Here is a 56,614-nt window from a genome sequence, read left to right on the forward strand (position 1 = left end):
CTCCGCCCACGTCCCCGTCGACTTCGAACTGCGCGGCTGCCCCATCGACCGCGGCCAGCTCGTCGAGGTGATCACCGCCTTCCTCGCCGGGCGCAAGCCCGGCATCCCGAACCACAGCGTGTGCTTCGCCTGCAAACGGCGCGGCGCCGTCTGCGTCACCGTCGCCCACGGCACCCCCTGCCTCGGCCCCGCCACCCACGCCGGCTGCGGAGCCCTGTGCCCGGCGTACGGACGGGGCTGCTACGGCTGCTTCGGACCCGCCGACACCACCAACCTCCCGGCACTCGTCCCGCTGCTGCGCCGTGACGGGATGACCGGGGAGGACGTCGGCAGGTTCCTGCACACCTTCAACACCGCCGCGTTCGCGGCGGTCGAGGAGCGGGGACCCGGCACCACGGACCCGGAAGGAGCCGGATGAGCGAGCCGGCCCCCCGCTCCCGGGTCCTGCGCGTCCCCGCCCTCACCCGCGTCGAGGGCGAGACCGCCCTCCACCTGCGGATCCACGGGTCCACCGTCACCGAGACGCGCCTGGCGATCTACGAGCCGCCGCGCTTCTTCGAGGCCTTCCTCCGGGGCCGGACCCACACCGAGCCGCCCGACCTCACCTCGCGCGTCTGCGGGATCTGCCCCGTCGCCTACCAGATGAGCGCCTGCCGGGCGATCGAGGACGCGTGCGGCGTGCACGTCGACGGGCAACTGGCCGCCCTGAGACGCCTGCTGTACTGCGGGGAGTGGATCGAGAGCCAGACCCTGCACGTCCACCTGCTGCACGCCCCGGACTTCCTCGGCCACGACGACGTGATCGGGCTGTCGCGCACCCACCGGGAGCACGTCGAGCGCGGGCTGCGCCTGAAGCAGGCGGGCAACGCGGTCGTCGAACTGCTCGGCGGCCGCGCGATCCACCCCGTCAACGTGCGCCTCGGCGGCTTCCACCGCACCCCCGACCGCTGCGAACTCCGCCCCCTCGCGGAGCGGCTGCGCACCGCCCTCGACGATGCCTGGGACACCGTGCGCTGGGTCGCCGGCTTCGAGTTCCCCGACGCCGAGTGCGACGCCGACCTGTTCGCCCTCGCCGAAGCGGACACCTACGCCATCGAGTCCGGCACCCCCACCGTGCTGAGGTACGACGATCCGCGCACACCGCGCCCCTTCCCCCTGCGGGACTTCTGCGCGCACGTCGCCGAGGAGCAGGTCCCCTGGTCCACGGCCCTCCACTCGCGCCTCGACGGCCGCCGCCACCTCACCGGCCCCCTCGCCCGCTGGGCCGTCAGCGGCCGCCTCCTCTCGCCGACGGCCCTGGAGGCCGCCCGGGAGGCCGGACTGGGCGTGCCCCCGCAGCCGCCGGGGGCGGCGGACGCCGGCGGGGGCTCCGCCTGCCGCAACCCCTACCGCAGCATCCTCGTCCGGGCAGTGGAAGCCTTCTACGCGGTCGAGGAGGCGCTCCGCATCATCGACGCGTACGAGCCCCCGCCGCGCCCGTACGTCGAGGTACCGGCCCGCGCCGGCACCGGGCACGGAGCCACGGAGGCGCCGAGGGGGCTGCTCTACCACCGCTACGTGCTCGACGGCTCCGGCCGCGTCACCGATGCCCGCCTCGTCCCGCCCACCGCCCAGAACCAGGGTGCCATCGAGGAGGACCTGCGCCGGACCGTCCAGGCCGGCCTCGACCGCGGGGAGGACACCGAGGCCGGCCTCACGCACCTGTGCGAGCGGGTGGTCCGCAACCACGACCCTTGCATCTCGTGCGCCGCCCACTTCCTCGACCTGGACATCGAACGGACACCGGGAGCCGGACCGGCCTGACGGCCCGGCCGCGGGACCCGCGACGCCTCCGGGCGTGGGCCGGAAGGGGCAGCGCCCGGGGCCGCTCGGCCCTCCCGGTGCGGCGGACCGTGCAACAGACTGGGCCGTGGACACGACCTGTACGCCCCCGGCGAGGGCAGCCCCCTTGCCCCTTCCGGTGGCCGATCGCCCCAGGAGCCCGTGATGCCCGCCTTCCGGTACACCGTCAGCGACGTCATGTCGCACACCGCGGTCGCCATCGGCCGCAAAGCCTCGTACAAGGAGATCGTCGAGCTGATGCACCAGTGGAAGGTCAGTGCCCTGCCCGTCCTGGAGGGAGAAGGCCGCGTCGTGGGCGTCGTCTCCGAGGCGGACCTCCTTCCCAAGGAGGAGTTCCGCCGCGCCGACCCTCGGCTCCCCGAACAGTTCGACGAAGCGGCGAAGGCGGAGGCGGTGCTGGCCGAGGACCTCATGTCCAGCCCCGCGGTCACCGTCCGGGCGGACGCCGCGCTCGCCGAGGCCGCGCGCATCATGGCGCGCAGGGCCGTCAAGCGACTGCCGGTCGTCGACGACGTCGGCAGGCTCGAAGGCGTCGTCAGCCGCAGCGACCTGCTCAAGGTGTTCCTGCGTCCCGACGAGGAGATCGAGCAGGAGATACGCCAGCTCGTCCTCGGCGAGCTCCCCCTGCCCGCCCACGTCGAGTTCACCGTGCTCGACGGCGTCGTGACGCTGCGGGGGCCGGTCCGGGACCGTGCCCTGGTGCCCCTGCTGGCCCGGGCGATCCGGGCGGTCGAGGGAGTGGTGGAGGTGCGCACCGACGCGGAGCGGGCGGGGGCCGACGCCGCCTGAGGCCCGCGAGCGGGCCCGCGTGTCCGGCACAGCTCCCTCCGAAGGGGTCACCATGGACCACCGCATCACCGTCGGACTGGACGGATCACCCGAAAGCGCCGCTGCCGCCCGCTGGGCCGCCCGGGAGGCCGGGCTGCGCCACGCGCAGCTGCGCCTCGTCCACGCCGGGGAGCGGCCGGCGCCGAGCGTTCCGCAGGCGGCCGGCGCGGTACGGGCCGAGTGGGCCGAAGCCCTCCTGCGGGAGTCCGCCGCCGCCCTGCGCCGCGTCCACCCGGAACTCGACGTCACCACCGGCACGGTCAGCGGCCCGCCGGCGGCCGCACTGGCCGCCGACGCGGCCGGCTCCGACCTGCTGGTCCTGGGATCCCGCGGGCTCGGAACCCTGGCCGGCTTCGCCGTCGGCTCGGTCGCGAACGCCGTGCTCCACTCGACCGAGCGGCCCGTCGTGCTGGTGCGCAGCGCGGAGGACGCGCTCGCGCACCCGAACGGTGGCCACACCGGGCGCGATCTGGTGGTGGGCGTCGACATCAGCCGGCCGTGCGCCCCCGTGCTCGCCTTCGCGTTCGAGGAGGCGTCACGCAGGTCCTGTGGCCTCCACGTCGTCCATGCCTGGACGCCCACACCGCTGTTCGGCGCCGGAACGGCCTACGATCCCCGCATCCGTGCCCAGCTCCACGAGACCATGGCAGGAGACCTGGAGGACGCCCTGGCGCCCTGGCGGAAGGAGTTCCCGGCGGTCACGGTGACCGCCCGGGCCCCGATGGGGCACGCCGCCCAGAAGCTGCTGGACGCGGGTGCGCAGGCCGGTCTGGTCGTCGTCGGCCGCCGGATCCGCCGCCCGCCCCACGGCGCGCGCGTCGGCTCGACCACGCACGCGGTGATCCACCACAGCGTCTCGCCCGTGGCCGTCGTCGCCCATCACTGAGGCCGGTCCGGACGGGCAGGGGTGGGGCACGCGACGACGGCCACCGCCGGGCACCCCGAGACGGCTGCGCCCGGACGGGATCGCTAGCCTGGGGCGATGAAGATCGCCGTCGACGACCTGTCGGGCCCCGAGATCGCCGCGTTCCTGGCCGAGCACGTGCGCGAGATGCGGTCCATCACCCCGCCGGAGAGCAAGCACGCCCTGGACCTGGAGGGCCTGCGCCGGCCCGGCGTCACGTTCTGGACGGTGACGGACGACGGCGGGACCATCGTCGGCTGCGGCGCCCTCAAAGCGCTGGAGGACGACCACGCCGAGGTCAAGTCGATGCGCACCGCGTCCACGCACCAGCGCGCGGGCGTCGCGTCCCTCCTCCTCGACCACCTCATCGGCGAGGCCCGCAGGACGGGGTACGCACGCCTGAGCCTGGAGACCGGCGCCGCCGACTTCTTCGCCCCGGCCCGTGCCCTGTACGCGAAGTTCGGCTTCGAGCCCTGCGCCCCCTTCGCCGACTACGGGCCGGACCCGCTCAGCGTCTTCCTGACCCGCCCCCTCTGACCCCGGGCCCCCGCCGCGGTGCGGGCGGCCGCCTGGCAGGGCCGCCCGGCGCGCGTTTCACTGGAAGGTGGCGTGCGAGCCGCCGACGCAGGACGGCGTACCCCGGGAGGTCCCGTGACCGCGTACGTGCCACCCCGCTTCGACCCCACCCGCGTCCCCCACCTCCTCGGGGCCTTCGCGCCCGTGTCCGAGGAGGTCGACGTCGTGGACCTGGAGGTGACGGGCGAGCTGCCGGACGCCCTGGACGGCGTGTACCTGCGCAACGGCCCCAATCCGCGCTTCACGCCGATCGGCTCGTACCTGTACCCCGTCGACGGCGACGGCATGCTGCACGGCGTGTGGATCTCCGGCGGCCGGGCCCGCTACCGCAACCGCTTCGTCCGCACCCCCGCCCTGGTGGCGGAGGAACGCGCCGGGCGGGCCCTGTGGGGCGGCCTGGAATCGATGATCATGCCGGACGCCGACCAGGTGGGACCGGAGCTCGCCGGGACCTTGCGGGACATGCCCGACATCAACGTGGTCCGGCACGCCGGCCGGCTGCTGGCCCTCGCCGAGTCCGCCTGCCCGTTCCGCGTCGACGGCCGACTGGCGACACTGGGCCGCGAGGACTTCGGCGGGGCGCTGCCCGCGGGCATCACCGCCCACCCGAAGACCGACCCGGTCACGGGCGAGATGGTCGTCTTCTGCTACGGCCTGGAGCCGCCCTACCTGACCTGGTCCGTCATCGACCGCACCGGCACGGTCGGCCGCGGGCCCACCCCCGTCGACGGGGTCGAGCGGCCGATGATGATCCACGACATGGCGCTGACCGCCCGCTACGCCGTCCTCGTCCTGGCCCCGGCCTTCTTCGACCTGGACGCGGCCATGGCGGGTGGTTCCCTCCTGGCCTGGCGTCCCGAGGAGGGCACCCGTGTGGTGCTCATCCCGCGCGACGGCGGGCCGCCGCGCTGGGCGTCCGACGAGGCGTTCTGGGTGTGGCACACGGTGAACGCGTACGACGACGGCCCCGGCGCGGACGCCCCGGTGGTCCTCGACTACGTGCAGTGGAGCCGGCTGACGGTGGGCGGACCGCAGGAGGACGGCGACGCGGTCGGCGGCGGCCTGGTACGGGCCCGGATCGACCCGGTCGCGGGCAGCATGGCCCGCACCCTGCTGGACGACTCCCGGGTGGAGTTCCCGCGCGTCGACGACCGGCGCATCGGCCGGCGCCACCGGTACGCCGCGCTGGCCACCGGGACCGGACGGGTGGACCTGCTGCCGGGCGAATACGACGCCGTGCGCTGGTTCGACGTCGAGCGGGGTGTCGCCCGCGTCTGGCCGGCCGGGAACCTCTCGGTCGGCGAGCCGGTCTTCGCCCCCGGACCGGGCCCGGCGGACGCCCCCGGCTCCGAGGAGCGGGGGTACTGGCTGACCTTCGCCACCGACCGCACCGACGGGTCGAGCTGGTTCCTGGTCGTCCCCGCCGAGGACCCCGCCTCGGGCCCGGTGGCGCGCGTGCGTATCCCCGTCCGCGTGCCGCTCGGACTGCACGGCTGCTGGCTGCCCGCGCAGGAATGAGCCCCCATCAGACCCCGCCGTGCGCCCGCCGTGCCGCTCCGGTTCTTCGGCCTCGACCCCGGCTTCGGTCTGATCCGCGGCAGCGGTTCCCCACCGTCGCCCGTCACCCCGTCGGGTGGGGCGGGTGCAGGCGGTCGCCGAGGAAGGTGAGGATCGCGTCGCGGGCCCGGATCGTGGGGTGGCCCGCCTCGTCGACGAGGTGGGCCGTGACCACGCTGTGCGGCGTGCCGACCAGGTCGGCGAAGAAGGGCGGCGGCGCCGGGTTGGCGGCGGTGTCCGGGAGGACGCGGCCGTCGAAGGCGTCGCCGAGCAGGGCCCGGTAGGCGGCGAAGCGCTGCCCCGTGCACCAGCGGTCGCCCGCGAAGCGGTGGGCGAGGACGGTCAGTCCGTCGCGTTGGAGGCGGTCGCGCACCGCGCGGGCGTCCGCCGGGTCGAGTTCGATACCGCCCGGGTCGTCGAGCGGCAGCGACGGATGGTTGACCACCGGGGCGATCACGGCCGGCTCCAGGGCCATGGCGAGGGCGAAGTTGCCGGTGAAGCACAGGCCGATCGCCCCCACCCCCGGCCCGCCGCACTCCGCGTGGGCCCGGCGCGCCAGGCCGCGCAGCCAGAGCGTCACCGGACTGGTGCCGCCCCCGGCGAAGGCGCGGAACTCCGCGCTGACGCACGCGCGGCGGACGACCTCGCGGCCGCCCTCGACCGTGGGGAAGGCGCCGTCCGTCCCGAAGAGGGAGGGCACGTGGACGGTGAAGCCCGCGTCGCGCACCCACCGCGCGAGCCGCAGCACGTCGGGGCTGATGCCCGGCATCTCGGGCAGCACCACGACCGCGGGCCCGGCCCCGGCCACGTACACCGTCTTCTCCACCCCCTCCACGGCAACGGTCCGGCGGGTGAAGTCGGTGATCGGATCGTCTTCGGTCATGGGGCCAGCCTGACGCGCGACCGGCTGCAGGGTGAGGGGCGGGATCGCCAGGGCCGGGGGTAATCTCGCCACACCCCCGGGAGGGGGCGGGGCGCGGGACGGCAGGGGGTACGGGTGGGGGCGGAAGACGGGCGGCCGGCGGCGGGCGGCGGCGGGCCGGGCGAGCTGCGGGTCGGGGTCCTCGCGTACCCGGGCTGCTTCGCGTCCGAAGTGTTCGGCGTCCCGGACCTGTTGACGATGGCCGGGCACGTCGCCGGGCCGGCCGCGCCCGGCTACCGGGTCACGGTCGTCTCGCCCCGCCGCCGGGTGACGGCCTCGGGCGGCGCGAGCCTGGACGTGCGGCCCCTGCGCGAGGTCGACGTCCTCGTGGTCCCCGGCTTCGAGCTGCCCGCGGGCGCGGACGTCGGCGCCCTGCTCGCCCGGCTCACCCCGGAGACCGGGGCGATCCGGGCCCAGGCCGCCGCCGGCACCGCCGTCGTCTCCCTCTGCGTCGGCGCGTTCCTGCTCGCCGGGGCGGGCCTCCTCGACGGGCGCCGGGCCACCACGTCCTGGCTGCACGCCGGGGAACTGGCCCGGCGCTTCCCCGGAGCCGACGTACGGCCCCAGCACCTGGTCGTCACCGACAGGGGCGTGACGACCACGGCCGCCTTCAGCGCGATGTACGACTTCGCGCTGGACCTGATCCGCCGGCACCACGGCGCCCGGGTGGCCCGGACCACCGCCCGGGTCGCACTCCTCGACGACGCGCGGGCCTCCCAGACCCCGTACGCCGATCCCCGGCTCCTGCCGCAGCCCGGCCGGGAGTTCTCCCAGCGGGTCATGCGGCGGCTCGACCAGAACCTCGCCGAGCGGTACGACCTCGCCGCCCTCGCGGACGCCTTCCAGGTCAGCACCCGCACCCTGCTGCGCCGCTTCGCCGAGGAGACCGGACACAGCCCGCTGGTCCACCTCCAGGCTTCCCGGGTCCGCCGCGCCCGCCATCTGCTGGAGTCCACCGACCGGACCGTCGCCGCGATCGCCGCGGCCGTCGGATACCGGGATCCCGGCACCTTCGCCTCGCTCTTCGCCCGCCACACCGGCCACCGCCCGCACGCCTACCGGACCGCGTTCCGCCGGCGTCGCGTCGACGGGGCGTCCGCCCGGTAGGCGTCGCACTTCCGCTTCGGCGCCGTCCCCGGCGGCGATTGCGTCGGCCGTACGGGGGAGGTCCGGGGAGGGCGTCGGGGGTGCGGGGCCCGTGGGGGCGTCGGAGGGGTCAGGCTGGGCCGGGGGCGGACGGACCTCCCCCAGCGGACGACAAGGGAGCCCCTCGTGGCCCACGCATCCGACCCGCCACCCGGGCAGGCGCACGGTACGCCGCAGGGCGCGGTCGCCGCCGGCACCCGCTCGCGCGTGAGCCTGCGCGTCAACGGGATCCGCCACGAGCTCGACCTGGACCACCGCGTCACGCTCCTCGACGCCCTGCGCGAGCACCTGGACCTGACCGGCGCCAAGAAGGGGTGCGACCACGGGCAGTGCGGGGCCTGCACCGTCCTCGTGGACGGACGGCGGGCCAACAGCTGTCTGCTGCTCGCCGTCACCCTCGACGGCTGCGGGGTCACGACCGTGGAGGGCCTCGCCGGGCCCGACGGCGCCCTCCACCCGCTCCAGCGCGCCTTCATCGAGCACGACGCCTTCCAGTGCGGCTACTGCACCCCCGGCCAGCTCTGCTCCGCCGTCGGCGCCCTGCGCGAAGCCGCCGCCGGCGACCCCTCGCACGTCACCGCCTCCGGTCCCCCCGCAGGACCCGCCGCGCTGACGGCGGAGGAGATCAGGGAACGGCTCAGCGGCAACCTGTGCCGCTGCGGCGCCTATCCGGCGATCGTCCGGGCCGTCGCCGACGCCGCCGCTGACGCCTCGGCCACCATGACCGGCGCGGACGTGATCGCATGAAGCCCTTCGCCTACGTACGCGCCACCAGCCTCCGCGAGGCCGCCGACGCGCACGCCGCGCACCCCGGTGCCCGCTACCTCGGCGGCGGCACCAATCTGGTGGACCTGATGAAACTCGGCGTCGAGACCCCCACTGCCCTCATCGACGTCTCCCGGCTCCCCCTGGACGAGATCACCGCGCTCCCCGGCGGGGGCCTGCGCATCGGTGCCACGGTCCGGGGCAGCGACCTGGCCGCCGACCCCCGGGTGCGCGCCCGCCACCCGCTCCTCGGGCAGGCCCTGCTCGCCGGCGCCTCCGGCCAGCTGCGCAACGTGGCCACCACCGGCGGCAACCTGCTCCAGCGCACCCGCTGCGCCTACTTCCAGGACCCCGCCAAGCCGTGCAACAAGCGCGACCCCGGCAGCGGCTGCGGAGCCCGGGAGGGTGTCCACCGCGACCACGCGGTCCTCGGACACTCCGAGCACTGCATCGCCACCCACCCCTCCGACATGGCCGTCGCCCTCGCCGCGCTGGACGCCGAAGTCGAGCTGTACGGCGGACCGGACACCACGCGTACGGTGGCGGCCGCCGAGTTCCACCGGCTGCCCGGCGACCGTCCCGAGCAGGACACCGTCATCCGCCCCGGAGAGATCGTCACGGCGGTGCTGCTGCCCGCCGCGGCTCCCGGCGCCGTCTCCTCCTACCGCAAGGCCCGCGACCGCGCCTCGTACGCCTTCGCCCTCGCGTCGGTCGCCGTCGTCCTCGACCTCGACCCCGACGACGGCCGCGTACGCCGCATCGCCCTCGCCTTCGGCGGCCTCGCCCACCGGCCCTGGCGGGCCACCACGGCCGAGGCGATGCTGACCGGGGCCGCGCCGCACCCGGACGCCGTGCGCGCGGCGGTCGACGCCGAGCTCGCCCGGGCGCAGCCCCTGCGCGACAACGCGTACAAGGTCCCGCTCGCCCGCGGCCTCGCCTGCGACACCATCGCCACGCTGGCCGGTGCGCATCCCGGTTCCCCCGCCACGCCGTGAGCGGCGCCACCGACCAGGACAGGACCACAGGACCACGATGAGCCCCACCTCCGCCACCCTCGACACCGCCGCCGCGTCCCTGCTCGGCACCCCCGTCCCGCGGCGCGAAGGCCGGGAGAAGGTGACCGGCGCCGCGCTGTACGCCGCCGAACGGCACCTGCCGCGACGGGCCTACGCCTGGCCGGTGCCCGCGACGATCGCCCGCGGCCGGATCACCGCCGTGGACACGGCCGCCGCCCTGGCCCTGCCCGGCGTACTGGGCGTCCTCACCCCGTACGACGCGCCGCGGTTGGGCCCGTCCGACGACCCCACCCTGCAGCTGCTCCAGGACCTGCGGGTACCGCACCGCGGCTGGTACGTGGCGCTGGCCGTCGCCGACACCCTGGAGGGGGCCCGCGCCGCCGCCGACGCGGTGCGCGTCACGTACGCGGAGGAGCCGCACGACGTCGTCCTGCGCGAGGGGCACCCCGGCCTGTACACCCCGGAGGAGGTCAACGGCGGCTACCCCGCGCACCGCGAACAGGGGGACCCGGACGCGGCGTTCGCCTCCGCGCCCGTACGCGTCGACGTCCGCTACGCGGTGCCGCCCCTGCACAACCAGGCGATGGAGCCGCACGCCGCCACCGCGGACTGGGACGCCGGACGCGGCCACCTCACCGTGTACGACTCCTGCCAGGGCACCACGGTGGTGCGCGCCGTCCTGGCCGGACTGTTCCGGCTGCCCGAGGACCGGATCACCGTCCTGGCCGAGCACGTGGGCGGCGGATTCGGCTCCAAGGGCACGCCGCGGCCCCACGTCGTCCTCGCCGTCATGGCCACCCGGCACTGCGGACGCCCCGTCACCGTGGCGCTGCCCCGGCAGCACATGGCCGCCACCGTCGGCCACCGGGCTCCCACCCTGCACCGGGTCCGGCTCGGCGCCCGCGCCGACGGCACGCTCCTGTCCCTCAGCCACGAGGTCACCACGCACACCTCGCGGGTGCGCGAGTTCGTCGAGCAGGCCGCCGTGCCCGCGCGGGTCATGTACGCGGTCCGGGACAGCCGCACCACGCACCGCGTCGCCGCGCTCGACGTACCGACCCCCTCCTGGATGCGGGCGCCCGGCGAGACCCCCGGCATGTACGCCCTGGAGTCGGCCATGGACGAGCTGGCCGACGCCCTCGGCATGGACCCCGTGGAGCTGCGCGTCCGCAACGACCCGGCCACCGAGCCCGACAGCGGCCGCCCCTTCAGCAGCCGGCACCTCGTGGAGTGCCTGCGCGAGGGCGCGAGCCGCTTCGGCTGGTCCGGCCCCCGGCCGCCCCTGCGGGAAGGGCCGTTCCTGGTCGCGAGCGGGGTGGCCGCCGCCACCTACCCGGTGTACATCGCCCCGGCGGGCGCCCGGGCCCACGCCCGCCCCGACGGGAGCTTCCTCGTCGAGGTCAACGCCACCGACATCGGCACCGGAGCCCGTACGGTCCTCTCCCAGATCGCCGCCGACGCGCTCGGGGTCCCGCTGGACGCCGTCTCGCTGTCCCTCGGCAACAGCGCGCTGCCCCCCGGCCCCGTGGCCGGCGGCTCCACGGGGACGGCGTCCTGGGGCTGGGCGGTGCACGACGCCTGCACCGCCCTGACCGACCGGCTGGCCCGGCACCACGGCCCGCTGCCCGCCGCGGGGCTCTGCGCGTCCGCCGACACGACCCAGTCGGCGAAGCAGAAGTCCCCCTACGCGCGCCACGCGTTCGGGGCGCACTTCGCCGAGGTGCAGGCGGACACGGTCACCGGGGAGGTACGGGTCCGCCGGCTGCTGGGGGTCTTCGCCGCGGGACGCGTCCTCAACCCGCGTACGGCCCGGTCCCAGTTCATCGGCGGGATGGTGATGGGGCTGGGCATGGCGCTGACCGAACACGGCGGCCTCGACCCGGTGTTCGGCGACTTCGCGGAGCGCGACCTGGCCTCCTACCACGTGCCGGTGAACGCCGACGTCCCCGCCGTCGAGGCCCATTGGATCGACGAGCACGACAAGCACCTCAACCCGATGGGCAGCAAGGGCATCGGGGAGATCGGCATCGTCGGCGCCGCGGCGGCCATCGGCAACGCCGTGAGCCGGGCGGCCGGCCGCCGCCTGCGCGAGCTGCCCCTGACCCCCGACCGGGTCCTGGCCGCCCTCGCCGGCGGGGGCGACCCCGCCGAGGGGGCATGAGGGAGGGGGCGCGGCTGCCCGGTCCGGCGGCGGAGGGGGGAACGAGGACGGGATCCGACCTACTTCGCCCGTAGTGTCGTCGCGTCACCAGGAACCGGCAGACAGGACGTGGCGATGCAGCACACCGCACCCCAGGGCTACACCAGCGTCGCGCCGTGGGTCGTCACCGACGACACGGGCGCGCTGCTCGACTTCATCACCGCGGCGTTCGGCGGCGAGGAGCTCGCCCGGGTGCCCGTCGCGGACGGCACCATCGGACACGGCGAGATCCGCGTCGGCGACACGGTCGTCCTGGCCTTCGACCGCCGGCCCGACTGGCCCGCGATGCCCGCGCTGCTGCGCCTGTACGTCCCCGACGCGGACGCCGCCATGGCCGCCGCCGTCGCGCACGGGGCGACGGTCGTCACCGAGGTCACCGACAGTGCCTGGGGCGACCGGGGAGGGAGGGTACGGGACCCGTTCGGCACCATCTGGTGGGTGATGAGCCGGACCGAGGACGTCGCGCCGGAGGAGGCCTGGCGGCGGCTGTCCCGGCCGGAGTACGCGCGGGCGATGCGCATCGCCCAGGAAACCCTGGACGCCGAACTCGGCGGACGGGAATCCGGAGCGTCCAGCGCCCCGCAACGCCCGGCCCCCTGACCTCGCGACGCCCCGGACCGGTCCGGCCTCCTCAGTCGGTGTCGCCCAGTTCCGGGTAGTGGCCGCGCTGGTAGGACGACAGGCCGGAGGTGCTCAACTGGCCGGCACTCCGGCAGATGGGGCAGACCCGCCTCGTGGCGCACTCCGCGCATCGGCCCCGGCGGCCGGACGGGCGGACCAGCCACCCGCGGCCGCCGCATCCGGGCACAGGCCGAGGCCGTCGCACTCGTAGCAGAGGACGTAACCGGGGGTGAGGGTCTGCGGCGTTCGCACCGGCTCCGGCTCCGGCTCGGGCTGCCGGACGGGTTGCGGCGGACCCGGTACCAGCGCCGGCGTCCGTCCGCGGAACGACACGGCGGGCGTGTCCTCGCTCGTCAGGATGCGGATGTCGTTGCCGTCCCGGTGCGCGACGACCACGGTCCACAGGATCCCGTCGTCGTGCTCCTGTGACACGGTGACGTCCCAGCCGGCCGCGCGCAGGAGGAGGACCGCGCGGGAGGACGTCTCGGCAGCGGTGGCCTTCCGCGGGCGCTCGCCCTGGTACCACGTCGCGTAGCGGTGGCGCAGCGGCTCGCCCCGTTCGTCGAGCGCCTTCGGCTCGTCGAGGGTCAGCCGGCGCAGGTGCACGCGCACGGTCAACTCGGTGATGAGCGCAACCAGTTGCGCGCGCAGGGACCGGTCCAGCCGGTCCGGTTCGTCGCGCGCCCGCGCACTCTGATCCATGTCGGCCCCCTGGATCCGGAACGTACCACAGGGCGGGACGGGGCCTCTTCCTCGACTCGAGTCGGAAGCGCGGCGGCGTCATCCGCCGTCGGCGACCCGCAAGGCAGCCAGGGGTGCGCGGCGCGGGGCATCCGGAACGTTCCGGGTTCCGCGCCTCCTCCCCCACGGCCGACGCCCCGGAGGGGCCTGCGACCGTGCGCCGCCAGGGTCAGGCGGAGGTGGTCCAGGCGCTCGTCAGACCGTCGAGCCATGCGGGCGGCAGTTCCGCGGCGTCCCACTGCTCCCGCAGCGCCTGCGGGGAGGCCAGGAGGCGTTCCAGGACGGCGACGCTCGTCGCGGAGTGCAGGAGCGAGTAGCGGCCGTGCACCTGGGTGGCGCTGTGCGGTCCGAACTCCGCGAACAGCCGCTCGAGCCGGCCGCGGTGGAGCGTGGCGAACTCCGTCAGCCGTCCGGCGTACCCGGCCCGCTGCCGGGGGCTCATCGTCCCGAGCACGGCGACGAGCACCTCTTCGGTCACCTCCGGGTCCAGCTCCGACACCGCGGTGAACGACAGGTACAGGGGGGTGACCGCGACCTTGGCCCGCTCCACCTCCATCCGCCGGGCCCGAGGATGCGCACCGGCCCCGCCCTGGTCCCCGTCGGGCCCCGCCACCCCCGCCAGGGTCCGCTCGGCCACGGCGCCGAGCTCCTGGACGAGGGCCTCGGCGCCGTCGAGCCAGCCCGCCCGGTACTCCTCGCCCTTGTCCCCCGGGACGCTCGGCCCGGCGCCGTCCAGTTCCTCGTGCGCGAGGGCCAGGACACCCGCCTCGACGAGCCCGATCAGCTGGCGCGCGTCGCCGGAGGGGACCCCCGCCCGCGCGAGGAGCTGGAGCAGCGTCGTCCTCGCGTTGTCGACGCTGACCGCGTCCGGCCACCGGCGTCCCTCGTGGGCCGCACTCATCCGCTCCTCCTCATCGCCCGGTAGTGCAGTGTGCACAAAGAGATCGTTCCCGGCAACGTTCCGGTCCCTGCGAGCAGGGGACGCGGTACCCGTACGGGCCGGGCCGGCGATCGGGGCGTGCGGCGTGCGCCGCTATGCGTGGGCCACGACTTCACCGGACGTGACCTGGGGCGGGTTCGGGAGCAGGGCCGCGAGGTGGTCCCGGACGAAGTCCGCAGCGGTCCCGATCGACGCCTCGGCGCCGGCCCGGTCCTGGAAGACGCTGGTCGAGACCATCACCCCGTCCCCGGCATCGATCCAGTAGTAGGCCACGAAGCCGGGGACCCCGCGCATGAGCGGCACGAACCCCTCGCTCACGATGCGTGCCGCCTCGGCGGGATCCGTCACTCCTTCGTACCGGCGGACTGCTGCGTACACGGCTGGCTCCTCGTCGGCTGGGCGCGGTCGTCGCCAGGAGCACGTACCCGCGCGGCAGGTGCCCCGATTGCACCTGGTGCGGCTTTCACCGCCAGGCACCCGTTCCCTGAGCCGAACGGCGCCTTCGGGCCGGGCGGGTCAAGGGGAGGCGGCCGGTGACGGCTCGGCCGCCGACAGCGGCGCGGCGATGTCCTCCAGCGAGCGGCGCTCCGCCCTGACCGCCAGGAACGCCGCCACGAGGCCGGCGGCGCACATCAGTGCGGCGCCGATCCGGAAGGCGAGTGCGGTGTCACCGACCACGCCCGACCCGGTGAGGTCGGCGAAGATCAGCGGGCCGCTGATGCCTCCGGCGGCCGTGCCGAGGGCGTAGAAGAACGCGATGGCCACGGCGCGGGTCTCCATGGGGAAGACCTCGGAGACGGTCAGGTACGCGCTGGAGGCGCCCGCGGAGGCGAAGAACAGGACCACGCACCAGCAGGCCGTCAGGGTCGCCGCCGTCAGCGAGCCCCGGTCGAACAGCCATGCCGTCCCGAACAGGAGCAGGCCGGAGAGCAGATAGGTGGAGGAGATCATGATGCGGCGTCCGGCCGTGTCGAACAGCTTGCCGAGCAGCAGCGGGCCGAGGAGGTTGCCGACCGCGATGACGGCGAAGTAGTAGCCGGTGCGGCCCGTCGGCACGTCGAAGAACGTGGTGAGGACGGAGCCGAAGCCGAAGGTGACGGCGTTGTACAGGAACGCCTGGCCGATGAAGAGCGACAGGCCGAGGAAGGCGCGGCGCGGGTAGCGCGCGAACACCGTCTTCGCGATCAGGCCGAATCCGATGCTCTCGCGCTGGTGGACGGTGATCTCCCCGGCGGGCGGCGGGAGGCGCTCGCCCTTCTCCCGTTCGATCCCGCGCTCCACGGCGGACACCAGCTCGTCGGCCTCTTCCCCCCTGCCGTGGATGAACTGCCATCGCGGGCTCTCCGGAACGTGCCGGCGGACGAGGAGGACGACCAGGCCGAGGACGACGCCCAGGGCGAAGCTGATCCGCCAGCCGAGGTTCTGCGGGAAGAGGTCGGTGTCGAGCATCACGAGGGACAGCAGGGCGCCGCCGATCGCGCCCAGCCAGTAGGTGCCGTTGATGACGAGGTCGACCCGCCCCCGGTACAGGGACGGGATCAGCTCGTCGACCGCCGAGTTGACGGCCGCGTATTCACCGCCGATGCCGAAGCCGGTGAGGAACCTGAAGAGGAAGAACCACCAGGACTCGAACGACAGGGCCGTCATCGCCGTCGCGCCCAGGTAGACCGCCAGGGTGATCAGGAAGAGCTTCTTGCGGCCGTAGCGGTCGGTCAGCCACCCGAAGAAGAGGGCCCCGGAGCACGCGCCCGCCACGTAGAGGGCGGCGGCGACACCCGTGACCTGGGCGGCGGTGATGTCGAGGCCGCTGCCCTCCTCGGCCAGGCGGCCGGCGACGTTGCCGACGACGGTCACCTCGAGTCCGTCGAGGATCCAGACGGTGCCGAGGCCGATCACGATCATCCAGTGCCACCGGGACCACGGCAGGCGGTCCAGGCGGGCCGGGACGGCCGTGGTGACGGTGCCCGTGGTGGTCGCCGGCGCGGTCGCCGGCGGCACGGCGGTGGACGGCGGATCGGCTGTCATCGTTCCCCGGATCCCTCCTCCTCGGCATTCCCCCTGCCCTGCCGTGTGCCCCGGGTCGGGTCCCGCATGCGGCCCCCGGTGTGGATCGGTTCGTGCAGTTCGGGACGGGGACGTCGCCGCCGGTGCAGTCGGTCGGCCGGTTGTTCCTGACGACGCTGGTCGTCAGCGTGACGGCGTCGCCGCTGTCGCGGATGCCTCCCGGGGCGACGGCGGCGGTGTTGACGATGCCGAAGGTGATCGTCGTCGTGCCGGACTCACGCGGTGCCCCCGGCACCGCGGTCGCGGTCACCGTGGGCCGGGGGCGGCGTCGGCGATGCCTGCCCTCCCCCGGTCCGGCGTCCACCGACCGGACGCGCACTCCCCCCGGACGGGGTAACCGCTTGGGCCCGACAGCCGACAGCCGGGCTCGACGGCCTCCGCGAACGGATCGGACGGCCGTTCGCCTGCCGACGGCTCCGGCGGACGGCCGGGACGGGCGCGTGCCCGACGTCGGCGGCCCTCGCCCGGAACACGCTGACCATGGCGATCGCCGGCCGGCACGCCCGGGGCGGGTAGCGTGCGCAGCGGATCCGGAGGGCCGGCCGGGGCGTCGGCCCCGCCGGGCCGGGCGCCCGCGCCAGGATGGCCGGTAGGAGCAGCCCCCGCTGGGTAGGCCGGAGGGGCGGGAGGATCGCGGCGGCGGCAGGAGGGCGTGGCCGGTCGCGTCCTCCCCTGCGGCACGGACACGGAACAGCGCGGATCCCGTCGGAAGTCCCCAGCGGTACGGAGGAGCGAGCGGATGTCGAATGAGCGAGCGGGTCAGCAGGCGCGAGCGGAGGACCTCGTCGACGTGTCCCGGCTGGTGACCGCGTACTACGCCCTGCACCCCGACCCCGCCGATCCGGCCCAGCGGGTCGCCTTCGGCACCTCGGGGCACCGCGGCTCGTCCCTGGCCACCGCCTTCAACGAGGACCACATCGCCGCGACCAGCCAGGCCATCTGCGAGTACCGGGCCCGGCAGGGCGTGGACGGGCCGCTGTTCCTCGGGGCCGACACGCACGCACTGTCCGAGCCGGCCCGGGTGACGGCGCTCGAGGTGTTCGCCGCCAACGGGGTGCACGTCCTCCTCGACGCGGAGGACGGCTACACCCCGACGCCCGCGGTCTCCCACGCCATCCTCACCCACAACCGCGGGCGCGCCGGCGCCCCGGCCGACGGGGTGGTCGTGACCCCCTCGCACAATCCGCCCGCGGACGGCGGGTTCAAGTACAACCCGCCCCACGGCGGGCCCGCCGGGTCGGACGCCACCGGCTGGATCCAGGACCGGGCCAACGAGATCATCGTCGGCGGCCTGAAAGAGGTCCGGAGGCTGCCGTACGCGCGGGCGCTCGCGGCTCCCACCACCGACCGGTACGACTTCCTGGGGGCGTACGTCCGCGACCTGCCCTCCGTGCTCGATCTGGACGCCGTCCGGGCGGCCGGCGTGCGGATCGGCGCCGATCCGCTCGGCGGGGCGTCGGTCGCCTACTGGGGGCGGATCGCCGAGGAGCACCGGCTCGACCTGACCGTCGTCAACCCGGAGACCGACCCCACCTGGCGGTTCATGACGCTGGACTGGGACGGGAAGATCCGCATGGACTGCTCCTCCCCGCACGCCATGGCCTCGCTGATCGAGGGCCGGGCCCGGTTCGACGTCACGACCGGCAACGACGCCGACGCCGACCGGCACGGCGTCGTGACCCCGGACGGCGGCCTGATGAACCCCAACCACTACCTCGCCACCGCGATCGACCACCTCTACCGCCACCGTGACGGATGGCCGGCGTCCGCGGGCATCGGCAAGACCATGGTGTCCTCCGGGATGATCGACCGGGTGGCCGCCGACCTCGGCCGGGAACTGGTGGAAGTCCCGGTCGGCTTCAAGTGGTTCGTCGACGGGCTGGTCGGCGCCACCCTAGGGTTCGGGGGTGAGGAGTCCGCGGGGGCCTCGTTCCTCCGGCGCGACGGGTCGGTGTGGACCACCGACAAGGACGGCATCCTCCTCGCCCTGCTCGCGTCCGAGATCCTCGCGGTCACGGGTCAGAGCCCCTCCGAGCGGTACGCCGCGCTCACCGCCCGGTTCGGCACGCCGGCGTACGCCCGCGTCGACGCACCGGCCACCCGGGAGGAGAAGGCCGTCCTCGGCCGGCTGTCCCCGCAGCAGGTCGCCGCGGACACCCTGGCCGGGGACCCGGTCACCGGCGTGCTCACCAGCGCCCCGGGCAACGGCGCGGCGTTCGGCGGGATCAAGGTGACCACCGACCACGCCTGGTTCGCGGCCCGCCCCTCGGGCACGGAGGACGTCTACAAGATCTACGCGGAATCGTTCCGGGGCCCCGACCACCTCGCCGACGTCCAGGAGGCGGCGCGCGCGGTGGTCTCCGCGGCCCTGTCCTCCTGAAGCGGGCGGACTCCGCCCGGCGGCGGTTGCGAGCCCGTTCGCGGGGTAAGGGCGGCCGTGGAACACGGAAGAGGGGGCGTCATGTCCGAGGAAACAGAGGCCGTCGTCGAAGCGGCACTCGAGCCGCACGAGCCGTCGGCGGGCGAGGTCGAGGCCCGCAACCGGGTGCGGGCCGAGGCCGCTGGTATGACCCGTCATCAGGCGGTGACCGAGCTGGAGCGCGTCCTGGACGCGGTCGGCGACGCGGCGGCAGCCGACGCGCCCACCCGGGCCGCCGTGGCGGAGTGGCACCGGATCACCGAGCTCCTCGCCGGCCACGGCGGCCCGTACGTCCCCGAAGCCGACCCGTACGCACAAGGCCAGCTGGCCGCGCGCCACCGCTGACCGGCGCCCCCTCCTCGTGCCGCGCCAGGCCGGCCTTCGACACGGCCGGCCCCGGCCCCCTGCGGACCGCACGAAGCGGGCCGCAGGGGGCCGGGTTACGGGACGGCCGTCACGCCGTCCCCCGCCGTGAGGGTCAGACCGCTTCGGTGGGGAGGCCGGACTCGACCCAGTCCTGGATGCCCTCGCGGTACTTGCGGACGTTGGTGTAGCCGAGGGTGGTCAGGCGGTCGGCGACCTGCCCGCTGTTGGGGCAGGCCGGGTTGGAGCAGTAGGTGACGATCGCCGCGTCGAGGTCGGGGAGCACGGCGGACGCCCGGCTGTCGACGTCGGCCGGGACCAGCGCCAGGGCGCCGGGGAGGTGCTGCTGGGCGTAGTACTGGCCGCCGAGCGTGTCGACGACGGTCACGGCGCCGGCCCCGATCGCCGCTGCCAGCTCGTCACGGGTGATGAGTGCGGTCATGCCACTGCCTCCAGAGGAATCGGACTACAGTCCTGTTATGACTTCCGACAATAACGGACTGCGGTCCGGTTCTGCAATGCCGCTGGAACTCCTGCGGACGCCGCCGCCCAAGGAGCGCGCGGACGCGGCCCGGAACCGGGTCGCGGTGCTGGAGGCGGCCGCCCGCCTGTTCGCCGAGCACGGCGTCGAGGCGGTGTCCATGGATCAGATCGCCGCGACCGCCGGCGTGGGCAAGGGGACCCTGTTCCGCCGGTTCGGCGACAAATCGGGCCTGGCCGCCGCGCTGCTGGACGCCCGCGAGCGCGTGCTGCAGGAGGCGGTCGTGTCCGGGCCGCCACCGCTCGGCCCCGGAGCCCCGGCCGGCGAGCGCCTGGCCGCTTTCGTCGACGCCTACTTCGACTACCTGCTGGAGCACCTGGCGCTGGTCCGGATGTCCGAGACCGCCACTCCCGGGGCCCGCTACAGGATCGGGGCCTACCGGTTCTGGCACCGCCACGTGGCGATCCTGCTCGCCACCGCACCCGACCCCGACCATGCGGCCCACGCCCTGCTCGCCGCCCTGGCGGCCGAGCACGTCGCCGCACTCCTGCCGGAACTCGGCGAACAGCGCATGCGCACCGGCCTGCTCCGCCTCGCCCGGGCGGCGATGTGACGCCCTGCCCCCTCGGCCGGCGGCCTCGTTCGTCGGCTCGGCCCGCACGGTCGCCGTCCACCTGGAACGGCTCCGGGAGGCCACGGGGGCGGACGAGTTGCTGATCACCACCCTCACGCACGACCACACGGCCCGGGTCCGCTCCTACCGCCTGCCGGCCGAGGAGTGGGCACGCCGCGGCTGACGGCCGCGGTCCTGCCGGCCGTGGTGCGGCGGGGGTCCGTCCGGCGGATCAGGGACGGACCGGGAGGCGGTCGGGATGAGGAGCGGCGATCGGTGCCAGTCCGAGGTCGGTCAGGGCGGACGTCCCGGTCGGGGTGTGTTCGCCTCCGGCGAGCAGGTGGGTGCGTGCCCACTGGTAGCGGCAGTCGGCCGTGTCGAACGCCGCTGCCGTGGCCAGCAGGCGCGGCCGGTCGCCGTCGAGGAGGGCCTGGGCGCGTTCCACCAGGGCGGTGGCGACCGGGTTCCCGGCGACCACGGCCCGGGCGGAGGCGATCCGGGCGCGGGCGTCCGGGTGGCCGGCGAGGACGGAGGCCTCCGCGCGGAGTGCCTCGTACCAGTGCAGCCAGACCCAGCAGACCCATTTCCACACCTGCCGCGGCTCGGGCGCCACGCGGTCCAGGGCCGCGTGTGCGTCGCCGTGGTGGAGCAGGACCATGGCGTCGAAGACGGCGCCGTGGCCGTTTCGGTGGTCCTCCTCGCTGCCCGTCCGGTCGGTGATGGCGAGCCAGGCCGCCCGGGCCCCGTCGTCCCCGCGCAGGCCGTGGATCATCGCGACGGCCGCGGCGGCCGGGCCGAGCGAGAAGGAGCGCTGCCGGCCGGTGCGCTCCCAGGCGTCGCGGAAGCGCGCGCCGGCGGTGAGCACCTCGTCGGCGCGGCCCGCGAAGGCGTCGGCGACGAGCAGCCAGGAGGTGGCGTGGTCGCCCACGTCGGCCAGCTGGGGCTGCTCAGCGAGGCGGGCGCCCCAGCGGCGGGCCGCCGTGAGCTCGCCCGCGCCGACGGCGGTCGCGGCGGCCATGGCGAGGGCGTCGATGAGCTCGTGCGTCCGGGCGGGGGTGTGCGGGGCCGGGGCCAGGACGTCGATCCGCTCCCGGGCGGCGGCCGCGGCGGCGAAGGCGTCACCGGCCCAGCTCTGGGCGCCGGAGAGCGCGTCGAGGGCGGCCGACCGTGCCACGGGGTCTCCCGCGCGGCGGGCGAGTTCGACGGCCCGTCGGGCGCAGGCGACGGTGTCGGGCGCGGCGTTGTCCGGGGCGCCCTGGACGGCGCCGAACGCGTCGGCGGTCACCGCCGCCTCGGCCAGTGCGACGGCCGGGTCGTCCTGGCCGGCGAGGTCCCGCGCCCGGGAGAGGAGGCCGGTCACCTCGTCCACGGGCGGGACCCGGACGAAGGTGCTGGAGAAGCGGTAGGCGGCCGTGGCGGCGGCCGCCAGGTCGCGAGCGGCCGCCGTGGTGTCGCGGGCCCGGTGGGCGGCTTCGGCGGCGGCCCGGTGCAGGCGGTACATGTCGTCGCCGAGCCTGCGGCACCCGGCCACCCCGGCGGCCTGCCGCAGTGCGGCGGCGGCCTCGGTGTCGGTGGCGGCGAGCAGGGCCGCCTGCTCGTAGCGTTGCTGGGCTTCGCCCAGGAGGTTGCGGGTGAAGGCCAGTCCGGCCGTGGACAGGGCGAGACGGTACGCGTCCGCGTGCTGGTCGGGCCGGTCCGCGGCCCAGGCCAAGGCGGCCCGCAGGTCCTCCGCGACCGCGTCGAACCGGGCCCGCCAGTGCGGGGTGTCCGATTCCTCGAGGCCGGACGCACCGGCCAGGCACCAGGCCAGGTGGCGTGATCGGACGTCGGTGAGCTCGTCGGCGTCGGCGAGCCGCTCCGTGCCGTACTGGCGCAGTGTCTCCAGGGCGTGGTAACGGGTGCCGGTCTCGGACGGGGTCACGGCGAGCAGGCTCTGCTCGGCGAGCCGGCCGAGCCCGTCGGCGACCGCGGCCGCCTCCAGCGGGGCGAAGCCGGTCACCTCGGCGGCGGACTCGGCGGTGAAGGGGGCGACGAAGACCGAGACCCGCCGCAGCAGGGCCCGGTCCTGCGGGTCGAGCAGGTCGTGGCTCCAGTCGAGGACGGCCCGCACCGACCGGTGCCTGCCGTCGGCGCGGGGGCCGCCGGCGAGGATCCGGAGCTGGTCGGAGAGGCCGGCCGTCAGGCCGTCCAGGCCGAGCGTGGACCACCGCGCCGCCGCCAGTTCGATGGCCAGGGCCATACCGTCGAGCCGTTCGCACAGGGCCGCGATCCGGTCGCGTTCGGCCGGATCCGGGGCCCTGCCGACCGCCGCCGCCCGCTCCAGGAACAGGGCGACCGCCTCCGATCCACCGCCGCCGACGCGCGACAGCGGGGGCACGGGGAAGACCCATTCGAACGGCACCATCAGCCGGGCCCGGCTGGTCGCGAGCACCCGTATCCCCGGGCAGGCCACGAGGAGCCGTTCCAGGAAGGGCGCCACGCCGTCGCGCACCTGCTCGCAGTTGTCCAGCACCAGGAGCGCCTGATGGTCCGTCAGCGCCGCGACGAGTGCGTCGTCGACGTCGCGCCCCGGCTGCTCGCCCACGCCCATGGCCGCCGCGACCGCCGCGCCCACCCGTCCGGGGTCGGTGACCGGGACCAGGTCGACGAAGCACACCCCGTCGGCGAACCCGTCGGCCACCTGGGCCGCCACCGCCAGGGCGAGACGCGTCTTGCCCACCCCGCCCAGACCCACCGCCGTCACCAGCCGACGCTCCGTCACCGCCACTGCCAGAGCGGCCCGTTCCCGGGCACGTCCGACGAACGCCGTCAGCGGGGCCGGAAGAGCGGGTGCCGGCCGCGTCCGCTCGGCGCGCGCCGGTCCGGGCGCCCGCCGGGACAGGGCCCGCCGGTCGGGCACCTCCAACTTCCGCAGCAGCGAGGAGACATGTGACTCGACCGTCCGTACGGAGATGACGAGCCGCGCGGCTATCTCCGCGTTGCTCAGGTGCTCCCCGAGCAGAGCGAGCACGTCGGCTTCCCGGGCAGAGATCACTGGAGTGGCCACCGGGTCATTATCCGTAGTGCTTTCCGTGGTCGGCACGGAGGCGCCCCGTACCCCGTGCGGGGGAAGCTGTGGTCACAGGGAACGGCCCGGCGAACCAGCGGGCCGACCGGAACCCGCGATGACAGGAGTGACCGTGACCGGCTCTTCCACCCAGGGCGTCAAGACCGTGCTGCACCCCGTGTCCGACCTCGCCCAGGCCAAGGCGGTGTACGCCGCGCTGCTCGGTGTCGCGCCGCAGACCGACGGACCCCACTACGCCGGCTTCGACGTGGCCGGCCAGCACATCGGCCTCCTCCCGGGCGGCGGACCGCAGGGCCTGACCACGCCGGTGGCCTACTGGCACGTCCCGGACATCGAGGCGAAGGTCGCCGAGGTGACCGCGGCGGGCGCCACCGTCAAGGAGCCCGCGCACGACGTCGGCGGCGGCCGCCTGGTGGCCACCGTCATCGACCCCGACGGCAACCTCCTCGGACTCGTGCAGGACTGACGAGCGCGCCCCGAACGGGGTCCTGACGGCCCCTCCTCACGACCCGCACCGACAGATCCACGCATCCGCACCCTCGAAGGAGATCCACCATGAGCAGCACCGACGGCGCCACGCACCAGGGATTCACGGCCGAGGAGCGGGCCGCGATGAAGGACCACGCGCAGGAACTCAAGAAGACGGCCGCGCGCCGCGGCTCGAAGGCGGACAAGGCGGCGCAGGAGGCACAGGACGTCCTCGCGAAGATCGCCGAGATGCAGGACCCGGACCGGACCATGGCCGGGCGCGTCCACGCCGTCGTCACCGCCGCCGCCCCGGTCCTCGCGCCGAAGCTCTGGTACGGGATGCCCGCCTACGCGCTGGACGGCAAGATCGTCTGCTTCTTCCAGTCCGCGGAGAAGTTCAAGGCGCGCTACGCCACGCTCGGGTTCAGCGACCGGGCCCGGCTGGACGACGGCCCGATGTGGGCGGCCGGCTTCGCCCTGACCGAGGTGACGGCCGAGGTGGAGGAGCGGATCGCCGCGCTGGTGAAGCAGGCGGTGAGCTGAGGCGCGCCCGCAGGCCGATGCCGCCCCGGGGCCGGGGCGGCCCTCACCCGGCCGGCCACAGCCACACCGTGTCGTTGCTCCTGGCGCTCGTGCCGCCGCCGCACCCGGCGGCCAGGGACTTCCCGTCCGGGCTGAACGCCAGCGCCTCGACGGAGGCGCCGGGCTCGTGGGTGGCGGTGGTGGTGCCGGAGGTGGTGGACCAGACGCGTACGGTGCCGTCCCGGTCGCCGGTGGCCAGCGTGGTCCCGTCCGGGTGGAAGGCGACCGCCTGGACCGGGGAGGCGTGGCCTTCGAGGGTGGCGACGTCCTGGCGGGTGGCGGTGTTCCACAGGCGCACCCCGTCGCCCTGGTCGCCGAAGGCCAGGAGCTGGCCGTCGGGGCTGAAGACCGCGCCGGTCGCCATCCTGGCGTCGAGGGTCGCCAGGACGCCGTCGGCCGATCCCTTGCGCAGCTGGAGCGGCGATCCGGCGGCCAGCATCGTGCCGTCCGCGCTGTAGGCGGCCGGGCCGAGTTTCACGTCCTCGTACAGGGCACGCCGGGATCCGGTGCCGGTGTCCCACAGGTACAGGCCCCGGCCGCTGCTCGCGGCCAGCGTCTTCCCGTCGGGGCTGAGCCCCAGGTCCTGCACGAACCCGTCCTGGGCCTGGCCCGTGGTCTCTCCGGTGAACGTCCCGACGGTGCGGCCCGTGGCGACGTCCCACTTGAGGATCCTGTGCTCCTCGGCCCGGTAGAGCGTCTTGAGGTCGCGGCTGAAGGCGTACGGCTGGATGTACGGGGCGATGCCGATCCGGGTGACGACCGCCTTCCTGCCGGGCAGTGACCAGCGCCAGATCTCGCCGTTCCCTCCGGCCGCGGCCAGTGTCGTCCCGTCGGGGCCGAAGGCGAGCCCGTACGTGCTGCTCGGGCCGTCGAGGGCGTCGCCGTTGCGCAGCAGCAGGTAGGCGGGGACGCCGACCGCGGCGACCGCGGCGGCGGAGGCGCCGCTGATGAGCAGCGCGCGCCGTGAGGGCCCGCGGCGGGCCGGGCCGGTCGCGGGGGTGGCCGGCCGCCCGGGCCGAGGGCTGCCGGGGCCGGGTACGGCGGCGGGTTCCGGCGTCGCGGGGGCAGGCGTCGGCGCGTGGGTCCGTGTCGCCGCGGCGGCCAGGGAGCCCGGGTCCGGTCCGGGACCCGGGACCGCGGCCGGTTCGGGGGTCACGGCCTGTCCGGGGCCCGTGGCCCGGGCCCGTTCCGTCGGCGGATGCGGTGTCCGGCCGGGCGGGGCGGCCGCCGCGGTGGGTTCGTGGGCCGGCGCGGGGACCCGCGCCGCACCTGCGGCGGCGGCCGCGAACCGTGCGGGCAGGCCCTCGACGGCGGGCCGGTCGGCCGGGTCCTTGGCGAGGCAGTCGGTGAGGACGGCCCGGAGTTCGCCGTCGGTGCCGTCCAGGGCGGGTGGTTCGTCCAGGATCCGCTGGACGACGGCGGGAAGCGAGGGCGCGTCGAAGGGGCCGCGGCCCGTCGCGGCGAAGGCGAGGACGCAGCCCAGGGCGAAGACGTCGCCGGCGGGGCCGGCCCGGTCGGCGCGGATCTGCTCGGGCGACATGTAGGCGTAGGTCCCGATGACGGATCCGGTCGCGGTCAGGGAACTCGCGTCCACGGCCCTCGCGATGCCGAAGTCGATGATGCGCGGGCCGTCCTCGGCCACGATCACGTTGCCCGGCTTGAGGTCCCGGTGGACCAGCCCGCACCGGTGGATCGCCGCGAGTCCTTCGGCGAGCCCGGCTCCGAGCCGCAGGGCCGCCGCGGGATCGAGCGGTCCGTGCTCGGCCACCGCGCGGTGGAGGGTGGGGCCCGGTATGAACGCGGTGACCAGCCAGGGGGATTCGGCCGTCGGGTCGGCATCCACGACCTGCGCGGTGTGGAACCCGCCCACCTGCCGTGCGGCCTCCACCTCCCGCGCGAACCGCTCCCGGAAATGGGGGGTGCCGGCCAGCTCCGGGTGGATCAGCTTCACCGCGACCCGGCGGCCGCCCGGCGAGGTGCCGAGGAAGACCTGGCCCATGCCGCCCTCGCCCAGCCGTCCCTCCAGCCGGTAGGGGCCGACCCACCGCGGGTCGTGGGGCATCAACGCGTCCATGCGTACCGTCCGTCGGGGTGTGGTGAGGGGCAGCCGGTGCCGGTCAGGCGAGCTGCCAGAGCTGGATGGTGTTGTCGGTGGGGCTGAAGGCCGCCGCGAGCGTCTTGCCGTCCGGGCTGAACGCCAGGGCGGAGAGCAAGGGAGCGGCGGTCGACTGCCGGAGGTCGGCGGTGAGGGTCTGGGTGACCCGCCCGGTCGTCGCGTCCCACAGGCTGATCGTGCCGCCGGTGGCGGCTCGGGCCCCGTCCTTGACGTCGTCGCCCGGGCCGAGGCCGAAGCCGCCGCCCGCGATCACCGTGTGGCCGGGCCGGTAGGCGGCCTCCTCGATGCGCCGGTGCGGTGAGGTGAGGGTGGCCGTGGGCCGCCCGCTCTCCCGGTCCCACAGGTGGACGCCGGGTCCCGCGCCGCCGATGGTCTTCCCGTCCGGGCTGAACAGCACCCGGTTGAAGCGGAACTCGACGGAGTCGTCCGTGAAGGTCCGGGGTTGGTCCCCGCCGGCGACGTCCCAGAGCAGGACGCGCTGGCGGGAGGCAGTGGCCACCGCCTTGCCGTCCGGGCTGAACAGCACGCCGGAGGGTTCGCCCGCGTCGAGCTTCCTCGTGCGGCGTCCGCTCGCCAGGTCGAAGAGCTGGAGCGTGCCCCCGCCGGCGGCGGCGAGGACCGCGCCGTCGGGACCGGCCGCGAGGGAGTACGGGGTCGGAACCGGGTAAGCCTCGAACCCGGAGAGTCCGGGCATCGGTGTCCGGGTCCGGGCGTCCCAGCGCCGCAGCGTTCCGTCCTGGCAGCTGCCCACCAGGGTCCGGCCGTCCGGGGTGAAGGCAAGGCCGTTGACGTGCGGGGGCTCTCCGCCGAACCTGGTGGTCGTGCGGCGGGTGACGGTGTCCCACAGCCACAGCTCACCGGCGGACCCGGCGGCGGCCAGGGTCCGGCCGTCCGGGCTGAAGGCGAGGGACACCAGCGACTGGGGGTGTCCTTCGAGCCGGGCCACGGGCCGGGTCCGGTCCTGCTCCCCCGCCGAACCCTGCCAGGAGTCCCGCAGCAGGTAGGCGGGTACGGCGACGGCGGCCGCCAGGGCGCCCGTCCCGCCGAGGAGCAGCGTACGGCGGGACAAGCCCGTGCCGGGACGGGGTGCGGTGGGCGGGCCGGGCGGGCCCGGTGGTGGCGTGGCCGGCTGCGTCGGCAGGGCGTGGAGCGCGACGGCGGGCGCGGGTCCCGAGGCGCCGGCGGGTGCAGCGGTCGCGGGGCCCGGCCCGGTGACGGAGAGGCGGGCCAGCACCTCGTCGGTGCGGGGGCGCCGGGCGGGGTCCTTGGCGAGGCAGGCTTCGACCAGCTCGCGCAAGGGGGTGGCCAGTCCGTCGAGTCGGGGCGGTTCGCTGACGACCCGGTGCACGATGGCCGGCACGGTGGTGGCGTCGAAGGGGCTGCGGCCGGTCGCCGCGAAGACGAGGACCGACCCGAAGGCGAACACGTCGCCGGCGGGCGAGAGCGCCTCGCCCCGTATCTGTTCCGGTGACATGTAGGCGTAGGTGCCGATGACCGATCCGGTCCGGGTGAGCGCGTCCGCGCCCGGTTCGTGCGCGATGCCGAAGTCGATGATGCGCGGTCCGTCCTCGGCCACGATCACGTTGCCCGGCTTGAGGTCCCGGTGCACGAGCCCGCACCGGTGGATCGCGGCCAGCCCTTCGGCGATGCCCGCGCCGAGCCGGAGCACGGCCGCCGGGTCGCGGGGGCCGTCGGCGTCGACCAGGTGCCGGAGGGTCGGGCCCGGTACGAACGCGGTGGCCAGCCAGGGCGGTTGTGCCGTCGGGTCGGCGTCCACGACCTGCGCGGTGTGGAACCCGCCGACCTTCCGCGCGGCCTCCGCCTCCCGCGCGAACCGCTCGCGGAACCGCGGGGCGCCGGCCAGCTCGGGCCGGATGAGCTTCACCGCGACCCGGCGGCCGCCCGGCGAGGTGCCGAGGAAGACCTGGCCCATGCCGCCCTCGCCCAGCCGTCCCTCCAGCCGGTAGGGGCCGACGGTCCGCAGGTCGCCCGGGCGCAGTGGCCGGACCGGTGAACTCCCTTGTCCGGCGGGGCTTGTGGACTCTGTCACGCCCGGCATTCAACCATGATCCTTCGCACGGGGGTCGAGGGGCCCGGCTCCGGACGGCCGGGGGCGGGCGTACGCGGCCTGCTTTCAGCCGCCGGTGCCCGCGGGTGCCGGACCGTCCTTGCGCGGCGGGTTCCAGCAGTCGAAGAGCACCTGTCCGCTCCGCCTGTCGTAGAAGAAGGACCCGCTGTAGAGGTCTTCGGTGATCCTCTTGTCGGCGGGTCCGCTCGTCATCCAGTCGGCTCCCTCCGGCAGGAGTTCCGCGATCTCCGGGGGGACGTTCTCGGGTACGGCGGGCCGGAACTCCAGCGCGGGGTCCTGCAGGTCCCGGAGCACGGCCTGGTCGTCGACGGCGTTCAGCACGCCCACGAGGCGGATGTCGTTGTGCGAGGGCAGCCGGGACGGTACGTCCGGGTCGATCCCGCACCAGGAGGTGGACTCGAGCTGCTTGAACGACGGGAACCGCGAGGTGATCCGGTCGGTTTCGTGCCGCACCGTGCAGGTGCCGGCGCCTCCTTCGCCCGCGGCCGTCCCGCAGGACGACGCCGTGAGCACGGACAGCAGCACCGCGGCGAGGACGCCCGCGGACGAAGGGCGCGCGGTGCGGGCCGGTGCGCCGGTGGGCGCATCCGGCGGGCAGGGCAGGCCGCTCGCGTCCGCGTGGGGCATCTCTTCCGGTACCTCGTCTCCTCGTGTGCGTGCGTACGAAGGGTAGGCGGTCGCCGCCGCCGCGCCCCTTCCCGGGTTCAGGTGCTCGCGAGGGCGGCCGCGCCGAAGGAGACGTCGAAGCGGTCGCACCAGATGGTCACGCTGCGGTAGTCGGCCAGGTTCACGTCGGCGGGGATCTCGTAGTTCTGGTCGCCCTTGTTGCCCTTGAGCCTGCCCAGGCTGACGTGTTTGCCGTCGTCGAAGACGGACCAGCCGGCCACTCCCTCCTTCACCGGGGCGTCGCTGAGCCAGACGCGCAGGTCCGGGCCGTTGCTCGTGTCGAGGTTCTCCAGGCGCAGGGTGCGGGAGCCGTCGGGGAGACGGATCAGCTTCACCGTGCCGGTCGTGGTGTGCTCGTGGCTAACCAGGGTGCCCCGGGCCAGGGTCTGCGGGCCGGCCGGTGCCCCCGGGGGCACAGCCGGGGCCGTGTGCCCGGGTACGGCGGCCGTCGGTGATGCCGTCGGGAGGGCGTCGTGGACGGTCGCGTCCTGCCAGAGCTTCCAGGGCTGGAACCAGTACACGCCGAGGCCCACGACCAGCGCGGCCGCCACGAGCAGCCCCGCCCACAGCCGACCCCGTCGCTTCGTCTCTGTCACTGCCGTTGCCCTTCCTCACCGTTCCGTCGCCCGTATTGAACGCGAGCGGCGACCGGCGGCACCAGCTCCGGCCTGGTGACGAAAGTCTTACGTGCGCCGCTGCTTCGCGGCCCTGCTCGCCCGTGCCCGAGCGCGTGCGGCCCGCCGGCCCTCCCTCGTGCCCCACCACATGCGGACGAGGAGGACGGCGGCCGAGGCGGCGAAGAGAGCGGCGGTGATCAGCAGCCATCGTGGGAGGAACACGTCCGCGGGAAGGGCGGTGGTGACGGTGAAGTGGTCCACCCGGCGGAGGACCAGCGGCCACCAGACCAGCAGCAGGACGCCGGCGATGAACCCCGGTACGCGGACGTGGTTGACGCTCACCCGCGCCCCGGGCCCGCGCGTGCCCGCGCCGGGTCCGAAGAGCGCCTGCACCGCCCGGTCCGTCACCGAGTACAGGGGCAGCAGCACCAGATCGTGCAGGAGCGCGGCGCCGACGAACCACAGGGCCACGCCGGCGGCGTCCCCGGTGAGGAGCCGGACGCCCGCGTACAGGGCGAGGGCGAAGGAGGCGAGGACGAGGAGCAGATGCAGCGGCGAGGCTCCGTAGCGGTGGCGGAAGGCGCCCGCGTCCGGGTGCGGGAGCCTCATGCAGGCCCCCCGAAGGTGAGGCGGGTGACCCACTTGGTGTTGTGGACACCGGGGGCGCCGGGAACGATCACGCGGGCCGGATATCCGTGATCGGGGGACAGGACGGCCCCGTTGACGCGGACGGCGAGGAGCGAACGGGCGTCGCGGGTCTGGTTGTCGCCGAGGACCACGGAGCCGAACGACCCGCCGCGCTGCACCGACTCCACCAGCACCCGCGGGGTGTCCGTGCCGAGCCCGACGAGGGCGGCCAGCTCGGTGAGCCGGACGCCGCTCCAGTGCTGGTCCGGGGTCGACCAGCCCTCCACGCAGGCGATGGGCAGGGACGACTCGCTCCGGGGCAGGGCCAGGAGCTGGCCGTACGTCAGTTCGACCTGCCGGCCGCCGCCGCGTACGGTCAGCCGCCAGGCGGGGCCGATGTCGCTGGGCCGGATGCCGACCGAGGCGGCGGTCTTGTTGATCTGGAAGCCGTTCGGTCCGGAGCCGGGGTCCTGTCCGTGCGGGGCGAGCAGCGCGGTCTGCCGGAACCAGCCGCCCACGCTCTGCCCGGCGGTCACCGCGAACAGCGCGAGCGAACCCAGCCCGACCATGCCCAGCGCGCCCCGGCGGGAGATCGTCGGCGGAGCCGGGCGCGGGGAGACCAGTCCGGCGGCCTCCTGCGTACCGGCCGGTGGATTCCGCCTCAGCCGGCGCACCGCGTGCAGCGCCCGGGGCAGCCGGAAGACCACGTGGACCACGAAGGCGGAGAGGAACACCCAGGCCCCGTAGAAGTGCAGGGTGTAGAAGGAGCCCGGGAAGACGTAGTGGAGCTGCACGTTGAGGATGCCGGTGACGAACTCGAAGCCCGCTCCTCCCACCAGCAGGAGCAGGGACAGCCGCTCGATGCCGTGGGCGGGCGAGCGCACCGGCGGCCACTCGAACAGTTTCGGGATCACGGACCACAGCTTCGCCAGGAGCACCGGCACCAGCACGACTCCGAGCGTGACGTGCACCCCCTGGGTGATCCGGTAGAGCCAGTACGGGGAGGTGGGCCAGGGGAACAGGTAGAAGCCGAGCAGTCCCTTGTCCGGGGTCTGGTCGTTCACCGCCGCCAGGTCCGGGTCGTACGCGGCGTACGACAGCAGGCCCGTCACGAACAGGACGGTGATGCCGGCCAGCAGGACCAGCCCGAGTACCCCTGTCAGCCACGGCCCCCGCAGGGGGCTGCGCCAGAACCCGGGACGGGACGGGCCCGGCGGCGGCCCGGACCGCCGTACGGATGCCAGGGCCGTGCGGACGCGGGCCGGGGGTGTCGGCCCGGGAGGACCCGTACCGGGTTGCGGGCGCGGGGCGGGTCCGCGTGCGGCCGGTGGACCGGCCTCGGGGCCTGAGGGCTCGCCGCCCGGGTTGCCGCCGTCCGCATCCACACGACACCTCCTGGAATTCCGCATACCAGGATGTACCAGACATCCTCGGCCGAGGAGGACCTGCCGCGTCGACGACACGGCCCCTTCCCCACGCGCCGCGCGGCGGCTCGGCGGGCGCGCGGGCCGCACCGGCCCGCTCCCGGATGACGGAAGTCTTACGGGAGCGCGTGGGAGGCCTCCGGGAGGCCCGGCACTGCGTACCGTCCGGAGCATGCGCGTACTCGTCACCGGAGGGGCCGGGTTCATCGGCTCCCACATCGTCACCGCCCTCTCGGCCCGCGGGCACGACCCCGTCGTCCTCGACGCCCTGCTGCCCTCCGCCCACCCGGGTGCCCCGCCCCTGCCCGGCGCGGGGTTCGTGCGCGCCGACGTACGGGACGCCGACGCGGTCCGGGCGGCGCTGCGCGGAGTGGACGCGGTGTGCCACCAGGCGGCGATGGTCGGGCTGGGCAAGGACTTCGCGGACGCCCCCGGCTACGTGGGCTGCAACGACCTCGGGACGGCGGTGCTGCTGGCGGAGATGGCCGCGGCCGGTGTGGGGCGGCTGGTGCTCGCCGGGTCGATGGTGGTCTACGGAGAGGGCCGGTACACCTGCGGGCGCCACGGAACGGTACGCCCCGGGCCACGGCGGGCCGCGGACCTCGAAGCGGGCCGGTTCGAGCCCCGCTGCCCCGACTGCGGGGCCGAGCTGGCGCCGGGCCTGGTCGGCGAGGACGCGCCGGCGGACCCGCGGAACGTGTACGCGACGACGAAGCTGGCCCAGGAGCACCTGGCGGCGTCCTGGGCGCGGTGCACGGAGGGCCGCGCGGTGTCGCTGCGCTACCACAACGTGTACGGGCCGGGGATGCCGCGCGACACCCCGTACGCCGGGGTGGCCTCGTTCTTCCGCTCCGCGCTGGCCAGGGGCGAGGCCCCCCGGGTCTTCGAGGACGGCGCGCAGCGCCGGGACTTCGTCCACGTCACGGACGTGGCCTCGGCGAACGTGGTGGCGTTGGAGGCGGTCGGCGCGATGCCGGGCGGACGGCTGGAGGCGTACAACACCGGCAGCGGGGATCCGCACACGGTCGGCGAGATGGCGTCGGCGCTCGCCACGGCGCACGGCGGGCCGGCGCCGGTGGTCACGGGCGAGTTCCGGCTGGGCGACGTCCGGCACGTCACCGCCGACTCCACCCGGCTGCGCGAGGAGCTGGGGTGGCGTCCGGAGGTGGGCTTCGCCGACGGGATGGCCGAGTTCGCCCGGGCCGGGCAGCGTCCGTCGGCGGCTGCCGTCCGCTGACGTCGTGTCCGTTCCGCCGGACGTGGCCGGCCCGGCCCGGCCCGCACCGGCCCGGCGGGGCGGGACCGGTGCGGGGGCCGTCCGTTCAGGCGCGGAGGGCCATCAGGACCAGGGGGGCGGTGGTGGGCTGGGGGGATCCTCCGGCGGGTTCGAGGGTGAGGCCGACCCTGGCGGCGTCGGCGGTGTCCCCGTCGAGCAGGACGGTGCCGTCCCCGTTGATGAATCCGGCCGGGCGCATGGTGCCGCCGTGGTCCAGCCACAGCTGGTAGGTCGTGCCCGGGGCCGGGGCGGGCAGGCCGCCGGCGGTGAAGACGGCCCGGTGCTGCCGGTCGGAGGAGACGACGGAGGTCAGGGCCCCGTTGGCGGCCCGGGCGCGGACCGTGCGGGCGTCCGGGGCCGCCAGGACGCGGCCGGTCTGGTCCAGACGCTGTTCGCTCTGCCGGGCCCGCTGCTCCAGCCGCTGCTTCTCCTGGTCCTGCCGGACGGCGAGGCCGGCGAGCGAGGCCGCGGCGGCCAGGCTCGCGGCCAGGGCGAGCGGGAGGGCCCTGCGGCGCAGCGTGCCGCGCCAGGAGACCGCGGCGGCGGGGACCCTGGGCGGGAGCTGGCGCACGTGATCGACGGCGGCCAGGGTCCGCTGCTTCATCGCGGCGGGCGCGGCCCGGGCCGCGGAGGCGGCCAGACGTGCGGCGGTGGCCCGGAAGTCGGCCACGTCCTGCCGGCAGGCGTCACACCCGGGCAGGTGGGCGGCGAACGTCTCGCGCTCGCCGGGGTCGAGGGCGTCCAGCGCGTACGCGGCGGCCAGGACGTGGACGTCGGTTGCGTGGTGGTTGTTCACGTGGTCACCCCCATGCAGTCGCGGAGCCGGATCAACCCGTCGCGCATGCGTGTCTTGATGGTGGGAAGCGGCGTGCGAAGTGCCTGGGCGACTTCACGGTAGGTCAGGCCCCCGTAGTAGGCGAGGGTGACCGCCTGGTGCTGGAGCTCGGTCAGGCCGCGCAGGCAGCGGCGTACCTGCTCGCCCTCCAGCCGGGTCTCGACCTGCTCGGCGACCTCGTCGAACGCCGTCCGGTGCTCGCGGGCGGCCTGGGCGTTGTCGCGGTCGACGGCCGCCTGGGCCGAGCGGACGCGGTCGACGGCCCTGCGGTGGGCGACGGTCGCCGCCCAGGTGGCCACGCTGCCCGCGTCGGGCCGGTAGCGGGCCGCCTGCCGCCACAGGTCGATCATGACCTCCTGGGCGACCTCCTCCGACTGGGCCCGGTCGCGTACGACCTTGGTCACGATCCCGAAGACCATGGGGGCGAGCGCGTCGTACAGGACCGAGAAGGCCTGCTTGTCGCCGCGTGCGACCTGCCCCATCACCTCGGCGAGGTCGGCGGGGGCGGCGTGCGCGGCCTGCGCGGCGCCGGCGGACGGGAGGGGCCGGTTCACCGGGCGGGCTCCGGCCTCGGCGACCGGGCGCAGGGGCGGGCGGGGCCGGCCTCCCGGGGGCGGGGTGTCCATCGCATCGCAGTCCTTCGTCCTCGGGGCGGTACCGGGCCGCCGTCCTCGGGGCGGTCCGGCCGCACCGCCGTGCGGGTGCCTTCGACCGGTACTTCGTAGCGGAGGCGCGTACGGATGGGGCGGGCTTTTGTCACCAGTGGCAGAAGAGTCGGCTCCGCCGCCGGTCGCGTCTTGCGCGCTTCGGCCGCGGGAGGAGCGGAAGGGCGGCGCCCGTCACTCGTATGGGTGACAGGCCAATCCGCCGGACGGCCGGGGCCGAATGCCGGGTGTGAACAGCTTCCGCAGCACCTCCTCCCGCACCGCCCGTGGCGCGGTGGCCGGACTCCTGGCCGCGTTCACCGCGCTCGCCGTGGCCGAGCTCGCGGCGGGCCTGGTGCGTCCGGCCGCGGGACCGGTGACGGTGGTCGGCGGTGCGGTCGTCGACAGGACTCCCGCCGCGGTGAAGGACTTCGCGATCCGTGCCTTCGGCGAGGACGACAAGACCGTGCTCCGGCTCGGCATCCTGCTCGCTCTGGCCGGTTTCGCCGTCGTGCTCGGGATCCTGTCGCTGCGGTACCGGCGTACGGGGGCGGCATCGGTCGTGCTGTTCGGTCTCGTCGGCGCGTCAGCGGCCCTGGGCAGGCCCGACTCCGAGGGCGCCGCTGATGCGCTGCCCTCGCTCGCCGGTGCCCTCGTGGGCGCGGCCGTCCTGTTCGTGCTGGCGGGCAGGGCCGCTCCCGCCGGCTCCCCGCCGGGGGACGGGGGCGCCGGGGGCGGCTGGAGCCGGCGGGGGTTCCTCGCCGCGGCGGCCGTGTCCGCCGCGGCCGCCACCGCCGCCGGGGTGGCCGGCCGCGCCCTGTCCGGGCGGCGCGGCCGGGGCGCCGTGGCCTCCCGCGACGGCCTGGTCCTGCCCGCCCCCGCCTCGCCCGCTCCGGCGCTTGCGGCCGCGGCGCAGCTGGAGGTGCCCGGGATCAGCCCGTTCACGACCCCCGGCCGGGACTTCTACCGGGTCGACACGGCCCTGGTCGTCCCGCTGGTCGACGCCGGCACCTGGCGCCTGAGGATCCGCGGCGAGGGCGTGGCCCGGCCGCGTGACTACACCCTCGCCCAGCTGCTCGCCCGCCCGCTGATCGAACGCGACATCACCCTGACGTGCGTGTCCAACGAGGTGGGCGGCCCCTACGTCGGCACAGCCCGCTGGCTGGGTGTGCCCCTGGCCGGCCTGCTCGCCGCTTGCGGCGTCAGGCCGCCGTCGCAGGGCGGCCCGGCCGACCAGCTGGTGGCCCGCTCCGTGGACGGCATGACGCTCGGCTCCCCGGTGGAGGACGTCATGGACGGCCGCGACGCGATGCTCGCCGTCGGCATGAACGGCGAACCCCTGCCCTTCGACCACGGCTTCCCCGTCCGCATGATCGTCCCCGGCCTGTACGGATACGTGTCCGCCTGCAAGTGGATCACCGACCTCGAAGTGACCACCTTCGACGCCTACGACCCGTACTGGGTCAAGCGGAAGTGGGCCCGCCGCGCGCCCGTCAAGACCCAGGCCCGCATCGACACGCCGAAGCCCTTCGCCCGCCCCGCCGCCGGCACCGTGGTGATCGCCGGGGTGGCCTGGGCCCAGCACCGCGGCATCACCCGGGTCGAGGTGAGCGTCGACGACGGTCCCTGGCAGGACGCCGACCTCGCCGCCGCGGGCCCCGTCGACGCCTGGCGCCAGTGGTCCTACCGCTGGCAGGCCGCCCCCGGCGGGCACACGATCACCGTCCGCGCCACCGACGGCACCGGAGCGGTGCAGACCGAGCGCAGGGCCCGGACCGTCCCCGACGGGGCGAGCGGCCGGCACAGCGTCTTCGTCACCGTCCCCTGAGACCACCGGACCCGCCCCGGCGGGCGGGTCCGGCAGCAGCACCCCGAGCAGTTCGAAACCGCCCTTCCCAGGAGGAACCGATCATGAACAGCCTGCAGATCCGCCGTACCGGTGCCGCCGTGGCCGCAGCCGTCCTACTGCCGTTCTCGCTGACCGCCTGCAGCGACTCCCCGGCCGACCCCCAGGCCGGCGCCACCGCTGCGGCCGGCGACCCGGCCGGGGCCGGCGGGAGCACGCCCGCCGACGCGCTGCCCGTGGACCAGCCCTTCGGCCCGGCCTGCGCCGGCGTCCCCAAGGAGGGGGCGGGCTCCTTCGACGGCATGGCCAAGGACCCCGTCGCCACCGCAGCCTCCAACAATCCGGCGCTGTCCACCCTGGTCGCCGCGGTCAAGAAGGCCGGACTCGTCGACACCCTCAACAACGCCAAGGACCTCACCGTCTTCGCCCCGACGAACGAGGCCTTCGCGAAGATCCCCAAGGCCGACCTCGACAAGGTCCTCGCGGACAAGGCCACCTTGACCAAGATCCTCACCTACCACGTCGTCGGCCGGAAGCTCACCCCCGTGCAGCTGGAGAACGGCAGCTTCGAGACCCTCCAGAAGGGCACGGTCACCACCAGCGGCTCCGGTGAGTCCTACAAGGTGAACGACACCTCGAACGTGGTCTGCGGCAACGTCAGGACCGCCAACGCCAACGTCTACATCGTCGACACCGTCCTGATGCCGAAGTAGCGCCCGGCGGGCGCCCGGCGCGTGCGAGGGCGGCCCGGACCCCGTGGGAAGGCGGCGGGGACCGGGCCGCCCGCCGTCCCCACGGCCACGGAGCGGGCCTTCGGGCCCGGGGCCGTCTACGCGGGGGCCGGCAGGGTCAGTTCGAAGCGGCAGCCGCCGGGCACGTTGTGGACGTCGGCGTGCCCGGAGTGGGCCTCGACGATGCCCCGGACGATGGCCAGCCCCAGCCCCGCACCCGAGGGCGGGGTGCGCGCCGGTGACCCGCGCCAGCCGGTGTCGAAGACACGGGGCAGGTCCTCCTCCGGGATCCCCCCGCAGGCGTCGGTGACGGACAGGACCACCGCGTCCGCGCGGCGCTCGGCGGCGACCGCGACGGTGCCGTCGGCCGGGGTGTGGCGGATGGCGTTGACCAGCAGGTTCGACAGCACCCGCGTCATCTCCTTGCCGTCGACCTCCACCGGGAGCGGTTCCACTCCCCCGCCCACCAGCCGCACCCCCTGCGCGCGGGCCAGGGCGTCGGCGCCCGCGAGCGCGTCGCCCACCAGGTCGTAGAGGGACATCCGGGTCGGGCTCAGGGAGAGCGCGCCGGCGTGGATGCGGGAGAGCTCGAACAGGTCGGTGACCATGGAGTTGAGGCGTTCCACCTCGGCGCGCATCTGCTGGTGGTAGCGGGCCGGATCGGCCGCCATCCCGTCCTCCAGGGCCTCCGACATCGCGCGCAGCCCGGCCAGCGGGGTCCGCAGGTCGTGCGAGATCCAGGCCACGAGCTCGCGGCGCGAGGTCTCCAGCGCGCGCTCGCGTGCGCGCGAGGCGGCGAGGCGTTCGGCGGTGGCGGCCAGTTCGCGGCTGAGCGCCGCGAGTTCGGCGGGGGCCGGTGCGGCGGGCGCGGCGAAGGTGCCCTCCTGCCCGAAGTCACGGGCCGCGCCGACGAGTTCCCGGCAGCTCCGCACGACCTGCCGGCCCAGCAGCAGGGCGGTGCCGAGCGATACGGCGGCGGCCATCGCCACGACCGTGGTCACCACGCCGAGGTCGTGGGAGGACAGGAACATCGCCCACGCCACGGAGAGGGTCCCGGCGAGCATCGCGGACACGGCGACCGCCGCCACGACGGTGAGGGACACGGCGATGCTCCGCCGGCGCAGTGTCCGCAGCGCGACCGCGCCGAGCAGCCCGGTGGCGGCCGCGCCGAGGAAGGCGTACAGGGCGATCAGCAGCAGGTCACGCACGGCTGCCCTCCTCCAGGCTCCCGGCCGCGGCGGGCAGCGGCCCGCCGGACGGGTACGGGCCCGGCTCGAAGCGGTACCCGGCGCCCCAGACCGTCCGGATCAGCTGCGGGTCGGCCGGATCGTCCTCGATCTTGGCCCGCAGCCGGCGGACGTGCACGGTGACCGTGGAGAGGTCGCCGAAGTCCCATCCCCAGACCTCGCGCATCAGACGTTCCCGGTCGCAGACCTGGCCGGGATGGCGCAGGAAGTAGACGAGGAGGTCGAACTCCCTCAGGGTGAGGGGGAGTTCCAGCCCCTGCTTCGTCGCCCGGCGGGCGGCGGGGTCCACGGCCAGGCCGGCGGCCGCGAGCAGGGACGCCCCGGCGGGGGCCGCCGCCGACGCCCTGCGCAGCACCGACCGCACGCGCAGGACCAGTTCGCGCGGGCTGAAGGGCTTCGTCACGTAGTCGTCCGCACCCACCTCCAGCCCCAGGATCCGGTCGTCCTCGTCGCCGCGCGCGGTGAGCATCACCACGGGTACGGAAGGACTCCCGTCCGGCCTCGCCCGCAGCCGGCGGCAGACCTCCAGGCCGTCCATGCCGGGCAGCATGAGGTCCAGGACGACGAGGTCCGGCCGGTGCCGGGCCGCGGCGTCGAGGGCGGCCGGACCGTCCGCGGCGCGGTCCACGGTGAACCCGGCCCGCTCCAGGTAGCCGGTCACGACTTCCGAGACGGTCGGGTCGTCGTCCACCACCAGGACGCGGCCGGTGATGTCTGCGCGGGGACGGCCGGGGTCGGCCTCGGTGCTGGGTGCCATGCCTCCAGGGTGACACCGAACCGTCGGGGAGCGGCCCCGGGGCTGCCGCCGTACGGCGCGGTGTCCGCGTTTCGTAAGGTCTCGGACCGCCCCCGGCGGCCGTCCGGTTCCTACGGTGGGGAGGGTGACTTCTTCTGCCTGCGGTCCGCTCAGCGCGGACCTCGTACTGCCCTGCCTCGACGAGGCGGAGGCCCTGCCCTGGGTGCTGGCACGGGTGCCGGCCGGATGGCGGGCCATCGTCGTCGACAACGGCTCCACCGACGGCTCGGCCGACATCGCCCGCGGCCTCGGCGCCACCGTCGTGCACGAGACCCGGCGCGGCTTCGGGGCCGCCTGCCACGCGGGGCTGCTCGCCGCCCGCGCCGAGCTGGTCTGCTTCTGCGACTGCGACGCCTCCCTGGACCCCGGCCTGCTCGCCCCCATGGCCGCGCGGGTCGCCGCGGGCGAGACGGACCTGCTGCTGGGCCGCCGCCGCCCGCGGGGCCGCGGAGCCTGGCCCGCCCATGCCCGGGCCGGGAACATCGCCCTGTCCCGGATGCTGCGCCGCCGCACCGGCCTGCGGCTGCACGACCTGGGGCCGATGCGGGTCGCGCGCCGCGAGGCGCTGCTCGGCCTGGAGCTGACCGACCGGCGCAGCGGATACCCGCTCCAGATGGTCGTCCGGGCGGCCGACGCGGGATGGCGGGTCGCCGAGACGGACGTGCCGTACCTGCCCAGGTCGGGGAAGTCCAAGGTCACCGGGACCTGGCGGGGCACCTGGCACGCCGTCCGCGACATGCGCCGGGTCCTGGCCGAGCCGCCGGCCGCCCGGCCCGCACCGGCCAGGGGGAGCCGCGCATGAGCACCCTCCTCGTCATCGCCAAGTCCCCGGTCGCCGGGCGGGTGAAGACCCGCCTGACCACCCGGTTCACCCCGCAGCAGGCGGCCGACCTGGCAGCGGCCGCACTCGCGGACACGCTCGACGCGGTCCTCGCCACCACGGCCCACCGCCGGGTCCTGGTCCTGGACGGGCGGCCGGGCCCCTGGGTCCCGGCCGGAATCGAGGTCGCCCCGCAGTGCGCCGGCGGCCTGGACGTCCGGCTGGCCGCGGCGTTCGCCCTGGCCGACGGACCGGCGCTGCTGATCGGTATGGACACCCCGCAGGTCACCCCCGGCCTCCTCGCGGCCGGGCTCGACTTCGAGGAGGCGGACGCCCGGTACGGGCCCGCCGACGACGGCGGGTTCTGGGCCCTCGGCCTCGCCGACCCCGACCCGGCCCTCCTGCTCGGCGTCCCCATGTCCGTGGCGCACACCGGGGAGGTGCAGCGCCGGCGGCTGACCGGTGCGGGGCTGGCCGTACGGGACCTGCCCGGGCTCTGCGACGTGGACACGCCCGCCGATGCGCAGCGGGTCGCCGCGGCCGCACCGTGGACCCGCTTCGCCGCACTGCACTCCGACCTGTGCGCGGTCGCGCGATGACGGCCCAGCTCACCGAGTCGGCCGCGCGGGCCTGGCGGGCCGACCCGTACGCCGATGCGCTGCGCGCCGGCCGGGGACCGCTCTACCTGCGGCGTCACGACGGCTGGCTGCTCCCGCTCGACGTCGAACGCTGGTGCGCCGGACCGGACCCGGCCGACGAGACCGTGCTGGCCCGGTGTACGGGTCCCGTCCTCGACGTCGGCTGCGGACCCGGCCGCCTGGTGGCCGCCCTCGCCGGGCTCGGGCACACCGCACTCGGCGTGGACGTCACCCCCGAGGCGGTGGCCCGTACGGTCCGGGCCGGCGGCAGCGCCCTGTGCCGGTCGGTCTTCGACCCGCTCCCCGGCGAAGGGGGCTGGGGCACGGTCCTGCTCATGGACGGCAACATCGGCATCGGCGGCGATCCGGGCCGCCTGCTGCGCCGGGCGGGCGAGCTGACCGTGCCCGGCGGCTCCCTGCTGGTCGAGGTGGCGACCGCCGATGTCGACGAGCGCGTCGAGGTCCACGTCGAGGACGGCGGCGGCGGCCGCGGAGCTTCCTTCTGGTGGGCCCGGCTCGGCGCCCGGGCCCTGTGCGCCGGGGCGAGGACCGCGGGCTGGACCCCGTACGACACCTGGCAGGTCGCGGGGAGGCGGTTCGTGCACCTCACCCGCTGACCTGTGCGCGACACAGGACCGCCGGGGCCGGAATCCGCACGCGATGCGGATTCCGGCCCCGGCGGTTCCCGTACGGGCCTTGCGTCAGGCCCGGCGGCCGGCCCGGCGCCTCGGGGCGATCCGGGCACTCAGGGCACTCAGGGCCGCGTGGACGGCGGTGAACAGCGCGACGGCCGCGAGGGCGAGCAGCCAGTTGCGCAGGTAATCGAGCGGCAGGACCGTGGGGTTGGCCACGCCGCCGGGGCGCAGGAGCGGGGGGAGGGCGATCGCCGTCAAGGAGCCCGCGACGATCAGGGCCGCACGCGGGACCCCGCGCCGGCGCGGACCCGCGGCGGCCGTGAGGGCGCCGATCGCGATCACGAGCGGCGCGACGAACCCGTCGTGCACCACGACCGCTCCCCCGAGCCAGACGGCGATCCGCCACGGCTCGGGCTGCCGCAGCAGCAGCCACCCGCCCCAGGCGGCGAGCGCCAGCCCGAGTCCGCCCGTCACGGCTCGCCATGCCCCTGCACGACGTCCTGATTCACGACGTCCCACTCCACGACGTCCCACTGCACGGCCTCCCACTGCACGGCCTCCCACTGCGCGGCCTCCCCTCACAGGACCTCCAGCCGGCCGACCCACTTGGTCTGCAGCACACCGGGCCGGTTCGGCGCGATGATCCGCGCCGGATAGCCGTGGTCCAGGGACAGCACCTCGCCGTTCAGCCGCAGCGCCAGCAGGGTGAGCGGGTCCTGCGCGTAGAGCCGGCCCATCTCCATCACCCGGTAGGCGCCCGCCGCCTCCAGGGAGACCACCCGGGCCCGCGAGCCCGGGCCGCCTCCCGCGCGTTCCAGGAGGTCGCGCACCCGCACCCCGGCCCAGTGCGCGGACTTGCTCCAGCCCTCGACGCAGGCGAGGGGCAGGACCGCCTCGTACTGGGGCATCGCGCGCAGCTCCTCCAGCGTCAGCGTGACGGGACGCGGCCCGTCCACGGTCAGCCGCCAGTCGGCCGTCGAGATCCGGGTGACGCCCGCGGCGGCGGCCGTCCGGTTCACCGGCAGCCCCTGGAGCCCGTGGGCGGGGCTGCGCGGGCCGAACAGCTCGAGCGGGCCGAGCGCGGTGACGGACTGGCCGGCCGTGGTCAGCGTCACGGATCCGACCGCGGCCGTGACGCCGAGGAGGAACCGGCGCCGGTCGGGCCCGTCGGCCTCGGGCAGGGACAGGGTGCCGGGAGAACGGCGGGTGAAGTGGTCGCGGATCGCCGGCCATTGGACGGCGAGGTGCAGGAGCAGGGAGCCGAGCAGGAGCCAGGCGACGGCGTAGTGCACGGCGACGAAGTCGAAGGGCCACGGGTACCACTGGAAGGTGTTCAGCAGTCCGGTGGACAGTTCGAACAGGGCGGCCGCCACGAGCCCGGCCACGGAGATCCGCTCCAGGGCGTGGAGCACGGAGCGCACCGGGGGCCAGGCGAACAGCCTCGGGTAGACCGCCCACAACTTCGCCGACAGGAGGGGGATCGCCGCGGTCCCGGACGCCACGTGCAGGCCCTGGGTGAGCCGGTAGCCCCAGTACGGGCGGCTCGGCAACCGGTCGGCCAGCCATCCCGGCGGGTGCTGGAGGAAGTGGCTCAGGACACCGGTCGCGAAGCAGAGGACCATGGCCAGGCCGAGGAAGCGGCCGATCGCGGTCGCCGTACGGGCATCGTGGAGGCGCGCCTTGAAGGTGACGGGCGGCCCCGGAAGCAGGGTGAGACGCATGCCCCCCATCACAACCCGGACGGGGCCCGCTCGGGGTGCCCGAACTCCTTACGGAACACGGACGCCCGCACCGCCGGCGGCCGTGGGAGGGCCGTCGTCTGGAACGCTTTCGCAGGTGAAGCCGCTCACCCCTCGCACCGCTCCGGCCGCCACCGGCCTCGCCGTCGCCGCCCTCGCCGCCCTCACCGCGGTACTCACCCTCACCGTCCGGTACGGCGGCTCCTTGAGCGGCCCCGTCGCCCTGTTCCGGTGGTACGCCGCCTGCTGGGCGCTCTTCGCCGCCGCCCTGTGGGCGCTGCGCCGGGTCCCGGCCCGGCGCCTCGTCCCGCTGATCGCGGCGGGGGCCGTCGCGATCACGGCGACCGGGCTGCTGGGGCCGCCCCGGACCAGCAGCGACTCCTACCGCTACGTCTGGGACGGCCGCGTCCAGTCCGCCGGCGTCTCCCCGTACGACCACGCCCCGCAGGACCCGGCCCTCGCCCGGCTGCGCGACCCCTGGCTCTTCCCCACCGGAACCCCCTGCAAGGGCCGCGACCTCGCCCAGATCCCCCCTGCCGGCGGCACACCCCGGTGCACCCGCATCAACCGGCCCGCCGTCCACACCATCTACCCTCCCGTCGCCGAGGCGTACTTCCTGACCGTCGACCGCCTCTCCCCCGCCGGCGCCCGGCACAAGCCGGTCCAGATCGGCGCGGCCCTGACCTCGCTCGGGGTGACGGGCGTGGTCCTCCTCATCCTCCGGCGGCGCCGGGGGGACCCCCGCCGAGCCGCGTACTGGGCCTGGTGCCCGGCCGTCCCCCTGGAGGCGGTCAACAACGCCCACGTCGACGTGCTGGGCACGCTCCTCGCCGTCGCCGGACTCGGCCTCGTCGCCTCCCGGGCGCTGGGCCGGCGGGCGGCGGGCGGCGTGCTGATCGGCGCCGCCGTCGCCACGAAGCTGATGCCGGCCGTCGTCCTGCCCGGCGCCCTGTCCGGGGTCCGCCGCGTCCGCGACGCGGCCGCGGTCCTGCTGCCGGCAGCGGCCTTCGCGGTCCTCGCCTACCTCCCCTACGTCCTGCTCTCGCACGGCTCGGTCTTCGGCTACCTCGGCGGCTACGTGGCGGAGGAAGGCTACGACGACCCCTCGGCCGGGGCCCGGTACTCGCTCCTGCGCCTGGTCCTGCCCGACAGCTGGGCGCTGCCCGTGCTGGTCGCCGTCATCGTGTCCGTCTCCCTGTACGTGATGCGGCGGGGCGACCCCCGGCGCCCCTGGAGCGGCGCCCTGCTGGTCACCGGCTGGTCCTTCCTCCTCCTGACCCCCGGCTACTCCTGGTACGCCCTGCTCCTGATCGCGCTCGTCGCCCTGGACGGGCGCTGGGAATGGCTGGGCGTCCCCCTCGCGGGCGCCGCCGTCTACGTCCTCGGCCCGACCTTCGGCTACCACACCGCCCTGGCCGACCTCGCCTACGGCTCGGCCGCCGCCCTGGTCCTCACGATGAGCCTCGTCCGCCGACGACCCGCGCGCCGAGCGTCCGCCGCCCCGGCCGGGTCGCCCTGATCGTGCGGAAGACGTCCGGTGCGCGCTTACCCACACCTGCTGCCCGATCCGGCCTGAACCGCGGTGCTGCGCCGCCGTGTTCGTGGCCTCCGTCACCGATCACCGGCGGATGGAACCGCGGTCACCGCCCGCCGGGGAGGGCCGGAGCCGCTCACCGCCGGTCGCGCCCTCGGAGCGGGCCCGCCGGAGGCGTACGCTGACTTCCTGTCAGGCAATGCGGCGCGGGGCGGGCTGGGGGCGGATTGATGCTGACGTGGATCGAGGCCGTGGCGGCCGGGGCGGGTGGTGGACTGATCGCCGAAGCGGTCGTCACCTACGGACGATTACGCGGGTGGCAGGAGGCCCGGCACGCGGCGCGGGCGTCGGAGCAACCGCTCCCCCCGCTCGACAGGTTCGTCGATCCCCTCGCGGACTCGCTCGCCGCACTCGTGCGCGTGGCACTGGGAGGAGCGGCCGGGTGGCTGCTGCACACCGAGGTCACCGGTATCTACGCGGCGGTGACCGTGGGGGCCTCCGCCCCGGCACTGCTGGCCCAGATCGGCCGCGCGAGCACACCGGCCGAGGCGCTGCGCTCCCCTGCGGAGGCTCCACCGCAGCCTCCGCCCCCGGTGGGTCACGCGGGAACGGCTCCCGTCCCCGGGGAGGCGTCGTCATGACCCTCGGGTCGGTCGCCCGCCGCTCCTGGCGTTCGTTCACCGGCGTCCCAGTCGCCCACCGGCCCCCGACGGGGAACCGCACCCGCGCGGGCCGCACCCTGCGGCAGCGGGTCTGGGCCTCGTTCACCGGCGCGGACCTGCCGGCCGCGCCGCTCGCCACCGAGACCTTCCTTCCGACCTCGTCGGCCGGGAACCGCCCTGCCGTTCCCGGGGACGCGCGCGACGGGTCACGCCCCCGGCCGCTCGCTCCGGGCTGGTTCCCCCTCCCACGGCTCCCGCAGGCCGACGGTCTGGCCGCCGCGGGAGGCGACACCGTGCTGCTGGAGGCGTCGTCCCCGGACTCCACCGCCCGGTTCCTCCTGCACGGGCACCGGGACCCCGTACCCGGGTACAGCCTGGAACTCGTCGTACTCGGAGCCGCAGGCGTCGCTCCCCTCATGACGGCGGTCAGGTACGCGGACGAGGACGGTTCCGAGCGGCTGCTGCTCGTGCCCGTGGTACGGGGGCGTTTCGGCCCCGCCGCCTCGTACGTCCGGCTCGCCGGCTACGCCGGCGGGGGATGGGCGGCGTCCCTGTCGGGACCGGTGGCTCCGGACAGTACGTGGGACGTCGCGACGGTCGCCCTTTCGGTCGCTGCCTGCCTCAACGAGGCGACCCGTGACGCCTGGCGCGAGGTGCGGGCCCTCATCGTCGATCCCGGTCTGCGTCGCGTCATCGACCGGGAGCTGCCGTGACCGGGCCGGCGGCACCCCGGAATCGCGCCGGTGCCCGGAAGGCCGCCCCCGCGGCCCGGGCCGCGGTCGAGAAGGTGCTGGATCGGGCATCCGGCCCGCAGGCCGCGGTGCGGGAGCTGCTGGGCGAGTCGGCGCTGTGGTGGGGCTGTTGCAGCGAGGCGGTGCGCGACGATCCGGACTGGCTCGCCGGCCCGGACTGCGAGGAACTGCGCGCCTGGCTCGCGGCGACCGCGTCGGACCAGGAACACGCGGCGGCGGCGCGCGCCGGTCACCCCCTCCTCCTGGCCAGGGCGCTCGTCGCGCCGAGGAGCGGTGCAGGGGAGCACGACGGCGCGCTCGTACGGCTGCTCGACGCATGGGAGGGCAGCGGACTGCTGGCCCCCGAAGCCGCTCCCGGACCCCCGGAGCCCTCCGGGAAGGACCTCGCCGAGCTGTCGCCCCCTCTCGCGGGGGCGGTCGACGCGCTCCTGCGACGGAGCCGGCGGCTGCGCCACGACGCGGTCGCGCCCGGGGCGTCGCCGGCTGCCGAGGGGCTGTTGGTGATCGCCGCGCTCATGATGGCGGGCATCTCACCGCGCCGGCGCCCTGTCGTGCGGGTCCCCGTGGTCTTCGGCCGCTCCCCCGGGCGGGGCGGAGGGACCCCGGCAGCCGAGGGCGCCACCGGCATCCTGGAACTGCGCGAGTTCGCCCCCGGGCCGGCGGGGCTGTACCCCGACCCGCGGACGATGGACGGGGTGCGCAGCCCGAACGGCCGGTTCGCCTCCGCGCTGGGCACGGCCTGGCGCCTGGCCGGTGCACGGGCCGAGGGCCGCTGCGTGGTGTGGCGGATCGTCCTGTCGGACGAGCCCTCCGCCCCGGAACGGATCGAGGGACCTTCCCTCGGCGTCGCCTTCGCCCTCGGGCTGCGCGCCCTGCTGCGCGGCCGGCCCCGTGCGGGCCGGCTGCGGGACGTCTTCTACGGACTGCGCCCGCGCACCGTGGTGACCGGAGCCCTGGACGCCGACGGCCGCCTGCTGCGGGTCGCCGGCCTGGAGGCGAAGCTGCTGGCCGCACGCAGCAAGGGCTTCCGCCTGGTGGCACCCGAGCCGAACCGGCTCGAAGTCTCCGCGACCGCTCCCCTTCCCGGTGACGTACGGTTCGCCGCCACCCTGCGCGAGGCCGACCGGTACGCACGGCAGTTCCGCACCGGCCGCATCGCCGTCACGGCGCTCGTCCTCGCCGCCCTGACGGCGGGGGGACTCGCCCTCCACCAGCGCGACGTCGCCCGGACCGAGCAGCAGACCGCGCTGGTCAGCCAGGTCGCCGCACGAGCGGAGCAGCTGCGCGCCACCGACCCGTCCCTCGCGGCCAGGGCCGACATCGAGGCGTACCGGCTGAGTCCCACCGGGGAACACCGCACGCGCCTGGTCGAGGACGCGAACAAGCCGCTGTCCACCGTCCTGAGCGCTTTCTCCTCCACTACCGGCACGGTGGCGTTCAGCCCGGACGGCCGCACCCTGGCCGCGGCCGGCCACGACGACGCCAAGGACACGGGCGTGGTGCGGTTCTGGGACATGACGGATCCGCCGCGTCCGGTCCCGCTCGGCGAGCCCCTCCGGGTTCCGGGCGCGGCCTGGATGGTGTTCAGCCCCGACGGACGCACCCTCGCCACCGCCTCCGGTCCGGTCCCGGGCCAAGAGGGCGTACGCCTGTGGGACGTCACGGACCCGTCCCACCCCCGCGCGCTCGGCAGCGCCCTGGCCCACACCGCCGGCGGCAGCCCCCTGGCGTTCAGCGCCGACGGGCACACGCTCGCCACCGGCACCGACAGCTACACGGAGGAACGGCTGTGGGACGTGCGGGACCCCGCCCACCCGGTCCCCCTGGGCGAGCCCCTCACGCACCGGTCCGCGGTCAACGTCGTCACGTTCAGCCCTGACGGCCGGTCCCTCGTCACCTCCTCCGTGGACGACGGCGCACGGATGTGGAACACCACGGATCCCGCCCGTCCCGTCCTGCGGGGCACGTTCTGGACCGCTCTCGGCGCCGCGCTGTTCACCCCGGACGGCCGCACCCTCGCCATCGGCCACGACGGCGCCGTACAGCTTCTGAACGTGACCGACCCGGGGCACGTGGTCGCACTGGGCGGTCCCGTGACCAGCTTCCTCGGCGACATCAGGGCGATGACGCTGAGCGCGGACGGCCGCACCCTCGCCACCCCCGGCGGTGAGCGGACGTTCCGGCTGTGGAACATCGCCGACCCCGCCCATCCGACATCCCTCGCTCCGCCCATGGCCGGCCAGAGCATGGCCGCCATGTCGTTCGCCCGCGACGGCCGCACCGTCGCCACCACCAGCGGTGACCGCACGGTACGGCTCTGGCACCTGCCGACCGCCCTGCTCACCGGCCACACCGCGGTCGTCACCTCGACCGTGCCCGCTCCCGACGGCCGCATCCTCGCCTCGGCCTCCAACGACCGCTCCGTCTGGCTGTGGAACACCGCGGACCCGGCCCGCGCCGCTCCCCTCAGCCTGATCAAGGACTTCAGCAACACCGTCATATCGCTGGCGTTCAGCCCCGACAGCCGCACCCTCGCCACCCTCGCCAACGGCGAGAGGCACGTGATCCTCTGGAACCTCCAGGAACCGGCCAAACCCGTCCTCCTCGCGCAGATCGACGTCGCGCTGGGCGCCGGAACCGCCGTCTCCTCGGTGGGGTTCAGCCCCGACGGACGGACCCTCGCCGCTGCCATCGGCACCCTCGCCGGCGGCGAGCACGGCGTGAGGTTCTGGGACGTGTCGGAGCCCGCGCGTCCCCGGCCACGCGGCATGCCCCTCACCACGGACGGCGACAGCACCGCCCTCGGGATGGCGACCGGCTTCGCCTTCAGCTCCGACGGGCGCACCCTCGTCGTCGCGGACCGCTACACCGCCCACACGGTGCAGTTGTGGGACGTGACCGATCCGGACCATCCGATCCGCTCCGGGCCGCCCATCGCCGGCGGCGCACGGCTGATGGCCCTCAGCCCGGACGGGCGCACCCTGGCCAGGATCGGTTCGGCCTGGATCAGCGGCGGCCCGGGCGACGGCGACCTCACGTTGTGGGACATCTCCGACCACGACCACCCCCGGCTCCTCGGGCCGCCGCTGGGCGGCTACGCCGGCGACGTCACCGCCCTGGCCTTCGGCCCCGACGGACGCACCCTGGCCACCGGCACAGACGGCGTACGCCTGTGGAACGTCGCGGACCCGGCCCACCCTGCGCCGATCGGCCACCCCCTCGCCATCGGCACGGCCCGACTGACCTCGCTGGCGTACGTCCCGCACCACGGCGAGACCCTGGCCACCGGCGGATGGGACAACACGGTCCGGCTGTGGCCGCTGGCCGTGGAGGACGGCGTCCGGCACATCTGCGCGCACACCGACACCCCGACCCGGCCGCAGTGGCAGCAGTACCTGCCCATGCTCCCGTACCACTCCACGTGCGGCTGACGGGGCAGCCCACCGGTGGGACGACGGCGTCGGCCGGCGGGTGTCGCGACGCGCGCGGGCCCGGGGCGGCGTACGCTCGCCGGCGGGGGCTCGTGGCGGGCCGGGACCGCCCCGGACGGACGACACCGCGGGAGGGTCCATGACCGCGCTCGGTGACCTGATCGGCCTCGACGACCGCACCGTGCTGGTCGTGGGGCAGGAACTGGACGTGGAACACGGTCGGCCGGACGTCGGCAACGCCCTCGTGCACCGGGCGGGAGACACCCTCGTACTCGTCGACACCGGGGTCACGGAACCCTTCCGCACGGCCCTGCGGGACGCGGCCCGCCGGGTCGGCCCCTGGTCCCGGGCGTTGCTCCTGACCACGCACGGCCACCCCGACCACATCGGCAACAACGACCTCGTGGACGAGCTGGGCGTGCCGGCCGAGCACTACGTCCCGGCCCGCGAACTGGACCAGATGCGCGACCCCGTCGCCTACTGGGCGCGGGCCTTCGAGCGGATCGCCGCGTTCACGGAGCCGGGCGCGCCGCCCGAGCAGGCGGCGCGGAGACTGCTGTCCCTGTTCGAGCCGATGCGGCCCTTCGGCGCGTCGACCCGCACGTACGAGGAGCTGCCGCCGGAGCACATCCGCATCGGCTCGCTCCGCTTCTCCGGCTGGACCTTCGCCAACGGCGCGGTGCGGGTGGTGCGCAGCCAGGGCCACTGCGCCGGCCACGTGATCGTGCACCTGCGCGACTGCGGCGTGCTCCACCTGTCCGACGAGGGCAACGGCGCGTGCGGGGCGATGGCCGACGCCGACCAGGTGAAGATCCAGACCGTCCTGGGTGCGGTCGCGCGGCTGTTCGAGGAGGGCGGGGCCGCGCTGCTGACCGACGGGCACACCTTCGCGGTGCGGCGCGGCCCGGAGGCCGTGTCGTACCTCGACGGGCTGTTGGCGCAGGCGGTCGCCCTCCAGCGGGCGGCCCTGGACGCGACCCGCGGAACCCGCCGGGTCGAGCCGGGCGCCTTCGCCGCGGCGTACGCGAGGAGCGTCGTCGGCCTCGGCATCGGGGGCGCCAACCCGAACGCGATGTTCACGGCCATGATGGCGGTCAACCAGCTCCACGGCCTGGGCTTCCACCCGGACCCCGCCGACGCGTCCGCGCCCTGGTCGCGCCGCGGGGCGACCGAGCGGGGCTGAACGGTCGCGCAGGGGCCGCCGGCCGGGGAACAGGGGACGGGGGGCGGACGGAGCCGGCCGAACTGCCCGGCCGATTGCGGGAGATCGGGGTCCGCACGGGGAACCGCAGCGGACGCCGGGTGCGTCCCGACCGGATGTGACAAGAAATGATCTTCCTCCTGGCGCTCCGGCCGGGCCACCGCCGCACGCCGCACCCCCGCGGAGCGCGCCACCGCTCGGATTCGGACCGCCGGTTCCCCCTCCCCCCTTGCAACCGCCCACGGCGGCGGCCCGGAAGCGGGTGCGCCCGTTGACCGTGGCGGTGGCGACCCTGGGCGGTGCCATCGGCGGGTACCTCACGCACCTGATGGCCGCCAACGCCCGGGCCTACTGCGACGCGGGCTGGGAGGCGGGCGGCAAGTTCGAGATGTTCTTCCAGATGGTCCTGATGCTCGTCCCGGGCTGCGCGCTGCTCGCCGCGCTGGTCTGGTGGTTCGCCGGGCGCGTGAACCCGGCGGCGGGCGTGGCGGCGGTGGTGCTGGTCCTGGCGGTGGTGGCGGTCTGGTACTTCGCCACCCAGGGCACACCGGTCGGTACCCGCGGGGAATCCGGGCTGTGCGGTCCGGACAACGTGCCGCCGTGGTGGCCGGGCTGGCTGCCCTCCTGACCCTCCCGCGGCGGTCCGCCCGGGATCAATCGTCAACGCACGAGGGCCCCTCCCTCTCACGGAGGGGCCCTCGTGCCGCTCCTACCGGCCGTGCCGGCCCGTCGATCGCCGCTGCCGGTGCCCTACAGGGCGGGGTAGTCGGTGTAGCCGCGGGCGTCGCCGCCGTAGAACGTGGCCGTGTCCGGGGTGTTGTACGGGCCCTCGGCGCGCAGCCGGGCCGGGAGGTCGGGGTTGGCGATGAAGAGGCTGCCGAAGGCGACGACGTCGGCGACGCCCTCGTCGATCAGGCCGAGGGCGCGGTGGTCGGTGGGGCCCTCGGTGGCCGGGTTGAGGACCAGCCGGCCGGAGAACTGCTCGCGCAGTGCCAGGGTGATCTCGCGGGTGCCGGCGGGCTCCATGATGTGCAGGTACGCCAGGCCCAGCTGGTCGAGCTCCTTGACCAGGGCCTCGTACGCGGGCCGCGGGTCGGGCTCTTCGATGTCGTTGAAGCGGTTGCCGGGCGAGACGCGCAGTGCGGTGCGGTCGGCGCCGATCTCGGCGGCGACGGCCCTGACGACCTCGACGGCGAAGCGGATGCGGTTCTCGACGGTGCCGCCCCACTCGTCCGTGCGCCGGTTGCTGCCGGGGGCCAGGAACTGGTGGATCAGGTAGCCGTTGGCGCCGTGCAGCTCGACGCCGTCGAAGCCGGCCTCGATGGCGTTGCGGGCGGCGGTCGCGTAGTCGGCGACGGTCTCGCGCACCTCGGCGGCGGTCAGCTCGCGCGGGGTGACGAAGTCCTGGGGGCCGTCGGCGGTGAAGACCTGGCCCGTGGCGGCGACGGGAGAGGCGCCGACCGGTACGAGGCCTTCCGGCAGCAGGGACGGGTGGCCGATCCGGCCGGTGTGCATGAGCTGCGCGAAGATCCGGCCGCCGGCGGCGTGCACGGCGCCGGTGACCCGGCGCCAGCCCGCGACCTGCTCGGCACTGTGCAGACCGGGGGTGAACGGGTATCCCTGACCGACGACCGAGGGCTGGATCCCCTCGGAGATGACGAGCCCGGCCGAGGCGCGCTGGGCGTAGTACTCGGCCATGAGCTCCGTCGGGACCCCGCCCGCGGCCGCGCGGCTGCGGGTCATCGGAGCCATGGCGATGCGGTTGGCGAGCTCGGTGCCGCCGAGGCCGATCGACTCGAATGCGCTGGTCATGTCTGCCCTCACAAGATTATTTGGTCGGCCAATGATTGACCTCGACGCTCACCATACACCCATTCATTGGCCGACCAAGGTAAAATCTGACCAGGGTGCGTGGGAGATGCTGGAGCCCGGAACGCGAGCGGCCGACGACGGGACGAGGAGCGAACGATGACGACGCACGCCACGCAGGAGCGGGGCGGCACGGCGCCTCAGGCCTGTCCGGGGCCGCCGAGCGCGGTACTGGACGGGCCGGTCAGCCACGCCGTCAGCCGGGTGGCCCGGCTGCACCGCATCGCCGCGGGGCGGCTGCTGCGGGACCTTGGACTGCATCCGGGGCAGGAGTTCGTGATGATGCACCTGTGGGACAACGGGCCCGTGCGCCAGTCGGAGCTGATCAAGAGCGTGGGCCTGGATCCGTCCACCGTGACGAAGATGCTCCAGCGCCTGGAACAGGCGGGGCACGTCCGCCGCGGCCCCGACCCGGCCGACCGCCGCGCTTCCCTGGTGGAGGCCACGGAGAGCAGCTGCGGACTGCTCCAGCAGGTCCGGGAGGCCTGGGCCGAGCTGGAACGCCAGACCCTGGCAGCCCTCGACGACGCCGAGGGCGCCGAGCTGCTGCGGCTGCTGCAGAAGGTCGAGGGATCCCTGTGCACCCAGGCGGCGGGCGACCCGCAGTGCCGGGCGGAGGCCGCCGACGGCTGAGGCGCCGGGCCGGCGGGGTGGCGGCGGCTGAGGCGCCGGGCCGGCGGGGTGGCGGCGGCACGGCCCGTACGCGCGAGGGCGCCGCACGCGCGGGTCCCGTACGGGTTCCCGCGTGCGGCGCCCTCGGCGCACCCGCACCGGCCCCCGCCGGATGCAGGGGCCGGATGTCAGGGGTGACAGGGAGACAGGGAGACTGCCAGGGACGTCAGGAGAGCTTCACGGCGTCCGGGTTCTCCTTCAGCCAGGCGCGGACCGCCTCCTGCTCCTTGCCCTTGCCGGTCTGCTGGATCTTCGCCTCCAGCCCCGTGAGCTGCTCCTCGGTGAGCTTGAAGTCGCGCAGCCAGCGCGCCACCTCGGGCTCGTCCTCGGCGAAGCCCTTGCGGGCGAGCGTGTGGATGCCGTCGCCCTTGCCCCAGGCGCCCTTGGGGTCCTCCAGCTTGGTCAGCTCGTAGGAGGAGTACGCCCAGTGCGGGGACCACAGCACGACGGCGACGGGCTCCTTCTTCTCGTAGGCCCGCTTCAGCTCGGCGAGCATGCCGGGGGTCGAACCGTCGACGACCTGGTACTCGCCCTCCAGGCCGTACTGCTTGAGGACCTCGTCCTTGAGGATCGACATCTCGCCGGCGCTCGGCTCTATGCCGATGATCCTGCCCTTGAACCGGTCGGACTTGCCCTTGAGGTCGGCCAGGGAGCGCACGTCCTTCACGTACGAGGGGACGGACAGCTCCAGGGAGGTCGGGCCGTACCAGGAGCCGAGGTCCTCCAGCTTGTTCCCGTACTTCTGCCAGTACTGGGCGTGGGTGACGGGCAGCCAGGAGTCGGTCTGGAAGTCGATGCCGCCGCCGGCGAGGCCGGTGTAGAGCGCTCCGGCCTCCAGCTGGCGGGCGTCGACCTTGAAGCCGCGCTGTTCCAGGAGTTCCTTCCAGAGGAAGGTGGAGGCGATGCCCTCGTCCCAGGGGATGTAGCCGAGGGAGACGGTGCGGCCCTTGCCGGTGTTCGCGGCGCCGGCCGGGCCGGCGTGGGCCTCGCCGGATCCGGCGAAGGTGTTGAGGGCGCCCGCGGCCAGGGCCAGGACGACGACTCCGGTCACGGCGTGGGCGGGCTGGGGGCGGTGGCTCCACAGCCGGGCCACGCCGCCCGCGGCGGACCGGGCCTTGGCCAGGGCGCGGCGGCCGAGCGGGGAGACCTGGCGGCCCAGGGCGCCGGTCATCCGGTCGAGGTACATGGCCAGGATCACGATCGACAGGCCCGCTTCGAAACCGAGGCCGATGTCGACGTTGCCGATGGCCCGGTAGACGGCGCCGCCGAGCCCGCCGCCGCCCACCATGCCGGCGATGACGACCATGGAAAGGCCCAGCATGATGACCTGGTTGACGCCGGCCATGATCGTGGGCAGGGCCAGCGGCAGCTGGAGGCGGAGCAGGATGTCGCGCGGCGTGGTGCCGAAGGCCTCGGCGGCCTCGACGAGTTCGCCGTCGACCTGGCGGATGCCGAGCTCGGTCATCCGGACGCCGGGCGGCAGCGAGAAGACGATCGTGGCGATGATGCCGGGGACGACGCCCACGCCGAAGAAGATGACGCCGGGGATCAGGTAGACCATGGCCGGCATGGTCTGCATGAAGTCCAGCGCGGGGCGCAGGAGCGCGCTGACCCGGTCGGAGCGTGCGGCGAGGACGCCGAGCGGGACGGCGACCACCAGGGTGATGAGGGTCGCGACGAGGACCAGGGACAGCGTGGACATGGCCTCGGACCACAGTCCGAGGGAGTCGACGAGTGCCAGGCCCGCGAAGGCGAGCAGGCCGGCGAGCAGGCCGCGCAGCCACCAGGCGACGACGGCCAGGATCCCCGCGAAGAGGAGCGGGGTGGGCGCGGACAGCACCGCTTCGATGCCGTCGTCGAGGCCGGTGACGAGGGAGCCGATGGCGTCGAAGAGCCAGGAGAGGTGGCGCTGGAGGAAGTCGACGCCGTGGTCGGCCCAGACTCCGAGGTGCAGGCGGGGCATCAGGCGGCCACCTCCGTGCAGCGCACCGGGGGACGCCGCTCGTCGCCGATGAACCCGACGAGGCGGCCCTGCGGGACGGAGCCGACGACGGCGCCGTCCGCTCCGGTGACGGCGACCGGGTGGGGGACGCGGACGCTGACGGCGCACACGTCGGCGAGCGGGGTGTCGGCGCTCACGGTGGGACAGCCGCACGACAGGTCGGCGCCGGCGGGGGCCGGTGCCATCACGGCGTCGGCGGTGAGGACGCGCGAGCGGTCGACGTCCTGGATGAAGGAGGCGACGTAGTCGTCGGCGGGGCGGGTGAGGATGTCCTCGGCGGTGCCCTGCTGGACGACGCGGCCGTCGCGCATGACGGCGATGCCGTCGCCCAGGCGCATGGCCTCGTTGAGGTCGTGGGTGATGAAGACGATCGTCTTCTTCAGGGTGCGCTGGAGTTCGAGGAGCTGGTCCTGCATGTCACGGCGGATCAGCGGGTCGAGGGCGCTGAAGGACTCGTCCATGAGGAGGAGGTCGGCGTCGGTGGCCAGCGCGCGGGCCAGCCCCACGCGCTGCTGCATCCCGCCGGACAGCTCGTCGGGCCAGGAATTCTCCCAGCCGCCGAGCCCGCACAGCTCCAGGGCCTCCGCGGCCCTGCGCTCGCGCTCGGCCCGGGGGACGCCCTGGACCTCCAGTCCGTAGCCGGCGTTCTCCAGGACGTTGCGGTGCGGGAACAGCGCGAAGTGCTGGAAGACCATGCTGATCCTGGTGGAGCGGACGCGGCGCAGCTCGCGCGGGTCGAGGGCGGTGAGGTCCTCGCCGTCGAAGAGGACGCGCCCGGAGGTGGGCTCGAGGAGCCCGTTGAGCATGCGCAGCAGGGTGGACTTGCCGGATCCCGACAGGCCCATGACGACGAAGATCTGACCCGGTTCCACTCGGAACGAGACGTCGATCACGGCGGCCGTCGTACCGTCGGCGCGCAGCGCCTCGCGGTCGGCGCCTTCTTCGAGCGCGCGGACCGCGGACGCCGAGTCGTCGGGGTTCCTGCCGAACACCTTGTACACGTGCTCGGTCTGGAGCGTGGACACATACACCTCACGGGTCGTACCTGAGACGACTCGCCGCCTTCCGGAGGACCGGGGGGCGGCGAGCCGCGGAGCGGGACGGGATCGGCCCGTGTGCGCCCCGCGCCGGCCCAAAGAGCCGGAGCGCGGAGTTCCGCTCCAGCGCCCGCCTTCCCGGCATTAACCGCAGCAAACGCAAAGGTGAGCCAGCTCACGGTCCCGGCCCGTTTCGGCGGAGCACCGCCCCCGGGTGGCGGCGCCGACCCCCGACCGGAGGGGCCGACCCCCGACCGGAGGGGCCGACCCCCGACCGGAGGGGCCGGGCCGTGGACCGGAGGGGCCGGGCCGTGGACCGGAGGGGCCGGGCCGTGGACCGGTCGTGGCCGGGCGGCGGTCGTACCGCGGGTCCGGCCGTGGCGGGACCCCCTCTTGCCCATCCGGAAGGGCGATGCCGCGCAGGCGCCCCGAGCCCGTCCGCGCAGAGCGGCGGCCACGACGGCAGCACCCGGCCCACCGGGTGCGCAGCGTCTCGGCGCCGGCGCGTGCGGCGATCCGCAGGGTCGAGGAACAGGAGAGGTGGCCCGACGCGGTCGCGCGTGCGCCCGCTCACATCGACTCGACCCTCAGGC

Annotated in this window: 51 protein-coding genes and 1 pseudogene (1 of these 52 cut by a window edge); 30 read left to right on the plus strand and 22 right to left on the minus strand. The window is 75.2% G+C overall.

Going from position 1 to position 56,614, the window contains the following annotated elements; translation table 11 throughout:
• The 6 genes from AB0469_RS22845 to AB0469_RS22870 form a co-directional block, all read left to right on the plus strand.
• Positions 1-418 carry the 3' portion of an oxidoreductase gene (locus tag AB0469_RS22845; RefSeq protein ID WP_366453259.1) on the plus strand. Its footprint begins 401 nt before the window's first position, so only the last 418 of its 819 coding nucleotides appear in the window; the start codon falls outside the window, past its left edge; the stop codon is at positions 416-418.
• Complete coding sequence (locus AB0469_RS22850; RefSeq protein ID WP_366453260.1) at positions 415-1,803, plus strand: nickel-dependent hydrogenase large subunit; 1,389 nt, start codon at positions 415-417, stop codon at positions 1,801-1,803. Before AB0469_RS22845 ends, AB0469_RS22850 begins: the two co-directional genes overlap by 4 nt.
• A 183-nt stretch (positions 1,804-1,986) precedes the next feature.
• Entirely contained in the window at positions 1,987-2,631 is a 645-nt protein-coding gene (locus AB0469_RS22855) for a CBS domain-containing protein (protein WP_366453261.1), read from the plus strand.
• A gap of 52 nt (positions 2,632-2,683) precedes the next feature.
• Positions 2,684-3,556, plus strand: coding sequence for a universal stress protein (locus AB0469_RS22860; RefSeq protein WP_366453262.1), 873 nt, complete (start codon positions 2,684-2,686; stop codon positions 3,554-3,556).
• 96 nt (positions 3,557-3,652) lie between these two features.
• On the plus strand, positions 3,653-4,111 hold the full coding sequence (locus AB0469_RS22865; protein WP_366453263.1) for a GNAT family N-acetyltransferase: 459 nt from the start codon (positions 3,653-3,655) through the stop codon (positions 4,109-4,111).
• A gap of 114 nt (positions 4,112-4,225) precedes the next feature.
• Entirely contained in the window at positions 4,226-5,668 is a 1,443-nt protein-coding gene (locus tag AB0469_RS22870) for a carotenoid oxygenase family protein (RefSeq protein WP_366453264.1), read from the plus strand.
• A 103-nt stretch (positions 5,669-5,771) separates the two neighbouring features.
• Here the strand turns inward: AB0469_RS22870 and AB0469_RS22875 are convergent, their stop codons facing one another.
• A complete protein-coding gene (locus tag AB0469_RS22875) occupies positions 5,772-6,590 on the minus strand; it encodes a dienelactone hydrolase family protein (protein ID WP_366453265.1) in 819 nt (272 codons plus the stop codon).
• A gap of 114 nt (positions 6,591-6,704) precedes the next feature.
• On the opposite strand from AB0469_RS22875, the gene AB0469_RS22880 reads away from it, so the two are divergent.
• From AB0469_RS22880 to AB0469_RS22900, 5 genes are all read left to right on the plus strand, one after another.
• A complete protein-coding gene (locus AB0469_RS22880; protein WP_366453266.1) occupies positions 6,705-7,736 on the plus strand; it encodes a helix-turn-helix domain-containing protein in 1,032 nt (343 codons plus the stop codon).
• Between the two features lie 246 nt (positions 7,737-7,982).
• Positions 7,983-8,522, plus strand: coding sequence for a 2Fe-2S iron-sulfur cluster-binding protein (locus AB0469_RS22885; protein ID WP_366453321.1), 540 nt, complete (start codon positions 7,983-7,985; stop codon positions 8,520-8,522).
• On the plus strand, positions 8,519-9,535 hold the full coding sequence (locus tag AB0469_RS22890) for a xanthine dehydrogenase family protein subunit M (RefSeq protein ID WP_366453267.1): 1,017 nt from the start codon (positions 8,519-8,521) through the stop codon (positions 9,533-9,535). The genes AB0469_RS22885 and AB0469_RS22890 overlap by 4 nt, the downstream gene beginning before the upstream one ends.
• A 37-nt stretch (positions 9,536-9,572) precedes the next feature.
• Positions 9,573-11,717 carry a xanthine dehydrogenase family protein molybdopterin-binding subunit gene (locus tag AB0469_RS22895; RefSeq protein WP_366453268.1) on the plus strand — a complete coding sequence of 715 codons (2,145 nt, stop codon included), beginning with the start codon at positions 9,573-9,575 and terminating at the stop codon, positions 11,715-11,717.
• A gap of 114 nt (positions 11,718-11,831) precedes the next feature.
• The gene (locus AB0469_RS22900; RefSeq protein ID WP_366453269.1) at positions 11,832-12,356 is read left to right on the plus strand and encodes a VOC family protein; all 525 of its coding nucleotides are present in this window, start codon (positions 11,832-11,834) and stop codon (positions 12,354-12,356) included.
• A 93-nt stretch (positions 12,357-12,449) separates the two neighbouring features.
• Here the strand turns inward: AB0469_RS22900 and AB0469_RS22905 are convergent, their stop codons facing one another.
• The 4 genes from AB0469_RS22905 to AB0469_RS22920 all read right to left on the minus strand — a co-directional run bounded on the left by AB0469_RS22905 (position 12,450) and on the right by AB0469_RS22920 (position 16,083).
• Positions 12,450-13,079 carry a hypothetical protein gene (locus tag AB0469_RS22905; RefSeq protein ID WP_366453270.1) on the minus strand — a complete coding sequence of 210 codons (630 nt, stop codon included), beginning with the start codon at positions 13,077-13,079 and terminating at the stop codon, positions 12,450-12,452.
• Positions 13,080-13,287: 208 nt separating this feature from the next.
• Positions 13,288-14,019: a hypothetical protein gene (locus AB0469_RS22910; RefSeq protein ID WP_366453271.1), complete on the minus strand. Its 732-nt coding sequence runs from the start codon at positions 14,017-14,019 to the stop codon at positions 13,288-13,290.
• Positions 14,020-14,151: 132 nt separating this feature from the next.
• Positions 14,152-14,436 carry a hypothetical protein gene (locus tag AB0469_RS22915; RefSeq protein WP_366453273.1) on the minus strand — a complete coding sequence of 95 codons (285 nt, stop codon included), beginning with the start codon at positions 14,434-14,436 and terminating at the stop codon, positions 14,152-14,154.
• 138 nt (positions 14,437-14,574) lie between these two features.
• Positions 14,575-16,083, minus strand: coding sequence for an MFS transporter (locus AB0469_RS22920; protein WP_366453274.1), 1,509 nt, complete (start codon positions 16,081-16,083; stop codon positions 14,575-14,577).
• A gap of 778 nt (positions 16,084-16,861) precedes the next feature.
• On the opposite strand from AB0469_RS22920, the gene pgm reads away from it, so the two are divergent.
• Positions 16,862-18,502 (plus strand): phosphoglucomutase (alpha-D-glucose-1,6-bisphosphate-dependent), encoded by a 1,641-nt coding sequence (gene pgm / locus AB0469_RS22925; protein WP_366453275.1) that lies wholly within the window; start codon positions 16,862-16,864, stop codon positions 18,500-18,502.
• Positions 18,503-18,583: 81 nt separating this feature from the next.
• Positions 18,584-18,886: a hypothetical protein gene (locus AB0469_RS22930; RefSeq protein WP_366453276.1), complete on the plus strand. Its 303-nt coding sequence runs from the start codon at positions 18,584-18,586 to the stop codon at positions 18,884-18,886.
• A gap of 133 nt (positions 18,887-19,019) precedes the next feature.
• On the opposite strand, the gene AB0469_RS22935 is transcribed toward AB0469_RS22930, so the two are convergent.
• Entirely contained in the window at positions 19,020-19,346 is a 327-nt protein-coding gene (locus AB0469_RS22935; protein ID WP_366453277.1) for a rhodanese-like domain-containing protein, read from the minus strand.
• Between the two features lie 37 nt (positions 19,347-19,383).
• Between AB0469_RS22935 and AB0469_RS22940 the strand changes: the two genes are divergently transcribed.
• Entirely contained in the window at positions 19,384-19,998 is a 615-nt protein-coding gene (locus AB0469_RS22940; RefSeq protein WP_366453278.1) for a helix-turn-helix domain-containing protein, read from the plus strand.
• 28 nt (positions 19,999-20,026) lie between these two features.
• A pseudogene (locus AB0469_RS22945) lies at positions 20,027-20,182 on the plus strand (LLM class flavin-dependent oxidoreductase); the annotation flags it as partial.
• Positions 20,183-20,230: 48 nt separating this feature from the next.
• Here the strand turns inward: AB0469_RS22945 and AB0469_RS22950 are convergent.
• A complete protein-coding gene (locus tag AB0469_RS22950) occupies positions 20,231-23,044 on the minus strand; it encodes a LuxR C-terminal-related transcriptional regulator (RefSeq protein WP_366453279.1) in 2,814 nt (937 codons plus the stop codon).
• 133 nt (positions 23,045-23,177) lie between these two features.
• Between AB0469_RS22950 and AB0469_RS22955 the strand changes: the two genes are divergently transcribed.
• Positions 23,178-23,531 (plus strand): VOC family protein, encoded by a 354-nt coding sequence (locus AB0469_RS22955; RefSeq protein WP_366453280.1) that lies wholly within the window; start codon positions 23,178-23,180, stop codon positions 23,529-23,531.
• Between the two features lie 89 nt (positions 23,532-23,620).
• Positions 23,621-24,076, plus strand: a complete 456-nt coding sequence (locus AB0469_RS22960; protein ID WP_366453281.1) for a DUF1801 domain-containing protein — start codon at positions 23,621-23,623, stop codon at positions 24,074-24,076.
• 43 nt (positions 24,077-24,119) lie between these two features.
• Here the strand turns inward: AB0469_RS22960 and AB0469_RS22965 are convergent, their stop codons facing one another.
• From AB0469_RS22965 to AB0469_RS22990, 6 genes are all read right to left on the minus strand, one after another.
• Positions 24,120-26,189 (minus strand): protein kinase, encoded by a 2,070-nt coding sequence (locus AB0469_RS22965; protein ID WP_366453282.1) that lies wholly within the window; start codon positions 26,187-26,189, stop codon positions 24,120-24,122.
• Positions 26,190-26,232: 43 nt separating this feature from the next.
• Positions 26,233-28,281, minus strand: a complete 2,049-nt coding sequence (locus tag AB0469_RS22970; RefSeq protein WP_366453283.1) for a serine/threonine-protein kinase — start codon at positions 28,279-28,281, stop codon at positions 26,233-26,235.
• Positions 28,282-28,365: 84 nt separating this feature from the next.
• Entirely contained in the window at positions 28,366-28,947 is a 582-nt protein-coding gene (locus tag AB0469_RS22975) for a hypothetical protein (RefSeq protein WP_366453284.1), read from the minus strand.
• Positions 28,948-29,024: 77 nt separating this feature from the next.
• Positions 29,025-29,582, minus strand: coding sequence for a DM13 domain-containing protein (locus AB0469_RS22980; protein WP_366453286.1), 558 nt, complete (start codon positions 29,580-29,582; stop codon positions 29,025-29,027).
• An 87-nt stretch (positions 29,583-29,669) separates the two neighbouring features.
• Positions 29,670-30,212, minus strand: a complete 543-nt coding sequence (locus tag AB0469_RS22985; RefSeq protein WP_366453287.1) for a hypothetical protein — start codon at positions 30,210-30,212, stop codon at positions 29,670-29,672.
• Positions 30,209-31,474, minus strand: a complete 1,266-nt coding sequence (locus AB0469_RS22990; protein WP_366453322.1) for a molybdopterin-dependent oxidoreductase — start codon at positions 31,472-31,474, stop codon at positions 30,209-30,211. The genes AB0469_RS22985 and AB0469_RS22990 overlap by 4 nt, the downstream gene beginning before the upstream one ends.
• Positions 31,475-31,826: 352 nt before the next feature.
• Between AB0469_RS22990 and AB0469_RS22995 the strand changes: the two genes are divergently transcribed.
• Positions 31,827-32,891, plus strand: a complete 1,065-nt coding sequence (locus tag AB0469_RS22995; protein WP_366453288.1) for an NAD-dependent epimerase/dehydratase family protein — start codon at positions 31,827-31,829, stop codon at positions 32,889-32,891.
• An 85-nt stretch (positions 32,892-32,976) separates the two neighbouring features.
• Here the strand turns inward: AB0469_RS22995 and AB0469_RS23000 are convergent, their stop codons facing one another.
• The gene (locus AB0469_RS23000) at positions 32,977-33,726 is read right to left on the minus strand and encodes an anti-sigma factor (RefSeq protein ID WP_366453289.1); all 750 of its coding nucleotides are present in this window, start codon (positions 33,724-33,726) and stop codon (positions 32,977-32,979) included.
• Complete coding sequence (sigK, locus tag AB0469_RS23005) at positions 33,723-34,247, minus strand: ECF RNA polymerase sigma factor SigK (RefSeq protein WP_366453323.1); 525 nt, start codon at positions 34,245-34,247, stop codon at positions 33,723-33,725. The genes AB0469_RS23000 and sigK overlap by 4 nt, the downstream gene beginning before the upstream one ends.
• Positions 34,248-34,650: 403 nt before the next feature.
• Here sigK and AB0469_RS23010 point away from each other — a divergent pair, with 403 nt between their 5' ends.
• Positions 34,651-36,237, plus strand: coding sequence for a molybdopterin-dependent oxidoreductase (locus AB0469_RS23010; protein ID WP_366453290.1), 1,587 nt, complete (start codon positions 34,651-34,653; stop codon positions 36,235-36,237).
• A gap of 83 nt (positions 36,238-36,320) precedes the next feature.
• Complete coding sequence (locus tag AB0469_RS23015) at positions 36,321-36,968, plus strand: fasciclin domain-containing protein (RefSeq protein ID WP_366453291.1); 648 nt, start codon at positions 36,321-36,323, stop codon at positions 36,966-36,968.
• 116 nt (positions 36,969-37,084) lie between these two features.
• Here AB0469_RS23015 and AB0469_RS23020 read toward each other — a convergent pair whose 3' ends face one another.
• A complete protein-coding gene (locus AB0469_RS23020) occupies positions 37,085-38,194 on the minus strand; it encodes a HAMP domain-containing sensor histidine kinase (protein WP_366453292.1) in 1,110 nt (369 codons plus the stop codon).
• Positions 38,187-38,990 carry a response regulator transcription factor gene (locus tag AB0469_RS23025; RefSeq protein ID WP_366453293.1) on the minus strand — a complete coding sequence of 268 codons (804 nt, stop codon included), beginning with the start codon at positions 38,988-38,990 and terminating at the stop codon, positions 38,187-38,189. The genes AB0469_RS23020 and AB0469_RS23025 overlap by 8 nt, the downstream gene beginning before the upstream one ends.
• Before the next feature lie 124 nt (positions 38,991-39,114).
• Between AB0469_RS23025 and AB0469_RS23030 the strand changes: the two genes are divergently transcribed.
• Genes AB0469_RS23030 through AB0469_RS23040 form a run of 3 tightly spaced genes read left to right on the plus strand, consistent with a single transcriptional unit; the run spans position 39,115 to position 41,104 of the window.
• Positions 39,115-39,831 (plus strand): glycosyltransferase family 2 protein, encoded by a 717-nt coding sequence (locus AB0469_RS23030; RefSeq protein ID WP_366453294.1) that lies wholly within the window; start codon positions 39,115-39,117, stop codon positions 39,829-39,831.
• A complete protein-coding gene (locus AB0469_RS23035; protein ID WP_366453295.1) occupies positions 39,828-40,448 on the plus strand; it encodes a DUF2064 domain-containing protein in 621 nt (206 codons plus the stop codon). Before AB0469_RS23030 ends, AB0469_RS23035 begins: the two co-directional genes overlap by 4 nt.
• A complete protein-coding gene (locus tag AB0469_RS23040; protein ID WP_366453296.1) occupies positions 40,445-41,104 on the plus strand; it encodes a methyltransferase domain-containing protein in 660 nt (219 codons plus the stop codon). Before AB0469_RS23035 ends, AB0469_RS23040 begins: the two co-directional genes overlap by 4 nt.
• Before the next feature lie 84 nt (positions 41,105-41,188).
• Here AB0469_RS23040 and AB0469_RS23045 read toward each other — a convergent pair whose 3' ends face one another.
• Both AB0469_RS23045 and AB0469_RS23050 read right to left on the minus strand, forming a co-directional pair.
• Positions 41,189-41,596 (minus strand): hypothetical protein, encoded by a 408-nt coding sequence (locus AB0469_RS23045; RefSeq protein WP_366453297.1) that lies wholly within the window; start codon positions 41,594-41,596, stop codon positions 41,189-41,191.
• Positions 41,597-41,700: 104 nt separating this feature from the next.
• Entirely contained in the window at positions 41,701-42,852 is a 1,152-nt protein-coding gene (locus AB0469_RS23050; RefSeq protein ID WP_366453298.1) for a molybdopterin-dependent oxidoreductase, read from the minus strand.
• Positions 42,853-42,958: 106 nt separating this feature from the next.
• Here AB0469_RS23050 and AB0469_RS23055 point away from each other — a divergent pair, with 106 nt between their 5' ends.
• The 6 genes from AB0469_RS23055 to AB0469_RS23080 all read left to right on the plus strand — a co-directional run bounded on the left by AB0469_RS23055 (position 42,959) and on the right by AB0469_RS23080 (position 51,069).
• Entirely contained in the window at positions 42,959-44,380 is a 1,422-nt protein-coding gene (locus AB0469_RS23055) for a glycosyltransferase 87 family protein (RefSeq protein ID WP_366453299.1), read from the plus strand.
• A gap of 245 nt (positions 44,381-44,625) precedes the next feature.
• Positions 44,626-45,036: a hypothetical protein gene (locus tag AB0469_RS23060; protein WP_366453300.1), complete on the plus strand. Its 411-nt coding sequence runs from the start codon at positions 44,626-44,628 to the stop codon at positions 45,034-45,036.
• Complete coding sequence (locus AB0469_RS23065; RefSeq protein ID WP_366453301.1) at positions 45,033-45,770, plus strand: hypothetical protein; 738 nt, start codon at positions 45,033-45,035, stop codon at positions 45,768-45,770. Before AB0469_RS23060 ends, AB0469_RS23065 begins: the two co-directional genes overlap by 4 nt.
• Positions 45,771-45,844: 74 nt before the next feature.
• Positions 45,845-49,240 (plus strand): hypothetical protein, encoded by a 3,396-nt coding sequence (locus tag AB0469_RS23070; protein WP_366453302.1) that lies wholly within the window; start codon positions 45,845-45,847, stop codon positions 49,238-49,240.
• 139 nt (positions 49,241-49,379) lie between these two features.
• The gene (locus AB0469_RS23075; RefSeq protein WP_366453303.1) at positions 49,380-50,423 is read left to right on the plus strand and encodes an MBL fold metallo-hydrolase; all 1,044 of its coding nucleotides are present in this window, start codon (positions 49,380-49,382) and stop codon (positions 50,421-50,423) included.
• Positions 50,424-50,712: 289 nt separating this feature from the next.
• On the plus strand, positions 50,713-51,069 hold the full coding sequence (locus tag AB0469_RS23080) for a hypothetical protein (RefSeq protein WP_366453304.1): 357 nt from the start codon (positions 50,713-50,715) through the stop codon (positions 51,067-51,069).
• A gap of 122 nt (positions 51,070-51,191) precedes the next feature.
• Here the strand turns inward: AB0469_RS23080 and AB0469_RS23085 are convergent, their stop codons facing one another.
• Positions 51,192-52,253, minus strand: coding sequence for an alkene reductase (locus tag AB0469_RS23085; RefSeq protein WP_366453305.1), 1,062 nt, complete (start codon positions 52,251-52,253; stop codon positions 51,192-51,194).
• 156 nt (positions 52,254-52,409) lie between these two features.
• Here AB0469_RS23085 and AB0469_RS23090 point away from each other — a divergent pair, with 156 nt between their 5' ends.
• Entirely contained in the window at positions 52,410-52,943 is a 534-nt protein-coding gene (locus tag AB0469_RS23090) for a MarR family winged helix-turn-helix transcriptional regulator (RefSeq protein ID WP_366453306.1), read from the plus strand.
• Between the two features lie 205 nt (positions 52,944-53,148).
• Here the strand turns inward: AB0469_RS23090 and AB0469_RS23095 are convergent, their stop codons facing one another.
• Positions 53,149-54,945 (minus strand): ABC transporter permease/substrate binding protein, encoded by a 1,797-nt coding sequence (locus AB0469_RS23095; protein ID WP_366453307.1) that lies wholly within the window; start codon positions 54,943-54,945, stop codon positions 53,149-53,151.
• Positions 54,945-56,009, minus strand: coding sequence for a betaine/proline/choline family ABC transporter ATP-binding protein (locus AB0469_RS23100; protein WP_366453308.1), 1,065 nt, complete (start codon positions 56,007-56,009; stop codon positions 54,945-54,947). Before AB0469_RS23100 ends, AB0469_RS23095 begins: the two co-directional genes overlap by 1 nt.
• Positions 56,010-56,614 lie beyond the last annotated feature (605 nt).

Origin of the sequence: Streptomyces sp. NPDC093801 (assembly GCF_040701585.1) — a bacterium.
GTDB lineage: Bacteria > Actinomycetota > Actinomycetes > Streptomycetales > Streptomycetaceae > Streptomyces.

Coding starts and splice junctions, on each gene's coding strand:
- AB0469_RS22850 (WP_366453260.1), top strand. CDS start 415: ATGAGCGAGCCGGCCCCCCGCTCCCGGGTCCTGCGCGTCCCCGCCCTC.
- AB0469_RS22855 (WP_366453261.1), top strand. CDS start 1,987: ATGCCCGCCTTCCGGTACACCGTCAGCGACGTCATGTCGCACACCGCG.
- AB0469_RS22860 (WP_366453262.1), top strand. CDS start 2,684: ATGGACCACCGCATCACCGTCGGACTGGACGGATCACCCGAAAGCGCC.
- AB0469_RS22865 (WP_366453263.1), top strand. CDS start 3,653: ATGAAGATCGCCGTCGACGACCTGTCGGGCCCCGAGATCGCCGCGTTC.
- AB0469_RS22875 (WP_366453265.1), bottom strand. CDS start 6,590: ATGACCGAAGACGATCCGATCACCGACTTCACCCGCCGGACCGTTGCC.
- AB0469_RS22890 (WP_366453267.1), top strand. CDS start 8,519: ATGAAGCCCTTCGCCTACGTACGCGCCACCAGCCTCCGCGAGGCCGCC.
- AB0469_RS22895 (WP_366453268.1), top strand. CDS start 9,573: ATGAGCCCCACCTCCGCCACCCTCGACACCGCCGCCGCGTCCCTGCTC.
- AB0469_RS22900 (WP_366453269.1), top strand. CDS start 11,832: ATGCAGCACACCGCACCCCAGGGCTACACCAGCGTCGCGCCGTGGGTC.
- AB0469_RS22905 (WP_366453270.1), bottom strand. CDS start 13,079: ATGGATCAGAGTGCGCGGGCGCGCGACGAACCGGACCGGCTGGACCGG.
- AB0469_RS22910 (WP_366453271.1), bottom strand. CDS start 14,019: ATGAGTGCGGCCCACGAGGGACGCCGGTGGCCGGACGCGGTCAGCGTC.
- AB0469_RS22920 (WP_366453274.1), bottom strand. CDS start 16,083: ATGACAGCCGATCCGCCGTCCACCGCCGTGCCGCCGGCGACCGCGCCG.
- pgm (WP_366453275.1), top strand. CDS start 16,862: ATGTCGAATGAGCGAGCGGGTCAGCAGGCGCGAGCGGAGGACCTCGTC.
- AB0469_RS22930 (WP_366453276.1), top strand. CDS start 18,584: ATGTCCGAGGAAACAGAGGCCGTCGTCGAAGCGGCACTCGAGCCGCAC.
- AB0469_RS22935 (WP_366453277.1), bottom strand. CDS start 19,346: ATGACCGCACTCATCACCCGTGACGAGCTGGCAGCGGCGATCGGGGCC.
- AB0469_RS22940 (WP_366453278.1), top strand. CDS start 19,384: ATGACTTCCGACAATAACGGACTGCGGTCCGGTTCTGCAATGCCGCTG.
- AB0469_RS22960 (WP_366453281.1), top strand. CDS start 23,621: ATGAGCAGCACCGACGGCGCCACGCACCAGGGATTCACGGCCGAGGAG.
- AB0469_RS22965 (WP_366453282.1), bottom strand. CDS start 26,189: ATGGACGCGTTGATGCCCCACGACCCGCGGTGGGTCGGCCCCTACCGG.
- AB0469_RS22975 (WP_366453284.1), bottom strand. CDS start 28,947: ATGCCCCACGCGGACGCGAGCGGCCTGCCCTGCCCGCCGGATGCGCCC.
- AB0469_RS22985 (WP_366453287.1), bottom strand. CDS start 30,212: ATGAGGCTCCCGCACCCGGACGCGGGCGCCTTCCGCCACCGCTACGGA.
- AB0469_RS22995 (WP_366453288.1), top strand. CDS start 31,827: ATGCGCGTACTCGTCACCGGAGGGGCCGGGTTCATCGGCTCCCACATC.
- sigK (WP_366453323.1), bottom strand. CDS start 34,247: ATGGGGCAGGTCGCACGCGGCGACAAGCAGGCCTTCTCGGTCCTGTAC.
- AB0469_RS23010 (WP_366453290.1), top strand. CDS start 34,651: ATGCCGGGTGTGAACAGCTTCCGCAGCACCTCCTCCCGCACCGCCCGT.
- AB0469_RS23015 (WP_366453291.1), top strand. CDS start 36,321: ATGAACAGCCTGCAGATCCGCCGTACCGGTGCCGCCGTGGCCGCAGCC.
- AB0469_RS23025 (WP_366453293.1), bottom strand. CDS start 38,990: ATGGCACCCAGCACCGAGGCCGACCCCGGCCGTCCCCGCGCAGACATC.
- AB0469_RS23035 (WP_366453295.1), top strand. CDS start 39,828: ATGAGCACCCTCCTCGTCATCGCCAAGTCCCCGGTCGCCGGGCGGGTG.
- AB0469_RS23040 (WP_366453296.1), top strand. CDS start 40,445: ATGACGGCCCAGCTCACCGAGTCGGCCGCGCGGGCCTGGCGGGCCGAC.
- AB0469_RS23050 (WP_366453298.1), bottom strand. CDS start 42,852: ATGGGGGGCATGCGTCTCACCCTGCTTCCGGGGCCGCCCGTCACCTTC.
- AB0469_RS23060 (WP_366453300.1), top strand. CDS start 44,626: ATGCTGACGTGGATCGAGGCCGTGGCGGCCGGGGCGGGTGGTGGACTG.
- AB0469_RS23065 (WP_366453301.1), top strand. CDS start 45,033: ATGACCCTCGGGTCGGTCGCCCGCCGCTCCTGGCGTTCGTTCACCGGC.
- AB0469_RS23075 (WP_366453303.1), top strand. CDS start 49,380: ATGACCGCGCTCGGTGACCTGATCGGCCTCGACGACCGCACCGTGCTG.
- AB0469_RS23085 (WP_366453305.1), bottom strand. CDS start 52,253: ATGACCAGCGCATTCGAGTCGATCGGCCTCGGCGGCACCGAGCTCGCC.
- AB0469_RS23090 (WP_366453306.1), top strand. CDS start 52,410: ATGACGACGCACGCCACGCAGGAGCGGGGCGGCACGGCGCCTCAGGCC.
- AB0469_RS23095 (WP_366453307.1), bottom strand. CDS start 54,945: ATGCCCCGCCTGCACCTCGGAGTCTGGGCCGACCACGGCGTCGACTTC.